This window comes from Actinospica durhamensis, from assembly GCF_018139695.1.
GTDB classification, from domain to species: domain Bacteria; phylum Actinomycetota; class Actinomycetes; order Streptomycetales; family Catenulisporaceae; genus Actinospica; species Actinospica durhamensis.
This window is the reverse complement of sequence record NZ_JAGSOG010000038.1, coordinates 1-44064: the sequence shown is the minus strand read 5'-3', so window position 1 is coordinate 44064 and position 44064 is coordinate 1. Positions and strand designations below refer to the sequence as shown.

Sequence of the window (44064 nt, the reverse complement as noted above, 5' to 3'; positions counted from 1 at the left end):
GGGGTGGCGGGCTTGGGCGCGCCAGGACCCGGCTTGACCGCTGCCGCGGGACCCGGCTTCGGGCCGGGGCCCGGTACCACGGGACGCGGCTGGGGGGTCGGCCGCGGGGCGTTCGACCGCGAAGGCGCGGACGCTCCCTTACCCTCGGCCGCGAGGGAATCTCTCAACTTGCGCTCGACGGGCGCCTCGATGGTCGATGACGCCGAACGGACGAACTCACCGAGGTCTTGGAGCTTGGCCATGACGACCTTGCTCTCAACACCCAAATCCTTGGCGAGCTCATAGACCCGGACCTTGGCCACTTCACTCCTGTCTTCGGTCCGCGTCTTCTCAGTCCGCGCGACCGTCGCTGTCACTTCATGGGCGTGCTCATCGCTGTGTGCTCATCGCGTGCTCATGATGTTTCTCAACCTGCTTCCGCCTGATATCGCCGTACCCGCATGCACTCCCGACGGGAACGCATGACCTGTCTCTCCTCCGTCAGCCTGCCTCACTCACCGCTCCGTCGCACGTCGAGTACGACGTGCAACTGGCCGAGGTCAAGCGGTCCAGGCAGGCGCAAGGCCCGCGGAAAAGCCCGCTTCCGCTCGGCGAGGGCGAGACACTCGGGACGCGGATGCACGTAGGCGCCTCGTCCCGGCAGGCGCCGCCGCGGATCAGGCCGGACCTCGGACCCACCCGAGACTCCAGCCTCCGCAACGACACGGAGCAACAGGTCCTGCGCACCCCGCTCCCGGCATCCGACGCACATGCGCGTCGGGACGCCGTGGACTTCGGGGGTTACCGGCAGGCCAGTCACACTCCATGCTACCGCTAATCATGGCCGACTCTTACCGGGGCAAGATCGGCCTTCGCACCCACAACGCCTCGGCCCCGGCGTTTGTTCCCGCCGGGGCCGAGACTGACGAAGCGTCAGGGATGTCAGGGCACGGACTCAGCGCTCCGGATCGGCGTCCGACCTGATGTCGATGCGCCAGCCGGTCAGCCGCGCGGCGAGCCGGGCGTTCTGCCCTTCCTTGCCGATGGCCAGCGACAGCTGGTAGTCCGGCACGACCACCTGGGCCGAGCGGTTCTCCAGATCCACGATCTTGACCCGGGAGACCTTGGCCGGCGAGAGCGCCGAGGCCACCAGCTTCTCCGGGTCCTCGGACCAGTCCACGATGTCGATCTTCTCGCCGTGCAGCTCGGTCATCACGTTGCGCACGCGCGAGCCGACCGGGCCGATGCAGGCGCCCTTGGCGTTGACCCCGGGCTTGCGCGAACGCACCGCCATCTTGGTGCGGTGCCCGGCCTCGCGGGCCAGCGCGGCGATCTCCACCGTGCCGTCGGCGACCTCGGGCACCTCGAGCGCGAAGAGCTTGCGCACCAGGTTGGGGTGGCTGCGCGAGAGGATCACCGCAGGGCCGCGCGGGGTGCGGCGCACCTGCACCACCAGGCACTTGATCCGCATGCCGTGCGCGTACTGCTCGCCCGGGACCTGCTCGGGCGTGGGCAGCATCGCCTCGAAGCGCTCCTGCTTGCCCGAGTCGATCTCCACCAGCACGTGCCGGGGGTCGTCGCTCTGCTGCACCCGGCCGGAGACCAGGTCGCCCTCGCGCGCGGCGAAGTCCTTGAACACCGCCTCGTCCGAGGCCTCGCGCAGCTTCTGCGCGATCACCTGCCGGGCGGTGGCGGCCGCGATCCGGCCGAAACCGGTCGGGGTGTCGTCGAACTCCAGCCCGACCGGGCTGCCGGCCTCGTCGGTCTCCTTCACGAACACGCTCACGTGCCCGCTCTTGCGGTCCAGCTCCACCCGGGCGCCGGACCTGGCGCCGTCGGTGTGCTCGTAGGCGTGCAGCAGCGCCTGCTCGATGGCCCCGTACAACAGGTCCAGCGAGATCTCCCGATCCTGCGCGAGATCGCGCAGCATCCTCATGTCGATGTCCACCGGTACCTCAGTTCTGCTCGTCCACGTCCACGTCTTCGTCGGCCTCGTCGTCCAAGGCCTGATCCCCGTCGGCGCCGGGGCGGTTGAACTCGATCTGGACCCTGCCCTTGCCCAGTTCCGAGTACCCGAGTCGGCGCCGTTCACCGGGCTGTCCCGGCTTCTTCCCGGGCAGTTCGAGGGTGACGCCCTCGTCGTCGGCCTCCACCACCCGGCCGGTGATCTCGCCTCCGGCCGTCAGCGTCGCCTGCACCAGCCGTCCGGCGGCCCGCCGCCAGTGTCGCGGCTCGGTCAGCGGCCGGCTCACCCCCGGCGAGGTGACTTCGAGGTCGTAGGCGTGCTCGCCCATCTGCTCGCCCTCGTCCAGGGCGGCGGAGACCGCCTGGCTCACCTCGGCGATGTCGTCCAGGCTGATCCCGCCGTCGGCGTCCACCACCACTCGCAGCAGCCGCCGGCTGCCGGCCCGCTGGACCACGACCTCCTCGAGGTCATAGCCCAGCTCGGAGACCACCGGCTCCAGCTGGACGCGGAGCTTGGTCCCGTCGAATTCGGCGCGGGCGGCGGGGCTCATCGGACTTCTGCTCCTCGATGGTGCGGGGGACGGCGGGAGGGAGAGCGCAGGGGCACGCCTGCGCACGCCCGCATTTCCGGGGCGCGGCGCGGACCTCGAACCGCGCACCCAACAGGGTAGTCGCTCCCGGGGCCCCGGAAAGCCAGTCTCCGCTCGTCAGCCCGCGAGCGTGGCGACGAGTTCGGCCAGCGGCACGTCCCGGCGCTCGCCGGTCGCCCGGTCCTTGACCTCGATCACGCCGTCGGCCAGGCCCTTGCCCACCACCACGATCGTCGGCACGCCGATCAGCTCGGCGTCCTTGAACTTCACCCCGGGCGAGGCCGAGCGCCGGTCGTCGAACAGCACCCGCAGGCCGGCCGCGTCGAGGTCGGCGGCGATGCGCGCGGCCGCCTCGTACACGGCGTCGTCCTTGCCGGTGGCCACCAGGTGCACGTCCGCCGGAGCGATCTCGCGCGGCCAGACCAGGCCGAGCGCGTCGTGCCGCTGCTCGGCCACGGCCGCCACCGCGCGCGAGACGCCGATGCCGTAGGAGCCCATGGTCACCCGCACCGGCTTGCCGTCCGGGCCGAGCACGTCGAGCCCGAAGGCGTCGGCGTACTTGCGCCCGAGCTGGAAGATGTGTCCGATCTCGATCCCGCGGTCGATGCTGACCGGCGAACCGCAGCGCGGGCACGGGTCACCGGCGCGCACCTCGGCGGCCCCGATCGTCCCCGAGGGGGTGAAGTCGCGCCCGTACACCACGTGCGCGGCGTGCCGGCCCGGCTCGTTCGCCCCGGTGATCCAGGACGAGCCCGGCACCACCAGCGGGTCCACCTGGTAGGTGTATCCGGCCTCTGCCAGGGCCTGCGGGCCGATGTAGCCGCGCACCAGGGCCGGGTGCTTGGCGAAGTCCTCGGCCTCGAACAGCTCGATCTCGGCCGGGCTCACCGCGGCCTCGAGGCGCTTGAGGTCGACCTCGCGGTCTCCGGGCACGCCGACGACGAGGATCTCCGGGTCCTTCTTCCCGGGGTGGCGCAGCTTCACCACCACGTTCTTGAGCGTGTTCGCCGCCGTGGTCTGCTCGAAGCCCTCGAAGCCGCGGAACAGCGTCACCAGCGACTCGATCGTGGGCGTGTCCGGGGTCTCATAGACCTGCGCGGCCGGCTCGGCGGACGCGTCGATCTCGGTGCCCGGGCGGCCTTCGAAGGCCTCGGTGTTGGCCGCGTAGTCGCAGTTGCCGCACTGGACGAAGGTGTCCTCGCCGGTCGGCGCCGGGGCCAGGAACTCCTCGGAGGCCGAGCCGCCCATCGCGCCGGACATCGCCGAGACGATCCGGTAGTCCATCCCGAGCCGCGTGAAGATCCTGATATAGGCCTCGCGGTGCAGCTCGTAGGAGCGCTTGAGGCCCTCGTCGTCGAGGTCGAACGAGTACGAGTCCTTCATCACGAACTCGCGCCCGCGCAGGATGCCGGCCCGCGGACGGGCCTCGTCCCGGTACTTGGTCTGGATCTGGTAGAGGTTCACCGGCAGGTCCTTGTAGGACGAGTACTCGCCCTTGACCAGCAGGGTGAACATCTCCTCGTGGGTCGGACCGAGCAGGTAGTCGTTGCCCCTGCGGTCCTTGAGCCGGAAGAGGTTCTCGCCGTACTCGGTCCAGCGGCCGGTGGCCTCGTAGAACTCGCGCGGCAGCAGCGCCGGGAAGTGCACCTCCTGCGCGCCGAAGCGGTCCATCTCCTCCTTGACCACGCGCGCGACGTTGTCGAGCACCATCTTGCCCAGCGGCAGCCAGGAGTAGATGCCCGGGGCGACGCGGCGGACGTAGCCGGCGCGCACGAGGAGCTTGTGGCTCGGCACCTCGGCGTCGGCCGGATCATCGCGAAGGGTGCGAAGGAACAGCGACGACATGCGCGAGATCACTGCGGGACTCCTCGGAGACGGAACGGACAATCGACACCCGAGGATATCGGGCCCGGGGCCGCGCGCCGAACGGATCACCCGATCCGCCGCCGCGGCAGGCCTCTCACCGGACTTCCACGGGGGCGTGCAGGGTGCGGGAGCTCAGAACAGCACCGAGGCGAACTCGGAGACCTCGCGGAAGCCGACGCGGTGGTAGGCCGCGCGGGCCGGGGCGTTGAAATCGTTGACGTACAAGGAGACCAGCGGCGCGAAGTCGCGCAGCGCGTACTCCACCACGGCCGACATCCCGGCCTCGGAGATGCGCTGGCCGCGGAAGCGCGGGTTGACCCAGACGCCCTGGATCTGGCACGCCTCGCGGGTGACGGCGCCGATCTCGGCCTTGAACACGACCTCGCCGCGGTCGATCCAGGCGAACGCGCGCCCGGCGCCGATCAGCTCGGCCACCCGCTGCCGGTAGCCGTGGCCGCCGTCGGCCCCCACCGGGGAGACGCCGACCTCTTCGGTGAACATGGCCACGCAGGCCGGCATGAGCGCGTCGAGCTCGGCCGGGCGCACCGGGCGTACCCGGAAGTCGGGGGCGACGGTGGGCGAGGACTCGCGGATGACCATCACCGGCTGGCTGGCCCGCACCTCGCGCGGCCGGCCCCAGTGCGCGCCGAGGTAGGACCACAGGTCGAGCACGGGTTCGCGCGGGCCGACGATCGAGGAACAGCGGCGCCCCTGCTTGCGGGCGCGGTCGGCGAAGGCGCGCACCGACTCGGGCGTCGCGCACACCGGCACCAGGTTCGCCCCGGAGAAGCACATGGACGCGAGCCGGCCGCCGACGTGGAAGCCCCACAGTTCGCCGCCGAGCTGCCACGGGTCGAGGCCTGCGGCGGCCACCCGGGAGGCGATGAAGACGTTGTCGACCGGGTCGCGGGCGAGCAGGTCGAGCACCTCGCCGAGATCTCCCGGCCCGAGTACGCGGGCGGCGGAGGAGGGCGAGAGCAGCCGCGTCACCATGTTCACCGCGGGCTCACCCCCGGGGCGCGACGCGGCGCGGACGACGGGGACACGGCGCCACCCGTGCGGGCGCGGACCGACTCGAAGGGCACGGGACCACTCTAAGCCCTGCGTCGGTTCTTCGGACGGGACTCGATGCCGGACTCGGGCCGGACTCGGCGGCGGCCGGGGCCGCCGCCGAGCACACCAAGACGGTCAACGAGGCGTTTCGGCCAGGTGACCGGGGCGTTTCAGCCCGCCGACACCTGGGGCTCGCCCTCGCCCAGGTCCGCGCCGAGTTCCTCGGCCAGGCGGGCGGCCTCCTCGACCAGGGTCTCGACGATCTTGGCCTCGGAGACGGTCTTGATGACCTCGCCGCGCACGAAGATCTGGCCCTTGCCGTTGCCCGAGGCCACGCCCAGGTCGGCCTCGCGGGCCTCGCCGGGTCCGTTGACCACACAGCCCATCACGGCCACCCGCAGCGGCACGTCCAGGCCCTCGAGCGCCGCGGAGACCTGGTCGGCCAGGGTGTAGACGTCCACCTGAGCCCGCCCGCAGGACGGGCAGGAGACGATCTCGAGGCCGCGCTTGCGCAGCCCGAGCGACTCCAGGATCTGCGTGCCGACCTTGACCTCCTCCACCGGCGGGGCCGAGAGCGAGACCCGGATGGTGTCGCCGATGCCCTCCGCCAGCAGCGCGCCGAAGGCCACCGCGGACTTGATCGTGCCCTGGAACGCCGGGCCCGCCTCGGTCACGCCGAGGTGCAGCGGGTAGTCGCAGGCGGCCGCGAGCTGGCGGTAGGCCTGGATCATCACGACCGGGTCGTTGTGCTTCACCGAGATCTTGATGTCCCGGAAGTCGTGCTCCTCGAACAGCGAGCACTCCCACAGCGCGGACTCGACCAGCGCCTCCGGGGTCGCCTTGCCGTACTTCTCGTAGAGCCGCGGGTCGAGCGAGCCGGCGTTGACCCCGATCCGGATCGGGGTGCCGAGGTACTTCGCCCGCCGGGCGATCTCCCCGACCTGGTCGTCGAACTTGCGGATGTTGCCCGGGTTCACCCGCACCGCGGCGCAGCCGGCGTCGAGGGCGGCGAAGACGTACTTGGGCTGGAAGTGGATGTCGGCGATCACCGGGATCTGCGACTTCTTCGCGATCGTCGGCAGCGCGTCGGCGTCGTCCTGCGAGGGCACGGCCACCCGCACGATCTGGCAGCCCGAGGCGGTCAGCTGGGCGATCTGCTGCAGCGTGGCGTTCACGTCCGAGGTGAGCGTCGTGGTCATCGACTGCACCGACACCGGCGCGTCCCCGCCCACCGGGACGGAGCCCACGTGGATCTGCCGCGAGACGCGGCGGGGCGAAAGCGGCTTGGCCGGCACGGACGGAGTGCCGAGTGCGACAGCGGTCATCGGGTCGGGTTCTCCCTGGGTCGTGGCGGTCGTGCTCTAACCAAGATTCTGATCGGCAGACGAGGCTGCTACCCATCCACGCTACGGCACGTCCTTCTCAGCGGTGTACTCCGGTCGCCGAGCGGCACCCGGTCTTCACCCGATCTTCACCGGGAGACGGGGTGCCGGGATACCGCCGACTAGCCCAAGCGGATCGGGTTGGTGATGTCCGCGGCGACCAGAAGCACGGTCAGGCAGACGAAGACCATGAGGAAGACGTAGGCCACCGGGATCATCTTGTTGATGTCCACCCGGCCGGGTTCGGGCCGGCGCAGCAGCCGGTAGATCCGCCGGCGGCCCTCCTCGTAGAGCAGGATCGCGATGTGCCCGCCGTCCAGTGGGAGGATCGGCAGCAGGTTGAACACGCCGATGAACACGTTGACCTCGGCCACCAGCAGCAATACCGCCCCCACGCCGCCCTGCTGGAACAGGGTGCCGCTGGCCTGCGCCATGCCGACCACGCCCACCGGGCTGTCGGTCGAGCGCTGGGAGTGGTCCACGGTGGACTGGAACAGCTTCGGGATGGACGCCGGGATCGAGGCCAGGCCCTGGAAGGTGCCCTTGATCGAGATCCAGAAGTCGTCGCCGCTGGTCTTGACCGCGGCGACCGGGTTCTGCCGCACCTGCACGGTGCCGGGGATGAACCCGATGACGCTGCCGGTGCCGGTGCTGCCGTTCGTCTCGGTGACCGTGGCGCCGCCGACGGGCTTGACCTCGAGCACCTTGGTCTGCCCGGACGGCTCGAGCACGGTGATCCGGGCGACCTTGCCGCCGGGCAGCGCGTGCAGCGCGTCCACCATCGAGGTCGCGTCCGTGACGGTCTTGCCGTCGACGGCGGTGATCTTGTCTCCGGCGACGAGGCCGGCCGCGGCGGCGGGGCTGACCTGGCCGGCCGTGCAAGCCGTGGTCGATCCGGCGTTCTTGCCGCTCGGCACCATGCACGCCGAGACGGTGCCCACCGTGTTGGTGCTCTGCTGCAGGCCGAAGAGCATCGGCACGAAGGTGAAGAGCAGCAGTGCGATCAGGAAGTGCATGAGCGAACCGGCGGAGAGCGTGAGCAGGCGGTTGCGGGCGGGCTTGTTCTTGAGCGCCCGCTCCTCGTCGCCCGGCTCGATCTCGTCGAGATCGGTCATGCCGACGATCTTGACGTAGCCTCCGGCCGGGATGGCCTTGACCCCGTACTCCGTCTCGCCCTTGCGGAAGGACCACAGCTTCGGCCCGAACCCGACGAAGAACTCCGTGACCTTGCCGCCCGACCAGCGCGCACACCACATGTGGCCCGCCTCGTGCAACACGATCGAGAGCAACAGAGCGAGCACGAACAACAGCGCGCCTACGACACCCACGCTCGATTTCCCGCCTTCGCTTGCCTGTTCACCAGTCTCCCGCGCCCCTATACCCGTCACAGGGACAGACGCGCGAGGACCATCGGAAAGTTCCTCCGACCGTCACCGCAGCGGCGTAACGCGGGTCACCCACTTCGCCGACGGCGGGCGGCGCAGTGCGCCGATCGGGCCACCCTACCGAGCCAGGGCGAGGCGCGCCGCCCGTTCCCGCGCCCACGCGTCCGCCGCGAGCACCGCGTCCAGGTCGAGCCCGCCGGCCCCCACCCGTTCGGCCGAGGCCTCGTGCTCGGCCACCACGGCCGCCACCGTCTCCACGATCCCGGTGAACGGGATGCGCCCCTCCAGGAACGCCCCCACGCAGGCCTCGTTCGCCCCGTTGAACACTGCGGGCATCGTCCCGCCGGCCGCGCCCACGTGCTTGGCCAGCCCCACCGCCGGGAAGGCCTCCTCGTCCAGCGGGAAGAACTCCCAGGTCGCCGCCTTGGTCCAGTCGCAGGCCGGGGCCGCGTCGGCGACCCGCTCCGGCCAGCCCATGCCCAGCGCGATCGGGATGCGCATGTCCGGCGGCGAGGCCTGGGCCAGGGTCGAGCCGTCGGCGAACTCCACCATGGAGTGCACGACCGAGGTCGGGTGCACCACGACCTCGATCCGGTCGAAGGGCACGCCGTAGAGCAGGTGCGCCTCGATCACCTCGAGGCCCTTGTTGACCAGCGTGGCCGAGTTGATCGTGACCAGCGGCCCCATCGCCCAGGTCGGGTGGGCCAACGCCTGCTCCGGCGTGACGTCGTGCAGGTCCTCGCGCTTGCGCCCGCGGAAGGGCCCGCCGCTCGCGGTGACGATGAGCTTGCGCACCTCGGCCGCCGTGCCCCCGCGCAGGCACTGGGCCAGCGCGGAGTGCTCGGAGTCCACCGCGACGATCTGCCCGGGCGCCGCCAGCGAGGTCACCAGGTCGCCGCCGATGATCAGCGACTCCTTGTTGGCCAGGGCGAGCGTGCGCCCGGCCTTGAGCGCCGCGAGCGTGGCCAGCAGCCCCGCCGCGCCGTCGATGCCGTTGAGCACGACGTCGCAGTCGTACTCCGCGAGCTCCACCACCGCGTCGGGCCCCGCCGTCAGCTTCGGCAGCCGCGCCTCGCCGACCGCGTACCCGCGCCGCTGTACCTCGGCATAGAGCTCGAGTTGCACGTCCTGCGCGGCCGTGCCCTTGGCCACCGCCACCACCTCGACCTCGAGGTCGAGCGCCTGCTGCGCGAGCAGTCGCGGGTTCGCCCCGCCCGCCGCCAGCGCGACCACGCGGAACCGGTCCGGATTGCGCCGCACCACGTCGATCGCCTGTGTGCCGATCGAACCGGTGGACCCGAGGATGACGATGCGCCGGGAAGAGCTGCTCGCGTTCATGAGGGCCATTGTGGCGCAGGGCCCGAACCGCTCCAATCGGGGGCTGACGCCCGCGGCGCGTCCCGACGGGCCGTCAGAGACCCCGAATGGTCGTGCGTCCGGCTCCCGCCCGCGCGGGGACCGGCCGAGATGCGCGCTCCACCCCGGCTCCTTTACCTGTACCCATGACGGATATCGACCTGCTCAGCGAACCAGCCGTGCACCGGTCCGCCTTGGCGGCGAAGGAGTTCGTACACCGCCTCGCGCCCTCCCAGGTGCTGCTCGCCGACGTGCGCCCGAGCGGCCACGACGCCTTTCGCGCGGTGGCCCAGTGGCCGCGGACCAGGACCGGGCACGACCCGGGCGCCGCACACGCCGGCAGACCCGACCCGCTGATGGTCCCCGAGACACTGCGCCAGCTCGGCGTCTTCCTGCCGCTGCGGTACTACGGCGTCGACCCCGCATCGCGGCTGGTGATCGAGGAGCTCAGCTTCGTCCTCGACCCCGCCGCCGAGCCGACGGAGCACCAGAGCGGCCTGGAAATCACCTGCGCGGCCCAAGTCAGGCGCGTCGGCGCGGCCGCCTCCGGCCCGCCGCACAGCCTCGCGCTGACCGTCGAGCTCTCGGCGCACAACACGCCGTTCGCGCGGGCCGACGGCATGGCCCGGGTGCTCAGCCTCGCCGCGTACCGCGCCGTACGCAACCGACGGAAGCTGGTGCGCGAGGAGACCGAGTCCGCGGCGGGCACCGATCCAGCAAGCTGCGAGGAACTGGTCGCGCCCGACCGCGTCGGCGTCTTCAACCCGCACGACGTGCTGGTGGCCGTGGACGGGCAGGGCACGACCCGCATCGTCCCGGCCGACCCGCACCACCCGTTCCTGCACGACCACCCGAGCGACCACATCACCGGCGTCACCCTCATCAGCGCCGTGCGTCAGGCCGCGGCCCTGCAGCGCGGCCGACCCGAGCTGCGGATGATCTCCTGCGCGCTCAGGGCCACCCGGTTCACCGAACCCGACCCGCCCGCGACCGTCGAGGTCGAGGAGTCGGGCCGGTTCGAGATCCGGCAGGAGGGCACCGTCACGGCGTCCGGGGAGGTCGGGTTCGAGGGCTTCGAAGGCCGCGAAGGCTCCGAGGGCTTCGAGAGGGCTTCGAAGGCTGAGGCGAGCTGAGTCGACGTCAGACGCGTTCAGGCGTCCCGCCGCAGCCGTCTCAGAGGTCGATGCCCGTCAGTACCAGCACCCGCTCGTAGGTGTAGTCCGCCATCGCGTACTTCACGCCCTCGCGGCCGACGCCCGAGGCCTTCGCGCCGCCATACGGCATCTGGTCGGCCCGGAAGCTCGGCGCGTCCCCGATCACCACGCCGCCCACCTCGAGCTCGCGGTGCGCCCGGAACGCGTGCTGCAGGTTGTGCGTGAACACACCCGCCTGCAGCCCGTACTTCGAGTCGTTGACCGCCGCGAACGCCTCGTCCACGCCGTCCACGACCTGCAGCACCAGCACCGGACCGAAGATCTCCTCGCACAGCGCCTTCGCGTCGTGGGGCACCTCGGCCAGCACGGTCGGGGCGTACGTGGCGCCCTCGCGGGTGCCGCCGGCCAGCAGCTTGGCGCCGGCGTCCACGGCCTCGTTCACCCACTGCTCCACCCGCTGCGCCGCCGCCTCGTTGATCAGCGGACCGACGTCGGTGGCCGGGTCGGTCGGCGCGCCCACGCCCTGCCGGGCCACCGCGTCGACGATCTTCGCGGCGAGCCGGTCGTAGACCGCCCGGTCCGCGATCACCCGCTGCACCGAGATGCAGGACTGCCCGCCCTGGTAGTTGGCGAAGGTGGCGATGCGGTTGGCGGCCCAGTCCAGGTCGTCCTCGGTGCTGTAATCCGCCAGCACGACCGCCGCCGCGTTCCCGCCGAGCTCCAGCGTGACGTGCTTGTGCGGCGCCTGGCCCTGGATCAGCTCGCCCACGACGGTGGAGCCGGTGAACGAGATGACCGGCAGGCGCGGGTCCGTGGTGAGCGCGGCCATCCGCTCGTTGGGCACCGGCAGGATGGACCAGCTGCCCTCGGGCAGGTCGGTCTCGGCCAGCAGCTCACCGATCAGCAGCCCCGCCAGCGGCGTGGCCGGAGCGGGCTTGAGCAGGATCGGCGCGCCCGCCGCGATGGCCGGGGCGACCTTGTGCGCGGCCAGGTTGAGCGGGAAGTTGAACGGCGAGATGCCCAGCACCGCGCCCTTGGGGAAGCGCCGCACGATCGCGGTGCGCCCGGCCGCGGCAGCGTCGGTGTCGAGCCGCTGCACCTCGCCGCCGAACCGCCGCGCCTCCTCGGCCGCCCAGCGGAACACCGACACCGCGCGCCCGACCTCGCCGCGGGCCCACTTGATCGGCTTGCCGTTCTCGGCCGTGATCAGCTGCGCGATCTCCTCGGTCCGCTCGCCGAGCCGGCGCGCGACGTGGTCGAGCGCACTGGCCCGGGCGTGCGCGGAGAGCGCGGTCGTGGCCGGTACGGCGGCGTGCGCGGCCGCGACGGCCTGCTCCACCTGCTCGTCCGTCGGGACCGAGACGGTCGCGACCAGGCTGCCGTCGTAGGGGTTGCGCACCTCGAAAGAACCGGCCCCGGTCGCCGGTCGCCCGGCCAGCCAGAAACTGCGCGGTGCGGTGGGCTCGGTGGACTCAGCGGACACGGGTGACTCCCTCAGACCTCGGGACAGCGGCGATCACTCCCGCCACCCTAATTTCCCCGCCGCGGACGTGTCTCGCTACACCTTGGCGGGGAAATCCGGCCGACGCCCTCAGGTTGCAAAGCAACGGCGCTCGGTGATCAGGCCCGGAGATTCACCAGCACCGGCGGGGTGCGGATGCCGTCCGGCGTGGCCAGCGAGATCAGCGCGTGCCCGACCGGCACCTCGTTGATGATGTCCGAGGGCGACCAGACGTACCGCTCCACCGCCCGCGTCGCCACCGACCGCTGGTACTGCGTGCTCGAGGACCCGGTGAGTGACTGCACCACCGACTTCTCGCCGCGCCCGAAGCGTCCGGACGAGCCGGGCGAGGAGACGTGGCCGGTGCTTGTGGTGGTGGACGAGCCGGTCGTGACCGTCGTCTCGGCCGACCAGGCCGTGCCCCAGTAGTCGGCGAAGTAGCGCGCGTCGGCCGGCTCGACTCCGGCGAACACGGCCTTGCACCCGGTCGCCGTGAACACGGCCGAGCGCAGGTGCTCGGGGAACTGGGCGAGCGACTGCGTCAGCAGCACGATCCCCGCGTTCGCCGCGCGGGCCCGCTGCAGGCCCTGGACCACGTACTCGTCCACAAAGCGCCCCGCCTCGTCCACGACCAGTCCCTTGAACACCTCGCGGTTGGCCTCCGGGGCCGCCACGACCTGCACGAACTGGGCGATGGCCAGCCGGGCCAGTATCCGCGCGGCCTGCGGCGAACTGCCCTCGGGCAGGGCGATGCGCACCCGCAGCGGCCGGTCGATGTCGCGCATGGAGAACTTGCGGGTGCGCCCGTCGAACAGGTCGATCAGCTGCGGCCGGTCGAGCAGCCGCAGCCGCTCGTTGAGCAGCGGCACCGGGCTGTGTGCGAGCACGTCGTCGATCAGCTCGCGCAGCCGCGGATAGCGCCCGTTGCGCTCGGTGAACCCGGAGATGATCGAGTAGAGCGTGTTGCGCGCGGCCGAGTCCACCGCGGGGTCGCGCACCGCGCTGTCCGGCGGCAGCACCGCCCCGGCCAGCCGGTCCGCGGCCTCCTCGGGCCCGCTGGCGCCGCCGAACAGGTCGAAGCCCCAGGAGTTCGGCCCGGCCGGGACGTTCGGGTCGATGTCCACGTCGAAGAAGTCCGGCAGCTGCCGCGCGTCGAACGCCGACCCGGTCGGGTCGATGACGACCACGGAGGCCAGCCCGACCAGCGTCTGGAGCCCGAGCAGCTCGATGATCGGCCGGGCGAAGGAGCGCGTCTTGCCGGCACCGGGCGGCCCGACCACGAGCATCGAGGTGCGCAGGACCTCGGTGTCGAGGGCGAACCACTCCCGCTGGTGCGTGGCCGGGTTCCGGTCGGTCTCGGCCGCGATGCCCAGCCGCGCCTGCCCGGTGACGAGGTCGTGCTGCACCAGCCGGGGCATCGGCAGGTCGCGCTGCCCGGAGGGGTGCAGGAACGCGCCGCCGCCCTTCTCCTGGATCGCGGTCGCTATCGGCGCGAGCTGCTGCGGCCCGTTCTGCCGCACCGTGCGCTGCACGACCCGCGCCACCCGGACGTAGTCCACGTCGGTCAGCTCACCGGTCGCGACCTCCTCGTCCAACCGCTGCGCCGCGTCCATGTACCCGGCCGCCCGCAGGTCCGCCCACAGGTCGGGCCGCGGCTTGGGCACCGGCGCGGGCTTCGGCGGCTCGGGCCGGTAGCGCAGGTAGAGCCAGCGCAGCACGATGTGCCAGCGCCCGTAGACCCCGCACGCCACCACGACGATCAGCACGGTCAGCTGCGGCACCGCGGGCAGCCCGATGTAGGAAAGGCCGTAGCCGAGCGGCAGCAGCAGCCCCACATAGATCGGCACCAGCAGAATCAGCGCCAGCCGCGCACGCCGCCACACGTGCGGCGGCAGCGGCCCCGGCCGTCCCCCGTCCCCGTCGCCCTCCGTGCGCCCGAAGGCGAAGACCCCCGGCACGTCCAGCAGCCGATCCCCGTGCACCCAGCTGACCAGGTCCGGCCGGACCTGGTCGGTCCACGCCGAGCCGGTCCAGTAGCGCAGCTGCGGCTGCCCGCTCGGACACGGGTACCAGCCCTCCCGCATGCCCTGTCGTCGGGCCGCGGACCCGTCCGCCGCGTCCTGGTCCACCGTCACTGTGCCGCTCCCCTGCTGATGACGCACCTGATGACCTGTCGGATCGATGGTATCGAGCGTGACCCACGCGGATAAGTCGTCTGCCACGGCGGCGGGTCGGCGAATCGGTGAATCGGCCGACCGGAGAATCGATGCGCCGTCAGGTCGATGCGGGGACAGGGTGAGCAGCGCCGCGGGGGCACGAGTGAGCGGTGCAGTGTGGAAAACAGGGTGGGGGGCGCGGTGGCGGACGCGATGCCTCGTCGGCGCGCACGTCGAACGGGACACGGCGCCGGTGGAACGCCGGCGGAACTATCGCCCGTGGGAAGAACGTGGGCAGACGCAACCCGGAGCGGACGGGTGTGAGCAGGGCCGACGAGGCGGGGTCGGGAAGGTCTGCGGGCGATGGGACGATCGGATCCGGGGCGAGGTGATGCTCTATGTCCGGTCCGAAGCGATGGTCGGGTCGAGCGGTCCGGCATGGTCCGATCCGATCCGATCCGGTGCGATGCAGGGGTCGGGTCGGGTCCGATCCGAAGCGGTGCGCGGGTCAGGCGGTCCCGTCCGATCCGATCCGATCCGATCCGGTCTGATCCGGTCCCCTCGGTCCGATCCGACAGTCTGCGAAGGTCCGTCCCGATATTGGCGACGATCTGCGAAGTGCCATCCGGCAAGACCTTGGCTAGGGTCGGTCTCAAGCCCTCCCGCATGACGAATGGAGTCCCCAATGTCCGCGCTCGCCCACGGCGGTCCCACGCTTGCGCAGGAACGTCGCCTCGTCACCGAGATTCCCGGGCCGCTCTCGCGGGAGCTGTTCGAGCGGCGTAACGCGGTCGTGGCCAACGGCGTGTCCACCACGCTGCCGGTGTTCGTCACGCAGGCGGGCGGCGGTGTGGTCGTGGACGTCGACGGCAACTCGCTGATCGACTTCGGCTCCGGCATCGCCGTGACCAGCGTGGGCAACAGCGCCGAGGCCGTGGTGAACCGGGCCGCCGAGCAGCTGCGCCGGTTCACCCACACGTGCTTCATGGTCACCCCCTACGAGTCGTACGTCGCCGTGTGCGAGCAGCTCGCCGAGCTGACCCCGGGCGACCACGCGAAGAAGTCGGCCCTGTTCAACTCGGGTGCCGAGGCGGTGGAGAACGCGGTGAAGATCGCCCGCGCCTACACCAAGCGGCAGGCCGTCGTGGTGTTCGACCACGGCTACCACGGCCGCACCAACCTGACCATGGCGCTGACCGCGAAGAACATGCCGTACAAGGACGGCTTCGGCCCGTTCGCCCCCGAGGTCTACCGGGTGCCGATGGCCTATCCGTTCCACTGGCCGACCGGTCCCGACAACTGCGCCGAGGAGGCCGCCGCGCAGGCGATCTCGCAGATCGAGAAGCAGGTCGGCGCCAAGAACGTGGCCGCAGTCGTGATCGAGCCGATCCAGGGCGAGGGCGGGTTCATCGAGCCGCCGCTCGGCTTCCTGCCGCGCATCGCCGAGTTCTGCAAGGCGAACGGCATCGTGTTCATCGCGGACGAGATCCAGACCGGCTTCTGCCGCACCGGCGACTGGTTCGCCTGCGATCACGAGGGCATCGTGCCCGACCTCGTCACCACCGCCAAGGGCCTGGCCGGCGGCCTCCCGCTGGCCGGCGTGACCGGTCGCGCCGAGATCATGGACGCCGCGCACGCCGGCGGCCTCGGCGGCACCTACGGCGGCAACCCGGTGGCCTGCGCCGCCGCCCTCGGCGCCCTGGACACGATGCGCGCGCAGGACCTGCCCGGCGCCGCCCGCCGCATCGGCGAGATCATGCTGCCGCGCCTGGGCAAGCTGGCCGAGCGCTTCGCGCAGATCGGCGAGGTCCGCGGCCGCGGCGCCATGATCGCGGTCGAGCTGGTCAAGCCCGGCACCAAGGACGCCGACGCCGACCTCACGGCCCGCATCGCCAAGGCCTGCCACGCGCAGGGCCTGATCGTGCTGACCTGCGGCACCTACGGCAACGTGCTGCGCTTCCTGCCGCCGCTGGTGATCGGCGAGGACCTGCTGAACGAGGGACTCGACATCATCGAGGCCGCGTTCGAGCGCGAGACCGCGCAGGCGTAGCACCCGCCAGGCCACGTGGGCATGGCAGCCGCGTGGCCACGCGGGCGTAGCAGCCCGACCGAAGAGCCGGACCCACAACTGAATCGACCAGACCCACCGCCACAAGCGGTAGCGGCAAGTGGAGCACTGCGTGACGCAGCGGTTCCCCTCGGCGCACGGTGCGGTGGCCCGGATCCGGGCCACCGCACCGCCGTGTTCATGGCGCGTGCTCCCATGGCGCCGCGGACGACAGTGGTTCCCGTTCGGCGTGGCTCCGGTTTGGCAGTGGCTCCGGTTTGGCAGTGGTTCCGGTTTGGCAGGGGTCCCGGTTTGGCAGTGCTTCCGGCGTGCGGAAGCTAGGCTCGGTCGGGTGGGGTGTGAGGGCGTAGGGTCGGGGTCGATGGTCGGGTGGAGTCGTCGAGGATGGATCGCGCCGAGCGTGCTGCTCGGCGCGTTCGCTGTGCTGCTGTGGCAGGTGCTCTCGCACGGCGTGGTCACCCGCATCGACGTCCACGTCCGCAACGCCATCCAGAGCGCGGCCACCTCGCCGAGCCTGGACTGGCTGGTGCGGATCGGCCGGGGGTGCGCGGACCTCGGGAATCAGGAGCCCGCGCTGCTGTGCCTGGTCGTCGTGACCGGGTACGCCGCGTGGCGGCGGCGGTCGTGGCGGCCCGTGGTGCCGACGATCGGCGCCCTGGTGGTGCTGGCGAGCGTCATTCCGCTGAAGCTCTGGGTCGCGCGCCCGGGCCCGGGTGAAGTCGTGCTGGGCAACGCGAATCTCGGCTTCTTCCCGTCCGGGCACACTGCCGACGCCCTGTGCTGTTACGGCATGTCAGCGTTCCTCCTCGGTGTCTTCGTGTGGCAGGGGCGTACCGCGCGCCTGGCCCTCGGCGGCGCGGCGGCGGGCCTGCTCGTACTCACGGTCTTCGGCCTGCTGTGGTCCAACTTCCACTGGCTCTCCGACATCCTCGGCTCCGTGTGCTGGTGCGGCGCGTGGCTGCTGGTCATCGCGCGATCGAGCGGGCCGGCTGGGTGGGGGCGCGCAGGATCGGGCGGGCGTGCCGAGGCTGACCGCGAGACAGCACGGCTCTGAGTCGGGCGGAGTGCTGGACCTGGTGCGCCTCGAGTTCGCGCGCGAGTTCGGCCGGGGTGCACAACCTGCTGCGTACGACGGCTGCCACGACCGCGCGCACGACCTCGATACTTCGCGCGCGCAGGCAGGCGTCCACGGTGGCGCGGGCGGGCGGGGCGAGGGCGCAGTGGCCGATGACGACGGGCGGCGGCAGCCGGGTGGTCCTGGTCACCACGACGAAGCCGTCCGACTTGAGCCGCCGCGCGTGCGGAATCAGCACGCGCACGCCGAACCCGGTGCCGAGGCCGATGCGGTAGGCCCAGAGCGCCGCGAAGCCCGTCACCAAGGCCCCCGGACCGGCGAAGAGCAGTGCCGCGCGCAGCCGCTGCCAGCGGGTGAGCGGGCCGCCGCGGTTGGAGACGGTGCCTTTGAGGACGCGGCGCCACGGCCCCTGCGGACGCTCCCGATACCTGATGGTGGACGCCGGGACGCCCAACGCGAGCAGCTGGCTCCTGGTCGCGAGGCCGTCCTGTGCTGCGAAGAGCTCGTTGATCGACTGGTACTTGACCATGCCGCCCTCCCCGTGAGTGTCGTCTGTGCGCGGAGCCGTTCAGCTCCATGTGATCAAGCATCAGCTCTGAGGTAGGGGCGACACATCGGTCAAACTGCGTATTTCGGTACGCGCAATGAACGAGCCCGGACGAGTGGGTAAGTGGTTTGTCGTATAGCGACAGACACAACGGCAAAGCCCCGGCGTGGCGCGCAGCGGAGCGCGCAACCACGTCGGGGCTTGTCCCGTACAGCCGGCCCAGCCGGCTCGGATCGGCTCAGCCGTTGGTCGGGAAGCCGAGGTTGATGCCGCCGTGCGAGGGGTCGAGCCAGCGCTGGGTGACGGCCTTGGTGCGGGTGTAGAAGTGGACGCCCTGGGTGCCGTAGGCGTGCGAGTCGCCGAACAGCGAGGCCTTCCAGCCGCCGAAGGAGTAGTAGGCGACGGGGACCGGGATCGGGACGTTGATGCCGACCATGCCGACCTCGACCTCGTTGCGGAACTTCGCGGCGGCGCCGCCGTCGTTGGTGAAGATGGCGGTGCCGTTGCCGTAGGGGTTGGAGTTGATCAGCTCCAGCGCCTCCTCGTAGGACTTGGCGCGCACGACGGAGAGCACCGGGCCGAAGATCTCGTCGGTGTAGATCGGCATGTCCCGGTTGACGTGGTCGAACAGCGTCGGGCCGAGCCAGAAGCCGTCGGCGGTGTCGATACCGGTCTCGGAGGTGGAGTCGATCGGGTGCTTGCGGCCGTCCACGACCAGGGTGGCGCCGGCCTCGAGGCCCGCGTCCAGGTAGGAGGTGACCTTGTCACGGTGCACGCCGGTGACGAGCGGGCCCATCTCCGAGGTCGCGGAGCAGCCGGGGCCCACGCGCAGCTTGGCCACCCGCTCGGCGATCTTGGCGACCAGGTCGTCGCCGATCGGGTCGACGGCGACCAGCACGGACACGGCCATGCAGCGCTCGCCGGCGGCGCCGAATCCGGCGTTGACGGCGGAGTCGGCGGCCAGGTCCAGGTCGGCGTCGGGCAGGACCAGCATGTGGTTCTTCGCGCCGCCGAGGGCCTGGACGCGCTTGCCGTAGCGGGTGCCGTTCTCGTAGACGTAGCGGGCGATCGGGGTCGAGCCGACGAAGGAGACCGCCTTGACGTCCGGGTGCTCGAGCAGGCGGTCCACCGCGACCTTGTCGCCGTGCACGACGTTGAACACGCCGTCCGGCAGCCCGGCCTCAGTCCACAGCGCGGCCAGCCAGTTCGCGGCGGACGGGTCCTTCTCGCTGGGCTTGACGATCACCGTGTTGCCGGTGGCCAGCGCGATCGGGAAGAACCACATCGGCACCATGGCCGGGAAGTTGAACGGGGAGATGATCGCGACCGGGCCGAGCGGCTGGTGCAGCTCGTAGACCTCGACGCCGGTGGACGCCTGGTCGGTGAACCCGCCCTTGAGCAGCTGCTGGATGCCGCAGGCGAACTCCACCACCTCGATGCCGCGGGCCACCTCGCCGAGCGCGTCGGAGTGCACCTTGCCGTGCTCGGAGACGATGATCGCGGCGAGCTCGTCGCGGCGGGAGTTGATCAGCTCGCGGAAGTTGAACAGGATCGTGGCCCGCTTGGCCAGCGAGGTGCTGCGCCAGGCCGGGAACGCGGCGGCGGCCGCGGCCACCGCGTCGTCCACCTCGCGCACCGAGGCGAAGTCCACCGTGCCGGTCAGCGCACCGGTCGCCGGGTCGTAGACATCGCCGTGCCGCTCGGCCGAGCCGGTCCACGGCTGGCCGTCGATCCAGTGCGTCACATGCTTGCTCACGAAAAGACCTCTGCCTTCAGACGTGCGTGAATTATCGTGTTTCGAGTCTGCGGGGACGGCGGGTGCCACGTCACTTTCCAGTGTGTCGGCCCGCCGCCCGATCGCCTTACAGATGCTGACGCACCCTGTCCCCCTACCCCGCTGCGCCCGGCCTAGTGCCAGTGCCGGGCACTACGAGTCGAACCGGCCCTACGAGTCGAAACCCAGACCGAAGCGGTCGAGGGTGCGCAGCCACAGGTTGCGTTTGCCGCCATTGTGGTCCGCTCGGGCGAGGGACCAGGCGGTGGTGTTGATGCCTATCGCCTTGAACGGCTCGGGCGGGAACGGGAGCGGCTTGGAGCGCACCATCTCGAGCTCGGTCAGTTCGGTCGGCTCGCCGGTGAGCAGGTCCAGCATCACCTCGGCGCCGAACCGGGTGGCGCCGACGCCGAGGCCGGTGAAGCCGGCGGCGTAGGCCACGCGCCCGTCGTAGGCGGTGTCGAAGAACGCGCAGAAACGGGTGCAGGTGTCGATGACGCCGCCCCACTCATGCGAGAACCGCAGGTCGGTCAGCTGCGGGAAGGTGTCGTAGAAGTGCCCGGCCAGCTTCTCGAAGGTCTTCGGGCGCTGATCCAGTTCGGGCGCGATGCGGTTGCCGAAGTGGTAGACGGCGTCGTAGCCGCCCCACAGGATCCGGTTGTCCGCGCTCAGCCGGTAGTAGTGGAAGTGGTTGGCGCTGTCGCCGACGCCCTGCCGGTGGCGCCAGCCGATCGCGTCCAGCTGGGCGTCCGTCAGCGGTTCGGTCATCAGGGCGTAGTCGTAGACCGGCACGATGTACGGCCGCACCCGCTTGATCAGCGAGGGGAACACGTTCGTGCCCAGGGCGACGCGCCCGGCGGTGATCCGGCGGCCGGATTCGGTGTGCAGCACCATGCCGGTGCCCGACTTCTCCAGCCCGGTCACGCGCGTACCCTCGTGGATCCGCACACCGAGCGCGAGGCACGCGTCGCGCAGGCCCCAGGCGAGCTTGGCCGGGTGCACCATGGCGCAGCCTTCGCGGTCCCACAGGCCGGCGTGGTACGTCGGGGAGTTCAGCTCGGCGCGCACGGCGTCGGCGTCGAGGAACTCGACGTCCTCGCCGTACTGACCGGCGACGGAGGCGTACTCGGCCAGGTCGGCCGCCTGCCATGCGGCCGTGGCCACGGACAGCTGGCCGGTGCGCTCGAAGTCGCAGTCGATGCCGTACTTCTGCACGGTGGCCTGCATCGCGTCCAGGTTGGCCTCGCCGAGCCGCACGAGCGTCGGGAGTTCGGACTCGAAGCGGTCGATGCCGTTGGGCAGGCCGTGGGTGAGCGAGGCCTCGGCGAATCCGCCGTTGCGGCCGGAGGCGGCCCAGCCGATCCGGTTCGCCTCGATCAGCACCACGTCACGGCCGGGGTCGCGCTCCTTGGCGATCAGCGCGGTCCACAGTCCGCTGTATCCGCCGCCGACCACGGCCAGATCGCAGCTGAGGTGTTCGGCCACGGCGGGCAGCGGCTCGGGACGGCCGGGGTCGTCCAGCCAGAACGGTACTGGCGCGGCCCCGGCCAACGCATGGCTGACTTCCATGAGAGTCCCTCTCGGCTTTCCGGTGCGCCGACGCGCGGCAAGCGGCCGCGGGTCGGAAGTGTGTGGTGGGAACAGTGGCTCCGTGCCCTCATCTTCTCCGCCGGGCCGCGCGGTTCCCCAGTCGCAACGCCGTCAGCCGTGGGGTGGGAAATCTTGCACAGTGGAAGACCGCGCGGCGCACCGTGGGGCGATGTGGAAAAGCGCGGGCCCCGGCCGGAAGGGGATCGGCCGGGGCCCGCGAGCGACGCGGTGTCGGCTAGGCGCGACGGGCCTTGACGATCTGCGGCACCTGGGCGAACGCGATGCCCGCCAGGGTGACCAGCAGCATGGTGGAGCCGATGACGTCGATCTGCGCCGGGACCGAGTGCTGGAACGAGGCGTAGACGTACATCGGGAAGGTGACCTCGTTGCCCGCCGTCAGCACCGTGATGATGTAGTCGTCGATGGAGAGCGCGAAGGAGAGCAGCGCGGCGGCCAGGATGCCGGGCATGACCAGCGGCAGGGTGACCCGCCGGAAGGTCTCGAAGGGAGTGGCGTACAGGTCCGCCGCGGCCTTCTCCAGCGTCGGGTCCATGCCGGACAGGCGCGCCTTGACCGTGACCACCACGTAGCTGAGCGAGAACATGATGTGGGCGATGACGATCGTCCAGAAGCCCAGCGAGTTGCTGCCGGTGGTGTTGTAGAAGAAGGTCATCAGGGTGATGCCCATGGTGACCTCGGGCGCGGCCATCGGCAGGAACAGCAGCACGTTGAGCAGTGTGCGGCCCTTGAACCGGTAGCGCATGATCGCGAAGGCCACCATCGTGCCCAGCGCGGTCGCCCCGATCATCGCGATGACCGCGATGGTGATCGAGAGCTTGATGGACGAGCACATGTCGGAGCTCGCGCACGGGTGCTGCCAGGCGTTCGTGGAGAACTTGTGCCAGACGAAGTTGTACTTGTTCGCCGGCTGGTTGAACGAGAACAGCAGCATGACCGCGTTGGGGGCGATCAGGAAGACGAGGATGAGGATCGAGACGAACATCAGGATGTGCGACTTGATCCAGTCGAGAGCCTTGGTCATTAGAGCAGGTCCTCCGATCCGGCCTTCTTGACATAGCCGAGCACGATGAGCAGGGTGCCGGCCGTCAGGATGACGCCCATGGCCGAGGCGATGGGATAGCCGAACACGTCACGCAGGGCCTCGTTCTCGATCACGGTGCCGATGACGTGCGTGTTGGGGCCGCCGAGCATGTAGGCGTTGACGTAGTCGCCGACCGCGGGGATGAACGTGAGCAGGGTGCCCGCGATCACGCCCGGCAGGGACAGCGGCCAGGTGATGTAGCGCCAGGTCTTGAAGCCGGAGCAGAACAGGTCCCGGCCGGCCTCGTGCAGGCGCGGGTCGATCTTCTCCAGCGAGGTGTAGAGCGGGAGCACGGTGAAGGGCAGGAAGTTGTAGACCATGCCGAAGATCACCGAGAAGGGCGTGTTGAGCAGCTGGTGGTTGTTGGTGAGCAGGCCCAGGTGCACCATCACGTTGGTGACCTTCAGGTCCATCAGCACCCGGGTGATCCAGCCGTGGTCCGACAGCAGCGTCTCCCAGGCCACCGTGCGGATCAGGAAGCTGGTGAAGGCGGGCGCGATCACGAGCGCCATCAGCAGGTTCTTCCAGCGCCCGCCGCGGAAGGCGATGAAGTACGCCAGCGGGTAGCCGAGGGCGAGGCAGATCACCGTACAGGCGACCGAGTACTCCAGCGAGTGCCAGACCTCGGTGCTGTACTGGGAGAAGGTGGTGCTGTAGTTCGCCCAGTTCCAGGTGACCTTGAAGCCCATGTCCAGGCTGCCGGTCTGCACCGAGGCGGAGATCGCGGTGAAGATCGGGATCAGGAAGAAGATCAACAGCCACAGCACGCCGGGGGCGAGCAGCACGTAAGGCAGGATATTGCGCTTCTTCGGGTGGTCCTCGGGCCGGCTCAGCGCGTCGGGGGGAGCGGCCTGGACCGTCGCGGCGCTCACTTCGCGGCCTCGTCGTCGATGTCGGCGCCGGCCTCGATGTCCTGGCGGCCGTCGAGCCCGAAGGTCTGGCTCGGGTCCCAGGTGAGGGAGACCGCGGAGCCGGGCCGGAATATCTCCTTGCCCATGTTCTGCTCGAACACCGAAAGCTCCTGGCCCCAGGGCATCTTCACCAGGTACTGGGTGGAGACGCCGATGAACGAGGCGTCGGTGACCACGCCGCCGGTGAGCACGTTCTGGTCGGACGGGGTCTCGGCGTCGGCCGGGAGCAGGGAGACCTTCTCCGGGCGGACGCCGACGATGACGGCGTCGGACGGGGCCTGGCAGCGGGCGCCGGGCAGGGTCAGCCGGTGGCCGTGGGCCTCGACCGCGATCACGTCGCCCTTGGCCACGGTGGTGCCCACGACCAGGTTGGACTGGCCGAGGAAGTTGGCCACGAAGGTGGTGGCCGGGTTCTCGTAGAGCTCCTCGGGCGAGCCGAGCTGCTCGATCCGGCCGGCGTTCATCACGGCGATGGTGTCGGCCATGGTCATGGCCTCCTCCTGGTCGTGCGTGACGTGCACGAAGGTCAGGCCCACCTCGACCTGGATGCGCTTGAGCTCGATCTGCATCTGCCGGCGCAGCTTCAGGTCCAGGGCGCCGAGCGGCTCGTCGAGCAGCAGCACCTGCGGCTGGTTGATCAGCGCGCGGCCGACCGCGACACGCTGCTGCTGGCCGCCGGAGAGCTGGCTCGGCTTGCGCTTGGCCAGGTGGCCGAGCTCGACCAGCGCCAGCATGTCCTCCACCTGCTTCTTGACGTCCTTGACCCCGCGCCGGCGCAGGCCGAAGGCGACGTTGTCGTAGATGTTCAGGTGCGGGAAGAGCGCGTAGTTCTGGAAGACGGTGTTGACCGGGCGCTTGTACGGCTTGGTGGAGGTCACCTCGGTGTCGCCGATGTAGATCCGCCCGGCCGTCGGGTCCTCGAGGCCGGAGACCATCCGCAGGGTGGTGGTCTTGCCGCAGCCGGAGGCGCCGAGCAGGGCGAAGAAGGAGCCCTGCGGGATGGTCAGGTCGAGGTTGTCCACCGCGGTGAACGAGCCGAATCGCTTGGTCAGTCCGGTCAGTCGCAGATCGCCGACCGCATCAAGAGTAGTCATCGCTAGAGCTTTCATACGGGGCGTCAGCCGGTGATCTGCTGGAAACGGGTGGTGTAGGAGTTGAGCTGGTCCACGTTCAGGTTCATGAAGCCCTTGGCACCGGCCTTCATCTTGGCCGTGGGCACGATCAGCGGATTGCTCGCGGCCTCCGGGTCGAGCTGCTGGAGCGCCTCGTCCGCGCCCTGGACGCAGGGCAGGTAGTCGATCCAGTCGTCGAGCTGGGCGGCGATGTCCGGGTTGTAGTACCAGTTCATCAGCAGCTCGGCGTTCTTCTTGTGCCGCGCGAAGTTCGGGATGCACATGTTGTCCGACCACGAGAGCATCCCGTCGATCGGCAGGTCCACCGTGACCAGGTTGTCCTGGCCGAGCTGCGCGACGTCGCCGGAGTAGGCCATGGTCGCGCCGATGTTGCCCTGGCTAAAGGAGCTGATGTAGTCCTGGCCCATGAACTGGCGCACCTGGCCGGAGCCGCGGGCCTGGCTGACGTAGTTGAGCGCGTCGGTGTAGTCGGAGTCGGTGAAGTTCTCCGGGTTCTTGCCGAGCGCCATCAGGGCGAACGCGATGGTGTCCTCCATCTCGGAGAACAGCACCACCTGGCCGCGCAGGTCGGGCCGCTCGAACAGCTCCTTGATGGAGGTGACCGGCTCCTTCACGATGTTCTTGTTGTACGCGATGGTGGTGTAGCCGTAGGCCCAGGGGAGGGTGAACTTGCGGCCCGGGTCGATCGGGTCGTTGAGGATCTCCGGGAGCACGTTCTTGTGGTTGGGCATCACCGAGAGGTCCAGCTTCTCGATGTAGTTGTAGTACCGCAGGATCGGGATCATGTAGTCCGAGAAGACCATCAGGTCGACGCCGGTGTCCTTGCCCGCGGACAGGTCGGGGTCGAGCTTGGTGTAGTACTCGTTGTTGTCGGTGATGTCCTCGACGTAGTTGACCTTGATCCCGTACTGCTTGGTGAACGCGTCGATGGTGGGGTGGTCGCTGGTGTTCGTGTCGCTGGCGACGTCGATGTACGAACCCCAGTTGTGGAAGTTGACCACCTTCTCGGTGTCCGAGTAGTCGGTCGCGCTGCGTCCGGTGGATATGGACTCGGGCACCACCGGGTACTTCGGGTCCACGCCGCACGCGCTCAGCGCGCCGACGCCGGCGGCGGCCAGTCCGCCGAAGGCGCCGGCCCGCAGCAGCTTGCGCCGGCTCAGCGCCGAGGACGCGGCGTAGGTGTGGCTGGTACGCCGCATCGCGCCGGCCTCGGCAGCCCGGGCGAGATGGGACCGGCGCTCGTGGATCTCGTCCGGATCGGGGGACGGTATCGAAGGTGGCATAGGGGGTCTCGGCCTTCTGGTGTGCTGGAATCCACGCGGGGTTTGGTCAGGGGCTTGTCTCGACGCGTGCGCCGCGGCCGGTCAGGCCGAGAAGATCGTCCGGTGCCAGTCCTTGCGGGCGGCGCCGGTGATGTCGTGCATGACGTGCTTGACCTGCGTGTACTCCTCGAGGGAGTAGGAAGACATGTCCTTGCCGTAGCCGGACTGCTTGTAGCCGCCGTGGGGCATCTCGCTGATGATCGGGATGTGGTCGTTGATCCAGACGCAGCCGGCCTGGATCTCCCGGCTCGCCCTGTGCGCGCGCACGAGGTCCCTGGTCCACGCCGAGGCGGCGAGGCCGAACGGGGTGTCGTTGGCCAGGCGGATCGCCTCGTCGTCGTCGTCGAAGGGTAGTGCGACGAGGACCGGGCCGAACAGCTCCTGCTGCACGATCTCCGAGTCCTGACTCACGCCGGTGACGAGGGTGGGTCGGTAGTAGGCCCCGGATTCGTACGCGGTGCCGCGCAGCTCGTCCGGGAAGGCGCCGCCGACCACGATTTTCGCGCCGTAGCCGCGGGCCCGTTCGACGTAGCCGGCCACCGCGTCGCGCTGACGCAGGGAGCTGAGCGGGCCGAGGTCGGTGGCCGGGTCGGTGGGGTCGCCGAGCTTGATCGCGGCGAACAGCTCCGCGACGCCCTCGACGAACTCGTCGAAGCGGGAGCGGTGCACGTAGGCGCGGGTGGCGGCGGTGCAGTCCTGGCCGGTGTTGATCAGCGAGCCGGCCACGGCTCCGTGGATCGCGGCCTCGAGGTCGGCGTCGTCGAAGACCACGAACGGGGCCTTGCCGCCGAGTTCGAGGTGGACCCGCTTGACGGTCTGGGCGGCGATCTCGGCGATGCGCTTGCCGACCGGGGTCGAGCCGGTGAAGGAGACCATGTCCACGTCGGGGTGACCGATCAGCGCCTCGCCGGCGACCCGGCCGTGTCCGGTGACGACGTTGACCACGCCGTCCGGGATGCCGGCCTCGGTGCACGCCTCGGCGAAGGCGATCGCGGTGAGCGGGGTGATCTCGGCCGGCTTGAGCACGATCGTGTTGCCCGCGGCGATGGCAGGCAGGATCTTCCACGCGGCCATCTGCAGCGGGTAGTTCCACGGCGCGATCGAGCCGACGACGCCGATCGGCTCGCGGCGGATCGAGGAGGCGTGCTGGCCGCTGTACTCGGCCTGGGCCTTGCCCTCGAGCTGGCGGGCGGCGCCGGCGAAGAACGCGACGTTGTCCACGGTGCCGGGGACGTCGAAGTTGGTGGTGAGCCGGATCGGCTTGCCGGTCTGCGAGGTCTCCAGCGCGGCGAGGTCGGCGGAGCGCTCGTCCAGCACCGCGGCCAGCCGGTGCATCAGGGCGCTGCGCTCTCCGGGGGTGGCGCCGGCCCAGCCGGGCTGCGCGGCCCGGGCGGCGGCGACGGCGCGCTCGACGTCCTCGGCACCGGCGTGGGTGGAGCGGGCCACGACCCGTCCGGTGGCGGGGTCGAGGACGGTCAGGTCCGCCTCTCCGGTGCCGTCTTCGCGGCGGCCGGCGATGTACTGGTGCATGGATGGCTCCCGGGGGCGAGGTCGACCTGGATCCCTGTCAGACGCTTTGAACCCGCAGCGTCACGAGTGTTGGCAGAGTGTCCACCGACGGCGCCTTGCGCGTCAGCGGCTACGCTGCCGCTCTGACCGAAGGATCGTGACATAAATGGGAGTCATCGACAAGGGATTCCGCAGGGAAACTTGGCTGCAACGACGGATTCTCAATAACTTCCCGGTCACAACCAACGCACTCCGTGGGAACGCCTCAGCCGCCTTGCCACCTTGCCAGTCGGGCGTCTAGCTGTCAGAGTGCATGTCGTCACCCATTTGCCGAGACAACCTGTCGGCCCGTGGGTGTCAGGCGGATGAACAAGGTTTCACCCCCCGCCGAGCCGCCGACGACGCCGACCGAAAGCCCGCTACGCGATGTCCGAGAACCCGACCGAACCGCGCACTCCGGTGCTCAGCGGATACCCCACCGTGGCCGAGGTGCTCGCGCTCGACGCCGTCCGCCAGGGCAACCCCCGGGTCGTGGCCGGCGCCGCGGGCCTCGACCGGCGCGTGCGCTGGGTGCACGTGACCGAGCTGACCGACGTGCGCGAGATCCTGCGCGGCGGGGAACTCGTGCTGTCCACCGCGATCGCCTGGCCGGACGACCGGGAGTCGCTGGCCCGCTACATCGCCGACCTGGCCGGGCTGGGCGCGGCAGGCCTGGTGGTGGAACTCGGCCGGCGCTATCCGCAGTCCCCGCCCAAGCCCTTGCTGCTGGCCGCGGAGAAGCATCGCCTTCCGGTCATCACCTTAGGCCGTGATACCCGATTCGTCACGATCACCGAGGCGGTGCACGCCCGGATCATCGACGCGCAGCTGGCCGAGCTGCGGGCCTCCGAGGAGGTGCACCAGACCTTCACCGAGCTCGCGGTGGAGGGCGCGGAGCCGGCCGAGGTGGTGCGCCAGATCAGCAAGATGGCCGGGCACCCGGTGGTGCTGGAGAACCTCGCGCACCAGGTCCTGGTCTACGACGCGACCAGCACGACCGAGGAGGCGCTGCTCGACGGCTGGGAGGGCCGCTCGCGCGCGGTACGTCCGGCCACGCGCACCGCGTACGACGAGCGCTCGGGCTGGCTGACCACGGTGGTGGGCGCCCGCGGGCAGGACTGGGGCCGGCTGGTCGTGGTGTGCGACGGGGTGCCCGCGCCCGCGCCGAGCCGGCTGGTGATGCTGGCCGAGCGCGGCGCCGCGACGCTCGCGCTGAACCGGCTGATGCAGCGCGACCGCGAGACGCTCGAGCGCCAGACCCACCGCACCCTGCTGACCGCGATCCTCAACCACGCGCACTCCTCCTCGGAGATCTCGCTGCGGGCCCGGGCGATCGGCGTGCGGCTGGACGACAAGCGCCTGGTCGGCATCGTGCTGCGGCTGCGCGGCCACAGCTCCTCGCTGGACTACCAGTCGCGGTTGCGCGAACTGACCGACCACGCCGCCGCCGCGGTACGCGACAAGCGGCTCGCGGCGCTGATCGGCGCCGTGGACGAGCACTCGGTGGGGCTGCTGCTCGCGCTCGGCCCGCAGGACCGGGAGGACGCCGCGCTGGAGAACTTCGCCGGGACCGTGCGCAAGCTGGCCGGTCCGGACGGCGGCGACTTCGCCATCGCGGTCGGCACCTCGGTCGGCGCGGTCCGCGACGCGCGCCGCTCGCTGCTCGAGGCGGTGCAGGTGGCCGACGCGGCGATCCGGCAGACCGGCGGGCCCTCGTACCACCGCCTCGTCGACGTGCGGCTGCGCGGCCTGCTGCACCTGCTGCGCGACGACGCGCGGCTGCAGACGTACGTGGAGCGCGAGCTCGGGCCACTGCTCGCCTACGACACCGAGCGCGGCACGAACCTGGTGGCCATGCTGGGCATCTACCTGGATCAGGGCAGGAACAAGTCGGCCGCGGCCGACGCCGCGCACCTGTCCCGGCCCTCGTTCTACGAGCGGCTGCACCGGATCGAGCGCGTGCTCGGGGTGGACCTGGACTCGGTCGAGTCCTGCCTGTCCCTGCACGTGGCCCTGCTCGCACTGGAGGCGGTGCGCAACGTCTGAGGACGCTGCGCACCGCCTCCGGGCGCTGCCATTGCCTGAGCGACCGTCAGATCGCCGACATCACGTGCTTGATCCGGGTGTAGTCCTCGAACCCGTACATGGACAGGTCCTTGCCGTAGCCGGAGTGCCCGAAGCCGCCGTGCGGCATCTCGGCCACCAGCGGGATGTGGGTGTTGATCCACACGCAGCCGAAGTCCAGGTCGCGGGAGAAGGTCAGCGCGCGCGAGTGCGAGGAGGTCCAGACCGACGAGGCCAGGCCGTACTCGACGCCGTTGGCCCACTCCAGGGCCTGCTCGTCGGAGGAGAACTTCTGCACCGTGATGACCGGGCCGAAGACCTCGTTCTGGATGATCTCGTCGTCCTGCTCGAGGTTGGCCACGACGGTCGGGGCGAAGAAGTAGCCGACCTCGCCGACCCGGTGGCCGCCGGTGGTGACCGAGGCGTGCCCGGGCAGCCGCGCGATGAAGCCCTGGACGCGCTCGAGCTGGCCGGCGTTGTTGAGCGGGCCGTAGAGCACGTCCTCGTCGTCCGGGGCGCCGGTCTTGGTCGCGGCCGCGGCGGCGGTGAGCTTGCCCACGAACGCGTCGTAGACCGACTCGTGCACCAGCACCCGGGTGGCCGCGGTGCAGTCCTGGCCGGCGTTGAAGTAGCCGCCGACGCTGATGCCCTCGGCCGCCGCGTCCAGGTCGGCGTCCTCGAAGACCAGGCACGGGGCCTTGCCACCGAGCTCAAGGTGCACCCGCTTGACGTCCTTGGCGGCGGAGGCGGCGACCTCCATACCCGCGCGCACCGAGCCGGTGATCGAGGCCATCGCCGGGATCTTGCTCTCCACCAGCGCGCGACCGGTGTCCCGGTCGCCGCACACGACGTTGAACACGCCGGCCGGGAAGAATTCCTGAGCGACCTCGGCGAGCAGCAGCGTGGACATGGGGGTGGTGTCCGACGGCTTGAGCACCACGGTGTTGCCCGCGGCCAGGGCCGGGGCGATCTTCCAGACCGCCATCAGCAGCGGGTAGTTCCACGGCGTGACCTGGGCGCACACGCCCACCGGCTCGCGGCGGACCGAGGAGGTGTGACCGTCCATGTACTCGCCGCTGGCCCGGCCCTCGAGCAGGCGCGCCGCGCCGGCGAAGAAGCGCAGCTGGTCCACGATCGGGACGAGCTCCTCGGACCGGGTCAGGCCCACCGGCTTGCCGGTGTTCTGGGACTCGACCGCGGCGAACTCCTCTGCCCTGGCCTCGACCGCGTCGGCCAGCTTGAGCAGAGCCAGCTGGCGGGCGGCCGGAGTGCTGCGTCGCCACTCCTTGAAGGCCTCGGCGGCCGTGCGCAGCGCCTTCTCGACGTCCTCGGCCTCGGAGACCGGGGCCAGGGCGATCACCTGCTCGGTGACCGGGTCGATGATCTCGCTGGTCCGTCCGCCGACGGTCTCGGCCGGCTTGCCGCCGACGATGTTGCGCAGGACGCGAGGCTCCATAACCACTCTCCATCGGTCTTCTTCAAACAGTGCTCTGGACAGCACTCTAGTCCGGATAATGATACAGAGCGAGGCAGCGGAAGCAATGGAATCCGTAGTGATAGAGGCTACAAGGCACGAATTCCATCGCTTAGGGCTTGCCAAACGACGGGAACAGCAATCATGATGAACGACGTGTCGATCGAAGGAGCGGCCCGGCGCAAGAACCCGGGCGCGGCGTTGGATCCGTTGTCCAAGGCCATCATCGAGCAGCTCCAACAGGACGGCCGGCGTCCCTACGCGACCATCGCGAAGGCCGTGGGCCTTTCCGAGGCCGCGGTGCGCCAGCGGGTGCAGCGGCTGCTCGACGCCGAGGTGATGCAGGTCGTGGCGGTGACCGACCCGCTCACGGTCGGCTTCAACCGGCAGGCGATGATCGGGATTCGATGCGAAGGTGATATCGAACCGGTCGCGCAGGCGCTGTCCGGCATGGAGGAGGTGGCCTACGTGGTCGCCACCGCGGGTTCCTTCGACCTGCTCGCGGAGGTGGTCGCCGAGGACGACGACCAGCTCCTGCACATCATCAACAAGAGGATCCGAGCGATCCCGCAGGTACGGAGCACCGAGAGTTTCGTCTACCTGAGACTGCACAAACAGACCTACACCTGGGGTACGCGATGACGACGACCGACAGCCGGGCCTACGACCACCTCTGGATGCACTTCACCCGGATGTCCACGTACAAGGACAACCCGGTGCCCACGATCGTCAAGGGCGACGGGGCCTACATCTGGGACGCGAACGGCCGCAAGTACCTCGACGGCCTCGCCGGCCTGTTCGTGGTGCAGGCCGGACACGGCCGGGCCGAGCTCGCCGAGGCCGCCGCGAAGCAGGCCAAGGAGCTCGCGTTCTTCCCGGTGTGGTCCTACGCCCACCCGAACGCGATCGACCTGGCCGACCGGCTCGCCGCGCTCGCGCCCGGGGACCTGAACAAGGTCTTCTTCACCACCGGCGGCGGCGAGGCGGTGGAGACCGCCTGGAAGCTGGCCAAGCAGTACTTCAAGCTGGTCGGCAAGCCGATGAAGCACAAGGTGATCAGCCGCGCGGTGGCCTACCACGGCACCCCGCACGGCGCCCTGTCCATCACCGGCATCCCGGACGCCAAGAAGTACTTCGAGCCGCTGGTGCCCGGCGCGCACAAGGTGGCGAACACCAACTTCTACCGGGCCGAGGAGATCACCGGCGTGCCGGAGCTCGGCGCCGACCTCGAGCGCTTCGGCCGCTGGGCCGCCGACCAGGTAGAGAACGCGATCCTGGCCGAGGGCCCGGACACGGTGGCCGCGGTCTTCGTCGAGCCGGTGCAGAACTCCGGCGGCTGCTTCCCGCCGCCGCCCGGATACTTCCAGCGGCTGCGCGAGATCTGCGACCAGTACGACGTGCTGCTCGTCTCGGACGAGGTCATCTGCGCCTTCGGCCGCCTCGGCACGATGTTCGCCTGCGACAAGTTCGACTACATCCCGGACATCATCACCTGCGCCAAGGGCATGACCTCGGGCTACTCCCCGATCGGTGCCGCGATCGTCTCCGACCGCATCGCCGAGCCCTTCTACCAGGGCACGAACTACTTCCCGCACGGCTACACCTTCGGCGGCCACCCGGTCTCGGCCGCGGTCGCGATGGCCAACCTGGACCTGTTCGAGCGCGAGGGCCTCAACGAGCGGGTGCTCAAGAACGAGCACGCGTTCCGGTCCACGCTGGAGAAGCTGCACGACCTGCCGATCGTGGGCGACGTGCGCGGCGACGGCTACTTCTACGGCATCGAGCTGGTCAAGGACAAGGCCACCAAGGCCACCTTCGACGACGACGAGTCCGAGCGCCTGCTGCGCGGCTTCCTGTCCAAGGCGCTGTTCGACGCGGGCCTCTACTGCCGCGCCGACGACCGCGGCGACCCGGTGGTGCAGCTGGCCCCGCCGCTGATCGCCGGCCAGGAGCAGTTCGACGAGATCGAGCAGATCCTGCGCTCCGTGCTGACCGAGGCCTGGACGAGGCTGTAAGTCTTCTGATGGAGATGCTGCTCGCGAACCCGGGTTCCACCGAGCGGACCCGGGTTCGCCGTATCCCCGAGCTCGCCGTCCGGGACCGCTCCGCTCTGCACGCGGTCCTGGACGCCGGGCTGGTCGGCCACCTCGGTGTGGCCGACGCCGGCCGGCCGTACGTGCTGCCGGTCGCCTACGCCCGCGTGGAGGAGACGGTGCTCTTCCACGGCTCGAGTGCGAGCCGGCTGTTCCGGCTGTGCGCGGCCGGAGTGCCGGTGTGCTTCACCGTGACCGAGCTGGACGGGCTCGTGCTCGCCCGCTCGGCGTTCGAGTCGTCCATGAACTACCGCAGCGCGATGGTGCTCGGCCACTGCGGCGTGCTGCACGGCCGGACCAAGGAACGGGCGCTGCGCCAGATCAGCGAGCACCTGATGCCCGGACGCTGGGAGGAGATCCGCAAGCCCTCGGCCCAGGAGCTCAAGGCCACCGCGGTGCTCGAGCTCCCGCTGGACGAGTGCTCGCTGAAGATCTCCGCCGACGGCCCGAGCGACGAGCCGGCCGATCGGGAGCTGCCGGTGTGGGCCGGCCGGCTGCCGTTGACGCGGCAGTGGGGCGACCCGGTCCCGGCCGAGGACCTCGACCCCGCGCACGCCCGCATACCCGCGTACATCGACCGCTGGCGACAGCGGACCTCCTGAAGGATCACCCGTGACCGCCCTCGTGACCGCGCCGAGTTTCTGGCACGCCTCGCTGCCCACCCCCGTCGTCTCGCGACCGGCACTGCCCGGACCGCGGGACGCCGACGTCGCCATCGTCGGGGCCGGGTACACCGGCCTGTGGACGGCCTACTACCTCAAGAAGGCCGACCCGTCCCTGCGCATCGTGGTCCTGGAAGCGCAGTACGCGGGCTTCGGCGCCTCCGGGCGCAACGGCGGCTGGTGCTCGGCCCTGTTCCCCTCCAGCCTGGCCAAGGTGGCGAAGGTGGCCGGGTCCAAGCAGGCGGCCGTGGACCTGCAGCGCGCGCTCAACGGCGCGGTGGACGAGGTCGGCGCGGTGGCCGCGGCCGAGGGCATCGACTGCCACTTCAGCAAGAGCGGCACCGTGGTCCTCGCCCGCAGCGAGGTCCAGCTCGAGCGGGCCCGCGAGGAGATCGCCGAGTTCCGCGAATACGGCTTCGGCGAGGAGGACCACCGGCTGCTCACGGCCGAGGAGGCCAGGGCCGAGGTGCACGCCACCGAGGTGCTCGGCGCCACCTACACCCCGCACTGCGCGGCCATCCAGCCCGCGCTGCTCGCACGCGGCCTGGCCGACGTGGTCGAGCGGATGGGCGTGGAGATCTACGAGCAGACCCCGGTCACCTCGATCTGGCACGGCGAGGCGCGCACGCCGTACGGCTCGGTCACGGCCGAGACCGTGGTGCGCGCGACCGAGGGCTACACGACGACCGTGGGCGGGTTCAAGCGGGACCTGATCCCGGTCTACTCCCTGATGCTGGCCACCGAGCCGCTGCCGGAGGAGACCTGGGCGCAGATCGGACTGAGCAAGCGTCAGACCTTCTCCGACGGCCGCCACCTGATCATCTACGGCCAGCGCACCGCGGACGGCCGGCTGGCCTTCGGCGGCCGCGGCGCGCCCTACCACTTCGGTTCCTCCATCAAGCCCGAGTACGACCGCGAGCCGCGGGTGCAGGCGGAGCTCAAGCAGGTGCTGACGGAACTGTTCCCGGTGCTCGGCGACGTGAAGGTGACGCACACCTGGGGCGGCGCGCTGGGCGTGCCGCGGGACTGGTTCGCCTCGGTGGGCCTGGACCGCGCGGCCCGGCTGGCCTGGGCCGGCGGCTACGTGGGCGACGGCGTGGGCGCGACCAACCTGGCCGGGCGCACGCTGGCCGACCTGATCCGCGGCCAGCGCACCGAGCTGACCGCGCTGCCCTGGGTCGGGCACCGCTCGCCGAAGTGGGAGATCGAGCCGCTGCGCTGGATCGGGGCGAACCTCGGCCTGCGCGTGATGGACAGCGCGGACGCGGAGGAGGCCCGTACCGGGCGCCCCTCCCGCCGGGCCCGGGTCTTCGGGCGCTTCCTCGGCGCCTGAGACCCGAGCGGCGCCACCATGCGGTGGCGCCGCGTCCGTCCTGGGCGCGCTGCTCCGTCCGGGTCCGCCGTGGCACCGGGTCCGGCGGTCCCCATACGGTGCACGATCATCACATCGGAGGAATTACATCCGATTTGAGTGGATTAACCCGGTGCCCGGGGGCAGAGTCGAGGGGTGAGCCTACCCTCGGACAATCCCGTTCTCAACGCCGTCGGCCTGACGTACCCGGCCGACGGCTCTGTGTTGCGTGGGGCCGGTCTCGCGGTCGGGGAGCGGGAGGCCGTGGCCGTGCTCGGCGAACCGGGCTCGGGCAAATCCGCCCTGATGGGCGCGCTGTGCGGACTGATCCAACCGGCCTCCGGCACGCTGTGGGCCAACGGCCGGCCGCTGCACGCGCTCGAGCCCGAGGCGCGCCTCGAGGTGTTCCGGCGCCAGTTCGGCGTGCTGCCGCAGGACTGCCGCATACTGCCGGAGCTGACCGTGGCGGAGAACGTCGCGCTGCCGCTGCGGCTGACCGGGATGCGCGCCGGCGAGGCGGTGGAGCGGTCCAGGATCTGGCTCGAGCGGTTCGAGATAGAGCGTTATGCCCCCGTGCGCGCCGCGACCCTGACCGCGCCGGTGCTGCGCCGCGCCGCGCTGGCCCGAGCGCTGGTCAACGACCCGATCGTGCTGCTCGCCGACGAGCCGCTGGCCGACCTCACCGGGCAGACCGCCGAGGCCACGGCCCGGATCCTGCGCTCGATCGCGGTCTCGCACGGCACCGCCGTGGTCGTCTTCACCCGCGACCCGATGACCGCCGCGTACTTCAACCGCACGATCCGGTTGGCGAACGGCCGTACCAACGTGCAGCCGGCCGGGCCGCGGCCGGCCGCCGTGCCCGTGCTCTCGGCCGCCGAGACGACCCGCGCCGCCTCCACACCCGCCACACCCGCCGGACCCGTCCGGTGAGCACGGGGAAAGGCCCCGCTACGGCGACGAAGCCGGGCGCGGCCGCGCCGGCGAGTACGCCGGAACACCGCCTGCCCGTCCTGGCCTGGCTCGCCTGGCGCTTCCTGCCGCCGCTCTACCGCGACGACCTGCGCACACTGCTGCGCGTCGGGGGCGCCTGCGCGTACCTCGCGATGCCGCTCACCGTCGCGCTGGCCGCACTCGGCGCACGCGAGCTGCCGGGCGTCACCGCCGTCAGCCTGCTGTGTCTGTCCGTGCCCGGCCTGCCGCCGTTGTGGCGCAACGCGATCCGGCTCGGCGACCGGCGCCGGGGCACCGCGCTGGCACTGCGTCAGGTGCGGGTGGGCCGCCGGACCGCGGCGCTGACCTCGCTCAGCCGCCAGGTGGCCTACCCGCTCGCCGGGTCGCTGGTCGGCGTGGCACTCATCCTGCTGCTGCACGGTCTGCTGGGCTCGATCCTGCCCGGCACCGCCCCGCTGGCCGTGGCAATCAAGGACTCCGCCGGCAGCTGGACGTTCGCCGCGATCCTAACCCCGATCGTGCTGATGGCGCTGACCGGCCTGCTCAGCGGCGAGTGGGCGCGGGCCACCGGGTACTGGCTCGGGCGGACCCTCAGCCGAGTCGGCCGGCGCGCAGTGCGGCCACAGCCTCAGTGAGCGTGTCCACGATCGGCAGGCCGAGTCCGGCCGCCTCGAGATTGGCGCGGCTGGAGGAGCCGCCGGTGTAGAGCACCGCGGTCGCGCCCACCTCGAGCGCCGCCAGCGCGTCGTCCACGCAGTCCCCGACCAGGGCTATCTGGCCCGGGGACAGACTCGGATCGGTGCGCTGAAGGTGCCTCAGGTGCGCGGTGAGGTACTTGGCCTTGGGGCCGTAGTCCGGCGTGGGCGGGCGCCCGTCCACCCGGTTCAGCCGCGGCGCCAGTCCCAGCGCGTCGACCAGCGGCACCAGCTTGTCGTGGTCGTACATCGACAGCAGCGACTGGCCCTGCGGCGCCCAGCTGTCCATCGCGGCCAGCGCGTCCGCGGTCAGACCGCAGGTCTCCAGGCCCGCCGCGTAGGTATGGGCGAAGGTGTGGTCGATCAGCTCCCACTCGAGCGCGGTGTACTCCCGGCCGACCATGGCGAAGTAGAAGTCCTGCAGCGGCCGCCGGTACAGGTCACGGTAGCGCTCGACGTCGAGCAGGCCGCAGCCCACCGCCACGAGCGAGGCGTTCGTCGCCGCCGCGACCAGCTGCTGGTCGTCGAACAGGGTGCCGTTCCAGTCCCAGACCACATGCCGGACTATCTCCACCGCCACGGATGCTCCCTCAGTCCTCGTGCGCGGCCAGCTGGCCGCAGGCTCCGTCGATCTCCCGGCCGCGGGTGTCGCGGACCGTCACCGCCACCCCGTGCGCCTCGAGCGTGCGCACGAACGCGGCCTCGTCCTCGGGCCGCGAGGCGGTCCACTTCGAACCCGGCGTGGGGTTGAGCGGGATCAGGTTGACGTGCGCCAGCTTGCCCTTGAGCCGCTTGCCGAGCAGGTCGGCCCGCCAGGCCTGGTCGTTCACGTCCTTGATCAGCGCGTACTCGATGGACACGCGCCGACCGGTCTGCCCGGCGTAGTCCCAGGCGGCGCCGAGCACCTCGCCCACCTTCCAGCGGGTGTTGACCGGGACCAGCTCGTCGCGCAGCTCGTCGTCCGGGGCGTGCAGCGAGACCGCCAGCGTGACGTTGAGCCTCTCCTCGATCAGCTTCTCGATCGCCGGCACCAGCCCCACCGTGGAGACGGTGATGTGCCGCTGCGAAAGGCCGAGGCCCTCCGGCGCGGGTTCGACCAGCCGGCGCACCGCGCTGATCACTGCCTTGTAGTTGGCCAGCGGCTCGCCCATGCCCATGAACACCACGTTGGACACCCGCCCGGGCCCGCCCGGCACCTCGCCCCGGGCCAGCGACCGCGCGCCCGCCACGACCTGCTCGACGATCTCGGCGGTGGACATGTTGCGAGTCAGGCCGGCCTGCCCGGTCGCGCAGAACGGGCAGTTCATGCCGCAGCCGGCCTGCGAGGAGACGCACATGGTGGCGCGGTCCGGGTAGCGCATCAGCACCGACTCGACCAGTGCGCCGTCGTGCAGCTTCCAGAGCGTCTTACGCGTGGTGCCCTGGTCCGCGGTCAGCTCGCGCACCGCCGTGAGCAGCGACGGAAGCATGGCCTCGCGCAGCTGCTCGCGCTGGGCGGCCGGGATGTCGGTCCAGCCCTGCGGGTCGTCCTCGAGCCGGTCGAAGTAGTGCGTGGAGAGCTGAGCTGCACGAAAGCCGGGCAGGCCCGCGTTCGACAGGGCCTGCTTGCGTTCGATCAGGGTGAGATCCGCGAGGTGGCGCGGCGGCTTCCCGCGACGGGGCGCCTCGAAGACCAGTTCACCGGGCTTTTGTGCACTCATCCTGCTATTGTCCCATCCCCCACCGGCAGCTTCGTCCAGCCGAGGCGCGGCCCGGGCCGGTACACGGTCCGCCGCAGGTCGGTACGCGGGAAGATCGGCGCTTTTCAGTGCTTGAGGAAGAGCTGCAGCAGCAGGTAGACGATCGGCGCGGTCGGCAGCAGCGAGTCGAGCCGGTCCATGATGCCGCCGTGGCCCGGCAGCAGCCGCCCCATGTCCTTGATGCCCAGGTCGCGCTTGATCATCGACTCGCACAGGTCCCCCAGCGTCGCGCTGGCCACCACCGCGACACCGAGCACCGCGCCCTGCCAGGGCTTGCCGTGCAGCACCAGGTCCAGGTAGGCCGCGCCCGCGACCGCCGCCGTGATGACGGAGCCGGTCAGGCCCTCCCAGGACTTCTTCGGCGAGATCTTCGGGGCCATCGGGTGCCGTCCGAACAGCACCCCCGCCGCGTAGCCGCCGGTGTCGTTGCACACCACGAGCAGCAGGAAGAGCAGCACCTTCTGGGCGCCCTGGTCCTGCGCCGTGAGCAGCATCGCGAATCCGGCCAGGAACGGGACGTACACCACCGCGAACACGGCCGCGGTCGTGTCCCGCAGATACCCGTCCGCGCCGTCGGCCAGCCGCCAGACCAGGATGGCCACCACGGTCAGGCCGAGCACCGCGGTCTGCGCGCCCTCGCCGGAGAAGTAGGCCGCGGCCAGGATGCCGAGCCCGCCGACCGCGACCGGGATCAGCGGCAGCGAGACGCCGCGCTCCTTCAGGGCCACGCTCAGCTCGTGCAGCGCCACCACGGCGGCCAGCGCCACCACGGCCAGGAAGGCGACCTTGACCACGAGCAGCGAGGCCACGATGACCACGCCGAGGCCCAGGCCGACGCCGATGGCCGCGGGGAGGTTGCGACCGGCCTTGCCCGTGGCCTTCGGCTCCGCCACGGGCTGCTCCCTCCGCTTGACGGCGCTCGTCATTTGCCCGCCCACTTTTTCCTCCACACAGTCCGCGGGCACCGCCCCGGTGATCACGTAACGTTGCCGTCGGAGAGGCTACACCCACCGGCGAGACGCCGTTCCTCCAGCCGCAGCCTATGTCCGGTAGCCGTCGTGCGCCCGCCGGCCGAGGGGCCGACGGTCCGGAGCCCGGCCCCCGATCCGCCCGGCCGGGCCGTGGGTCGGGCTGAGCCGGCTCAGACCTCGAGCAGCTCGTTCTCCTTGTGCTTGAGCGCCTCGTCGATCTGCGCCGTGTGCTTGGCGGTCAGGTCGTCGAGCTCCTTCTCCGCACGCCGGCCGTCGTCCTCGCCGACCTCGCCGTCCTTGACCAGCTTGTCGATGGCCTCCTTGGCGTGGCGGCGGATGTTGCGCACCGACACCTTCGCGTCCTCGCCCTTGGACTTGGCCAGCTTGATGTACTCGCGCCGACGCTCCTCGGTCAGCTGCGGGAAGAGCACGCGGATGATGTTGCCGTCGTTGCTCGGGTTCACGCCCAGGTCGGAGTCGCGGATCGACTTCTCGATCGCGGCCAGCGTGGTCTTGTCGTAGGGCGTGATCACCGCCATGCGCGGCTCGGGCGCCTGGATCGAGGCCATCTGCGGGACCGGCGTCATCGTGCCGTAGTACTCCACCACGATCTTGTTGAACATCGCCGGAGTGGCGCGTCCGGTGCGGATGCCGGTGAAGTCCTCCTTGGCCACGCCCACGGCCTTATCCATCTTCTCCTCGGCCTCGAGGAGGGTCTCGTCGATCATCACGGCTCCCTACATCGGTTCGGATACGGCTGCTGCGGGCCGCTGGTTGCCGGGTGCGGCCGGACCCGGAGTTGGTGCGCTCGGGTACTGATGCGTCCCGCAGGGCTCACGCTACTGCGCGTCGGCTCCGTCGACACGGCTCACCAGCGTACCGATCTTCTCACCGGCGATGGCGCGGCCGATGTTGCCCTCGGTCTCCATGCCGAAGGCCAGCATCGGCATGGAGTTGTCCCCGCACAGCGAGACCGCCGCGGCGTCGATCACCTTCAGGCCGCGCACCAGGAACTCGCGCGGGTCGATCGTGTCGAAGCGGTAGGCCCCGGGGTTGGTCTTCGGGTCCGAGTCGTAGATGCCGTCCACTCCCTGCTTGGCGATCAGCACCACCTCGGCGTCGATCTCCAGCGCGCGCTGGGCGGCCGTGGTGTCGGTGGTGAAGAACGGCATGCCGACGCCCGCGCCGAAGATCACCACGCGGCCCTTCTCCAGGTGCCGGATCGCCCGCCGCGGGATGTAGGGCTCCGCGACCTGGGCCATGGTGATCGCGGTCTGCACCCGCGTCTCCACGCCCTGCTTCTCCAGGAAGTCCTGCAGGGCCAGGCAGTTCATCACGGTGCCGAGCATGCCCATGTAGTCGCCGCGGGTCTGCTCCATGCCGCGGTGCTTGAGCTCGGCGCCGCGGAAGAAGTTGCCGCCGCCCACCACCACGGCGATCTGCGTGCCGGTGGCCCACAGCGCCTCGGCGATCTGACGGGCGATCGACTGCACCACGTCCGGGTCGACCCCGACCTTGCCGCCGCCGAACACCTCCCCGGACAGCTTCAGCAGGACCCTCTTGTAAGGGGACGGGGTGGTTTCCGGCACCGGTATCGACCTCCAGGCGGCGTACGGATCGCGAGGCGCGCGCGGCGCGCCCGCGAGGGCTTGCGGGATGTTGCGGGTCGGGGGGTGCGCTGGGCGCGCCCCGCGATCCGCCCGTGTCCTACCTCCAGGGTGTCACCTTCGGAGACGGGCGGGTTCTTGCGCCGAGGGGCGGCCGGTCGCTCGGCTGGGATTCCAACCTCGCGCCCGACCGCCCCTGCGGTGGATCAGACTCCGACGCGGAAGCGGGCGAACGCCTGCAGCGTCACGCCTGCCTCCTCGAGCACCTTCGCCACGGTCTTCTTCGGGTCCTTGGCGAACGCCTGCTCGAGCACGACGTTGTCCTTGAAGAAGCCGTTGACCCGGCCCTCGACGATCTTCGGCAGCGCGGCCTCGGGCTTGCCCTCCTCGCGGGAGGTCTCCTCGGCCAGCCGACGCTCGTTCTCCACGATCTCGGCCGGAACCTCGTCGCGGGTCAGGTAGGTCGGGGCGAACGCGGCGATGTGCTGCGCGACGTCCTTCGCGGTGGCCGCGTCGGCCTTGTCCAGCTGGACCAGCACGCCGACCTGGGCCGGCAGGTCCGGCGAGGTCTTGTGCAGGTAGGACGCGACGAAGCCGCCCTCGAAGGTGGCGGTGCGACGCAGCTCGATCTTCTCGCCGAGCGTGGCGTTGGCCTCGTCCACGAACTCCTGCACGGACTTGCCGGTGGTCGGGAAGGTGCTGGCGAGCAGCGCCGGCACCTCCGCCGGGCCGGTGGCCACGACGTGGGCGAGCAGCTCGGCGGCGACCTGCTGGAACCGGTCGCCCTTGGCGACGAAGTCGGTCTCGCAGGCCAGCTCGAGCAGCGTGCCCTTGCTGCCGTCGGCCTCGATCTGCGAGGTGACCAGGCCGTTGGTGGCCGAACGGCCCTCACGCTTGGTCACGCCCTTGAGGCCCTTGACCCGCAGGTACTCGACGGCCTTGTCGAAGTCGCCGTCGGTCTCCTCGAGCGCCTTCTTGCAGTCGAGCATTCCGGCCGCGGTCAGCTCCCGCAGCTTCTTGATGTCGGCGGCGGTGTAGTTCGCCATGATGCGGTTAATCCCCTGTTCTGGCTATCGCGGGTCGGGAGGGTCAGGCCTGCTCGTCCGACTGGGTCTCGGCGACGGCCTCGGTCGCGGGCTCGACAGCCTCGGTCGAGGTCTCGACGGCCTCGGTCGCGGTCGCGGTCTCGGCCACGGCCTCGGCGGCAGCCTCGGTCGCGGTCTCGGCGGCAGCGCCCTCGGACGCGGTCACGACGGGGACCTCGGGCTCGGTCACCAGCAGGTCCTTCTCCCACTCGGCGAGCGGCTCGCCGGCGGCGACCTCGGCACCCTCGGTCGCGGTGGCCTGCTGGCCGGAGCGGGCCACGAGGCCCTCGGCCACGGCGTCGGCCACGACGCGGGTGAGCAGGGCGACGGAGCGGATCGCGTCGTCGTTGCCCGGGATCTTGTAGTCGACCTCGTCCGGGTCGCAGTTGGTGTCCAGGATCGCGATCACCGGGATGCGCAGCTTGCGCGCCTCGCCGACGGCGATGTGCTCCTTCTTGGTGTCGATGATCCACACCGCGGAGGGCACCTTCTGCATGTCCCGGATGCCGCCGAGGGTCTTGTCCAGCTTGTCCTTCTCGCGGCGCAGGACGAGCAGCTCCTTCTTCGTCATGCCGGAGGCGGCGACGTCGTCGAAGTCGATGAGCTCGAGCTCCTTGAGCCGCTGCAGCCGCTTGTAGACGGTGGAGAAGTTGGTGAGCATGCCGCCCAGCCAGCGCTGGTTCACGTAGGGCATGCCGACGCGCTTGGCCTGCTCGGCCACGGCTTCCTGCGCCTGCTTCTTGGTGCCGACGAACAGGACCGTGCCGCCGTGGGCGACGGTGGCCTTGATGAACTCGAAGGCCCGGTCGATGTACGACAGCGACTGCTGCAGGTCGATGATGTAGGTGCCGTTGCGCTCGGTAAGAATGAAGCGCTTCATCTTCGGGTTCCAGCGACGGGTCTGGTGTCCGAAGTGGACGCCGCTCTCCAGGAGCTGGCGCATGGTGACGACGGCCATTGCCGTGTCCTCCTCGTTCGTAGTCCGGTTTGACCGCGGTGTTCCGGAACCATGCCGGCCGGGCCCCGAGCCGAGGCTGGGGACCGGAAGCCGGAAAGCTCCCGAAAGCTACCGCCCTGGTGTCCGGGCGGCGGCCGCGCCGCGCCGTACCCTGGAGGGCCGGTGCGGAACCGAGCGACCGCCGGTCAGGTCAGCCTCACGCCGTGCGGCCCACGCGAGGGTGGGGCGCTGCGGACGTGTGACGGACTCGGCCGTGGACACGCGAATTCGGTCCGCGCACCATGGCCTCGGCGGAATGCCGGTCGGGGCCGAGGGGCGTGGACCTGGGTTCTGGTTTGTTACTGCCGGACCATTCTAGCCGCTCCGCGGCGGCCCCCTGACCGGATTGCCTGCGCTGCCTGGATTGGTCGAGGACTGGGTGGCGGCGGGGTGGCGCGGAGGTGGCCGCACCCGGAGTCATCGGCCCGGCGACGGGCTCAGCGGCTCGAGGCGCACCGCCCCGCAACCGAGCAAAAGCAGCGGGTCGTAGTAGACCGCCGCGTGCCCGTGTCCTGCGACGAGTCCCCAGTGCAGACACGCGGCCGCGGCGCAGTGCCCGCTGCGCAACGTGCCGATCCGCTGCCCGCGGACCACCCGCTCCCCCACGACGGTCGCCGGATCCGGCGCGACCGGCTCGTACGTCGTCCGAAGCTCCCCGTGCCCGACCACGACCACGGGCCGATCGACGAGGTACCCGGCGTAGAGCACGACCCCCGACCCTGCCGCCACCACCGCCTCGCCGCGGTAACCACCCAGGTCAACGCCCCGATGCCCCGAATCCCAGCGATGCCGTGGCGGCTCGAAGGGACGCAGCACGGCGGGTTCGGACGGGTCGGCGGCGGCTCCGGACGTCGGCTGGCTCTGTCCGGCGAGCGGCCACGTCCAGACCGAGGCGGGGTCGGAGGTCGAGGCGGGGTC

Annotated in this window: 38 protein-coding genes; 10 read left to right on the top strand and 28 right to left on the bottom strand. The window is 70.7% G+C overall.

Annotated elements, in window-relative coordinates; translation table 11 throughout:
- The 9 genes from KDL01_RS10790 to dxr all read right to left on the bottom strand — a co-directional run.
- Positions 1 to 302: translation initiation factor IF-2 N-terminal domain-containing protein (locus KDL01_RS10790; protein ID WP_212528273.1), on the bottom strand; the 302-nt coding region annotated here is incomplete at its 3' end.
- 188 nt (positions 303 to 490) lie between these two features.
- Positions 491 to 751, bottom strand: coding sequence for a YlxR family protein (locus KDL01_RS10785; RefSeq protein WP_212528272.1), 261 nt, complete (start codon positions 749 to 751; stop codon positions 491 to 493).
- A gap of 183 nt (positions 752 to 934) precedes the next feature.
- Positions 935 to 1927, bottom strand: coding sequence for a transcription termination factor NusA (nusA, locus tag KDL01_RS10780; RefSeq protein ID WP_212528269.1), 993 nt, complete (start codon positions 1925 to 1927; stop codon positions 935 to 937).
- A gap of 7 nt (positions 1928 to 1934) precedes the next feature.
- The gene (gene rimP, locus KDL01_RS10775) at positions 1935 to 2495 is read right to left on the bottom strand and encodes a ribosome maturation factor RimP (protein WP_212528268.1); all 561 of its coding nucleotides are present in this window, start codon (positions 2493 to 2495) and stop codon (positions 1935 to 1937) included.
- A gap of 156 nt (positions 2496 to 2651) precedes the next feature.
- Positions 2652 to 4391, bottom strand: a complete 1740-nt coding sequence (locus KDL01_RS10770; RefSeq protein WP_212528267.1) for a proline--tRNA ligase — start codon at positions 4389 to 4391, stop codon at positions 2652 to 2654.
- A gap of 141 nt (positions 4392 to 4532) precedes the next feature.
- Positions 4533 to 5393 carry a GNAT family N-acetyltransferase gene (locus tag KDL01_RS10765; protein WP_246576262.1) on the bottom strand — a complete coding sequence of 287 codons (861 nt, stop codon included), beginning with the start codon at positions 5391 to 5393 and terminating at the stop codon, positions 4533 to 4535.
- 230 nt (positions 5394 to 5623) lie between these two features.
- Complete coding sequence (gene ispG, locus KDL01_RS10760) at positions 5624 to 6778, bottom strand: flavodoxin-dependent (E)-4-hydroxy-3-methylbut-2-enyl-diphosphate synthase (protein WP_212528265.1); 1155 nt, start codon at positions 6776 to 6778, stop codon at positions 5624 to 5626.
- Positions 6779 to 6957: 179 nt separating this feature from the next.
- Complete coding sequence (locus KDL01_RS10755) at positions 6958 to 8163, bottom strand: M50 family metallopeptidase (RefSeq protein ID WP_212528264.1); 1206 nt, start codon at positions 8161 to 8163, stop codon at positions 6958 to 6960.
- Between the two features lie 174 nt (positions 8164 to 8337).
- Positions 8338 to 9567 (bottom strand): 1-deoxy-D-xylulose-5-phosphate reductoisomerase, encoded by a 1230-nt coding sequence (gene dxr / locus KDL01_RS10750; RefSeq protein WP_368861544.1) that lies wholly within the window; start codon positions 9565 to 9567, stop codon positions 8338 to 8340.
- Positions 9568 to 9722: 155 nt separating this feature from the next.
- Here dxr and KDL01_RS10745 point away from each other — a divergent pair, with 155 nt between their 5' ends.
- Positions 9723 to 10709 (top strand): AfsA-related hotdog domain-containing protein, encoded by a 987-nt coding sequence (locus KDL01_RS10745; RefSeq protein WP_212528262.1) that lies wholly within the window; start codon positions 9723 to 9725, stop codon positions 10707 to 10709.
- Positions 10710 to 10749: 40 nt separating this feature from the next.
- On the opposite strand, the gene KDL01_RS10740 is transcribed toward KDL01_RS10745, so the two are convergent.
- Together KDL01_RS10740 and KDL01_RS10735 are read right to left on the bottom strand one after the other, a co-directional pair.
- Entirely contained in the window at positions 10750 to 12213 is a 1464-nt protein-coding gene (locus KDL01_RS10740) for an aldehyde dehydrogenase family protein (RefSeq protein ID WP_212528261.1), read from the bottom strand.
- A gap of 137 nt (positions 12214 to 12350) precedes the next feature.
- A complete protein-coding gene (locus KDL01_RS10735; protein ID WP_212528260.1) occupies positions 12351 to 14366 on the bottom strand; it encodes a DUF2510 domain-containing protein in 2016 nt (671 codons plus the stop codon).
- Between the two features lie 706 nt (positions 14367 to 15072).
- Here KDL01_RS10735 and gabT point away from each other — a divergent pair.
- Positions 15073 to 16437 (top strand): 4-aminobutyrate--2-oxoglutarate transaminase, encoded by a 1365-nt coding sequence (gabT, locus tag KDL01_RS10730; RefSeq protein ID WP_212528259.1) that lies wholly within the window; start codon positions 15073 to 15075, stop codon positions 16435 to 16437.
- Between the two features lie 379 nt (positions 16438 to 16816).
- Positions 16817 to 17509 carry a phosphatase PAP2 family protein gene (locus KDL01_RS10725; protein ID WP_212528258.1) on the top strand — a complete coding sequence of 231 codons (693 nt, stop codon included), beginning with the start codon at positions 16817 to 16819 and terminating at the stop codon, positions 17507 to 17509.
- Here the strand turns inward: KDL01_RS10725 and KDL01_RS10720 are convergent.
- From KDL01_RS10720 to KDL01_RS10685, 8 genes are all read right to left on the bottom strand, one after another.
- The gene (locus tag KDL01_RS10720; RefSeq protein ID WP_212528257.1) at positions 17421 to 18059 is read right to left on the bottom strand and encodes a hypothetical protein; all 639 of its coding nucleotides are present in this window, start codon (positions 18057 to 18059) and stop codon (positions 17421 to 17423) included. The two genes, KDL01_RS10725 and KDL01_RS10720, sit on opposite strands and share 89 nt — an antisense overlap.
- 256 nt (positions 18060 to 18315) lie before the next feature.
- The gene (locus KDL01_RS10715) at positions 18316 to 19833 is read right to left on the bottom strand and encodes a CoA-acylating methylmalonate-semialdehyde dehydrogenase (protein WP_212528256.1); all 1518 of its coding nucleotides are present in this window, start codon (positions 19831 to 19833) and stop codon (positions 18316 to 18318) included.
- Positions 19834 to 20022: 189 nt separating this feature from the next.
- Positions 20023 to 21420 carry an NAD(P)/FAD-dependent oxidoreductase gene (locus tag KDL01_RS10710; RefSeq protein ID WP_212528255.1) on the bottom strand — a complete coding sequence of 466 codons (1398 nt, stop codon included), beginning with the start codon at positions 21418 to 21420 and terminating at the stop codon, positions 20023 to 20025.
- 256 nt (positions 21421 to 21676) lie between these two features.
- The gene (locus KDL01_RS10705; protein WP_212528254.1) at positions 21677 to 22483 is read right to left on the bottom strand and encodes an ABC transporter permease; all 807 of its coding nucleotides are present in this window, start codon (positions 22481 to 22483) and stop codon (positions 21677 to 21679) included.
- Entirely contained in the window at positions 22483 to 23415 is a 933-nt protein-coding gene (locus KDL01_RS43260; protein WP_212528253.1) for an ABC transporter permease, read from the bottom strand. Before KDL01_RS43260 ends, KDL01_RS10705 begins: the two co-directional genes overlap by 1 nt.
- On the bottom strand, positions 23412 to 24548 hold the full coding sequence (locus tag KDL01_RS10695; RefSeq protein ID WP_246576251.1) for an ABC transporter ATP-binding protein: 1137 nt from the start codon (positions 24546 to 24548) through the stop codon (positions 23412 to 23414). Before KDL01_RS10695 ends, KDL01_RS43260 begins: the two co-directional genes overlap by 4 nt.
- A 23-nt stretch (positions 24549 to 24571) precedes the next feature.
- Positions 24572 to 25870: a polyamine ABC transporter substrate-binding protein gene (locus KDL01_RS10690; protein WP_212528251.1), complete on the bottom strand. Its 1299-nt coding sequence runs from the start codon at positions 25868 to 25870 to the stop codon at positions 24572 to 24574.
- 81 nt (positions 25871 to 25951) lie between these two features.
- Entirely contained in the window at positions 25952 to 27439 is a 1488-nt protein-coding gene (locus tag KDL01_RS10685; protein WP_212528250.1) for a gamma-aminobutyraldehyde dehydrogenase, read from the bottom strand.
- A gap of 405 nt (positions 27440 to 27844) precedes the next feature.
- Between KDL01_RS10685 and KDL01_RS10680 the strand changes: the two genes are divergently transcribed.
- Positions 27845 to 29503 (top strand): PucR family transcriptional regulator, encoded by a 1659-nt coding sequence (locus KDL01_RS10680; protein WP_212528249.1) that lies wholly within the window; start codon positions 27845 to 27847, stop codon positions 29501 to 29503.
- Positions 29504 to 29549: 46 nt separating this feature from the next.
- On the opposite strand, the gene KDL01_RS10675 is transcribed toward KDL01_RS10680, so the two are convergent.
- Positions 29550 to 30983: a gamma-aminobutyraldehyde dehydrogenase gene (locus KDL01_RS10675; protein WP_368861543.1), complete on the bottom strand. Its 1434-nt coding sequence runs from the start codon at positions 30981 to 30983 to the stop codon at positions 29550 to 29552.
- Positions 30984 to 31157: 174 nt separating this feature from the next.
- Between KDL01_RS10675 and KDL01_RS10670 the strand changes: the two genes are divergently transcribed.
- From KDL01_RS10670 to KDL01_RS10645, 6 genes are all read left to right on the top strand, one after another.
- Positions 31158 to 31637 (top strand): Lrp/AsnC family transcriptional regulator, encoded by a 480-nt coding sequence (locus KDL01_RS10670; RefSeq protein WP_438801955.1) that lies wholly within the window; start codon positions 31158 to 31160, stop codon positions 31635 to 31637.
- A complete protein-coding gene (locus KDL01_RS10665) occupies positions 31634 to 33010 on the top strand; it encodes an aspartate aminotransferase family protein (RefSeq protein WP_212528247.1) in 1377 nt (458 codons plus the stop codon). Before KDL01_RS10670 ends, KDL01_RS10665 begins: the two co-directional genes overlap by 4 nt.
- Positions 33011 to 33018: 8 nt before the next feature.
- The gene (locus tag KDL01_RS10660) at positions 33019 to 33690 is read left to right on the top strand and encodes a pyridoxamine 5'-phosphate oxidase family protein (protein ID WP_212528246.1); all 672 of its coding nucleotides are present in this window, start codon (positions 33019 to 33021) and stop codon (positions 33688 to 33690) included.
- Between the two features lie 10 nt (positions 33691 to 33700).
- Positions 33701 to 35083: an NAD(P)/FAD-dependent oxidoreductase gene (locus KDL01_RS10655; RefSeq protein ID WP_212528245.1), complete on the top strand. Its 1383-nt coding sequence runs from the start codon at positions 33701 to 33703 to the stop codon at positions 35081 to 35083.
- Between the two features lie 174 nt (positions 35084 to 35257).
- Complete coding sequence (locus KDL01_RS10650) at positions 35258 to 36031, top strand: ATP-binding cassette domain-containing protein (protein WP_212528244.1); 774 nt, start codon at positions 35258 to 35260, stop codon at positions 36029 to 36031.
- The gene (locus tag KDL01_RS10645; RefSeq protein WP_212528243.1) at positions 36028 to 36687 is read left to right on the top strand and encodes a hypothetical protein; all 660 of its coding nucleotides are present in this window, start codon (positions 36028 to 36030) and stop codon (positions 36685 to 36687) included. The genes KDL01_RS10650 and KDL01_RS10645 overlap by 4 nt, the downstream gene beginning before the upstream one ends.
- On the opposite strand, the gene KDL01_RS45205 is transcribed toward KDL01_RS10645, so the two are convergent.
- From KDL01_RS45205 to KDL01_RS10605, 8 genes are all read right to left on the bottom strand, one after another.
- Positions 36644 to 37327 carry an HAD family hydrolase gene (locus tag KDL01_RS45205; RefSeq protein WP_212528242.1) on the bottom strand — a complete coding sequence of 228 codons (684 nt, stop codon included), beginning with the start codon at positions 37325 to 37327 and terminating at the stop codon, positions 36644 to 36646. The two genes, KDL01_RS10645 and KDL01_RS45205, sit on opposite strands and share 44 nt — an antisense overlap.
- Positions 37328 to 37337: 10 nt before the next feature.
- Positions 37338 to 38447, bottom strand: coding sequence for a dual-specificity RNA methyltransferase RlmN (gene rlmN, locus KDL01_RS10635; RefSeq protein WP_212528241.1), 1110 nt, complete (start codon positions 38445 to 38447; stop codon positions 37338 to 37340).
- Between the two features lie 104 nt (positions 38448 to 38551).
- Positions 38552 to 39412 carry a phosphatidate cytidylyltransferase gene (locus KDL01_RS10630; protein WP_212528240.1) on the bottom strand — a complete coding sequence of 287 codons (861 nt, stop codon included), beginning with the start codon at positions 39410 to 39412 and terminating at the stop codon, positions 38552 to 38554.
- 215 nt (positions 39413 to 39627) lie between these two features.
- Entirely contained in the window at positions 39628 to 40185 is a 558-nt protein-coding gene (frr, locus tag KDL01_RS10625; RefSeq protein ID WP_212528239.1) for a ribosome recycling factor, read from the bottom strand.
- A 111-nt stretch (positions 40186 to 40296) separates the two neighbouring features.
- A complete protein-coding gene (pyrH, locus tag KDL01_RS10620) occupies positions 40297 to 41046 on the bottom strand; it encodes a UMP kinase (protein ID WP_307846234.1) in 750 nt (249 codons plus the stop codon).
- A gap of 224 nt (positions 41047 to 41270) precedes the next feature.
- A complete protein-coding gene (gene tsf / locus KDL01_RS10615; protein WP_212528238.1) occupies positions 41271 to 42110 on the bottom strand; it encodes a translation elongation factor Ts in 840 nt (279 codons plus the stop codon).
- A 43-nt stretch (positions 42111 to 42153) separates the two neighbouring features.
- Positions 42154 to 43107, bottom strand: a complete 954-nt coding sequence (gene rpsB, locus KDL01_RS10610; RefSeq protein ID WP_212528237.1) for a 30S ribosomal protein S2 — start codon at positions 43105 to 43107, stop codon at positions 42154 to 42156.
- A gap of 456 nt (positions 43108 to 43563) precedes the next feature.
- Positions 43564 to 44064, bottom strand: a 501-nt coding sequence (locus KDL01_RS10605; protein ID WP_212528236.1) for a M23 family metallopeptidase, incomplete at its 5' end; no start/stop codon positions are given.

What these genes read in the sequence shown, in the direction of transcription:
- KDL01_RS10785 (WP_212528272.1), bottom strand. Translation starts at nt 751, where the DNA reads ATGTGCGTCGGATGCCGGGAGCGGGGTGCGCAGGACCTGTTGCTCCGT.
- rimP (WP_212528268.1), bottom strand. Translation starts at nt 2,495, where the DNA reads ATGAGCCCCGCCGCCCGCGCCGAATTCGACGGGACCAAGCTCCGCGTC.
- KDL01_RS10765 (WP_246576262.1), bottom strand. Translation starts at nt 5,393, where the DNA reads ATGGTGACGCGGCTGCTCTCGCCCTCCTCCGCCGCCCGCGTACTCGGG.
- ispG (WP_212528265.1), bottom strand. Translation starts at nt 6,778, where the DNA reads ATGACCGCTGTCGCACTCGGCACTCCGTCCGTGCCGGCCAAGCCGCTT.
- dxr (WP_368861544.1), bottom strand. Translation starts at nt 9,567, where the DNA reads ATGGCCCTCATGAACGCGAGCAGCTCTTCCCGGCGCATCGTCATCCTC.
- KDL01_RS10745 (WP_212528262.1), top strand. Translation starts at nt 9,723, where the DNA reads ATGACGGATATCGACCTGCTCAGCGAACCAGCCGTGCACCGGTCCGCC.
- gabT (WP_212528259.1), top strand. Translation starts at nt 15,073, where the DNA reads ATGTCCGCGCTCGCCCACGGCGGTCCCACGCTTGCGCAGGAACGTCGC.
- KDL01_RS10725 (WP_212528258.1), top strand. Translation starts at nt 16,817, where the DNA reads ATGGTCGGGTGGAGTCGTCGAGGATGGATCGCGCCGAGCGTGCTGCTC.
- KDL01_RS10720 (WP_212528257.1), bottom strand. Translation starts at nt 18,059, where the DNA reads ATGGTCAAGTACCAGTCGATCAACGAGCTCTTCGCAGCACAGGACGGC.
- KDL01_RS10710 (WP_212528255.1), bottom strand. Translation starts at nt 21,420, where the DNA reads ATGGAAGTCAGCCATGCGTTGGCCGGGGCCGCGCCAGTACCGTTCTGG.
- KDL01_RS10705 (WP_212528254.1), bottom strand. Translation starts at nt 22,483, where the DNA reads ATGACCAAGGCTCTCGACTGGATCAAGTCGCACATCCTGATGTTCGTC.
- KDL01_RS10695 (WP_246576251.1), bottom strand. Translation starts at nt 24,548, where the DNA reads ATGACTACTCTTGATGCGGTCGGCGATCTGCGACTGACCGGACTGACC.
- KDL01_RS10690 (WP_212528251.1), bottom strand. Translation starts at nt 25,870, where the DNA reads ATGCCACCTTCGATACCGTCCCCCGATCCGGACGAGATCCACGAGCGC.
- KDL01_RS10685 (WP_212528250.1), bottom strand. Translation starts at nt 27,439, where the DNA reads ATGCACCAGTACATCGCCGGCCGCCGCGAAGACGGCACCGGAGAGGCG.
- KDL01_RS10680 (WP_212528249.1), top strand. Translation starts at nt 27,845, where the DNA reads ATGTCCGAGAACCCGACCGAACCGCGCACTCCGGTGCTCAGCGGATAC.
- KDL01_RS10665 (WP_212528247.1), top strand. Translation starts at nt 31,634, where the DNA reads ATGACGACGACCGACAGCCGGGCCTACGACCACCTCTGGATGCACTTC.
- KDL01_RS10660 (WP_212528246.1), top strand. Translation starts at nt 33,019, where the DNA reads ATGGAGATGCTGCTCGCGAACCCGGGTTCCACCGAGCGGACCCGGGTT.
- rlmN (WP_212528241.1), bottom strand. Translation starts at nt 38,447, where the DNA reads ATGAGTGCACAAAAGCCCGGTGAACTGGTCTTCGAGGCGCCCCGTCGC.
- KDL01_RS10630 (WP_212528240.1), bottom strand. Translation starts at nt 39,412, where the DNA reads ATGACGAGCGCCGTCAAGCGGAGGGAGCAGCCCGTGGCGGAGCCGAAG.
- frr (WP_212528239.1), bottom strand. Translation starts at nt 40,185, where the DNA reads ATGATCGACGAGACCCTCCTCGAGGCCGAGGAGAAGATGGATAAGGCC.
- tsf (WP_212528238.1), bottom strand. Translation starts at nt 42,110, where the DNA reads ATGGCGAACTACACCGCCGCCGACATCAAGAAGCTGCGGGAGCTGACC.
- rpsB (WP_212528237.1), bottom strand. Translation starts at nt 43,107, where the DNA reads ATGGCCGTCGTCACCATGCGCCAGCTCCTGGAGAGCGGCGTCCACTTC.